A 57,671-nucleotide genomic window follows, 5' to 3' on the forward strand; every position below is an offset into this window, starting at 1 on the left:
TTTTTTATACCCAAAGATGCAGACCTGTTCAAAAATAGAAAAAATTCATACAAAGAAACGCCAAAACCGACGTTTGCCGGAGTTGGCGTTTCTTAATTAGGGACTTATTTTACAGCTCCTTTGTTATCTCTCCGTAAAAGACTGGAATTTCACCCTCTCGCATAAAGATACAAATTATTTTTTTATTTCCTTATCATATATCTTTTTTGAGTATACCACAGTTACAATTGTTGCTAATAATAAATAAATCAACATAAAGATTGTGCCAGTCATCCCACTTGTAAATACGGTTGTAATGATAGTCAATAACCCCGTAATAATAATACATATTGCACCAAAGCGGTTACTCTTTCTCCATGTATTATCATTGTGCATACTCCAAACGGTTCGAACTCCCACTACTGCATTTCGTTTTGCCTTTGTCATAAAATTTCCTAATACAATAAATATAATACCACACAAAATACATGAAACTTTTGCAATGTCAATAACCGCATGTTCACCACCTGCATTTGCCTGTATCCAAGAAGAATAAAGAATAAAATAATGCATAATCCCGAACATGATTGCTTGCGAAATTCCTACAACACATAATACCTTTGCAGAAGATTTTGCTTCCATCTGTTCCTTTTCTGTATTTGCATTTTTTGATTTTTTCTCAAACACATAGATTAGCAAGTGCCAAAACAGTGTAATAAACAAAATAATTACCGGAAAAATAAAGCTTTCTGTTTTACTTCCCCATCTGTCAGTGTTTCCCTCCAAGTCATGATGCATAGGTATAATATCAGGCATAAACTGTAGTACAACACTTGTAACTACAACTGGTATCATTGCTACTATCCACATTATTTTTTTCATACTTTTTTTCCTCCAAACTGGTTAACCCATATAATTAATTCATCGAAAACCGTAGTGTTGATTTCATAATAAACAAAGTTTTTCTCTTTATATTCAGATATCAAGTCTGCGTTTTTAAGTAATTTTAAATGATAAGAAAGAGCAGCCGGTGTAATCTGTAATTTTTCAGCAATCTCTCCGGCATTTAATCGTTCATTTCTCAACATAATAAGAATGTCTCTTCGCTGGCTATCTGCCAATACTTTAAAAATGTTAGTTTCTCCCATATCTTTTACCTATTTAAAACTTTCTTTAAATAGATTTTAGCATGCTATTTGTTTTTGTGCAAGAACTATTTAAAAATAATTTTAAATAGAGGGGATACACTGAAAAATCAGTGTGTCCTCTCTATTTACCTTAAGGCAAAATTCAAACATCTAGAAACTTAAGATTCCTGCCTCTTATTATGGAATAACCGTACGTTCTATATATTTTTCTGGAATTTTTAGTACTAGACCTCTATCATGATATTATATTAGCAAAATCACCACGTATCTAAACGATCCTCTGCATCAACCCATACTTGCATTTCTCCATCCAAGTATAATCTTGCATATTCTAATGGATTATCAATAGCCAAAGCATTCAACGAACACTGGGAACCGGGAGTAGTTCTCAATCCTTCCTCTGCCTTATTGCAATCAATTCTAAGCACTACATTTTCAAACGTGGTTACATCTATGCTATTACATTGCGGATTATATCTTGCATAAATCAATCTCATATCTTATCTGTCCTTTCCTTAATTTTCTAAAAGTTTTGAAAGCATTTCAATCCGTTCTTCCTGCCATTTTCATTTCATGTTATAATTTGTTACTGGATTTTCTTTCCCTTAATTTTGCCCTTGTGAGCATTCGTAACATGAGGGAAAAGGATATAACACAAGGGAAAGCGTAAGGGCAAACTCACTCGCTACAAATTTAGCATTTTCAAGGGGTTGCGGACTTCACGAGGATAAGATATAACAGTTAATAAATGTTATGAATTAAGTCAAATCAAAACTGGGAATTGTAAAGCTGGCTGTAGAAACCGCTCTGCGCCATCAGGCTCTCATGGTTCCCCATTTCCGCAATATCCCCATCCCTGAGAACGAGAATTAAATCTGCGTTTTTAATGGTGGACAGACGGTGGGCGATGACGAAACTGGTCCGGTCCTTCAGTACCTTGTTCATAGCGCTCTGCAGCATCTTTTCCAGACGGGTATCTACCGAGGAGGTAGCCTCATCAAGAATCATGATCTGCGGATTCTTTAAAATAGCCCTGGCAATCGTCAGGAGCTGCTTCTCTCCCTGAGAGATATTGCTTCCCTCCTCGTTGATCACCATGTTATAGCCCTGGGGCAGTGTACGGATAAAGTGATGGACATTGGCCATCTTGGCCGCATCGATTACCTCATCCTTTCTGGCCGACAGATTGCCGTATCGGATATTGTCAAAAATCGTTCCGGAGAACAGCCAGGTATCCTGCAGCACCATACCGAACATGGACCGTAAGTCCTCCCGGTTCATATCGCGGATATCCACACCGTCAACGAGAATCCGTCCGCCGTTTACATCATAGAAGCGAAGCAGCAGATTGATAAGCGTGGTCTTTCCCGCTCCGGTTGGTCCTACGATGGCAACCATCTGACCGCTCTTAACCGTGACGTTAAAGTCCCGGATTACCGGTGTGTCCCCATAAGAAAAGCTGACATGCTCAAAGGTAACCTCGCCCTTTGCCGGTCCCGGAAGGAGTCCCGCCGGAGCGCTTTCCGTCTCCTCCGGTTCATCGAGAATCTCAAAAATACGTTTCATGCCTGCAAATGCCGCCTGAATCTGGGCAGACAGCTGGGATACCTGGGTCAGCGGGTCGTTGACCTGCCAGATGTAACGGATAAATGCCTGCAGGTTGCCCACCGACAGCGTGCCGGCCAGGATGGCAAAGCAGCCGATCACCGCAATAACGCCGATGCTTAAATACGTCGTCAGGGAAATGAGAGGGCTCATGAGTGAAGAGAGAAACTGTGCCTTAAAAGCGTGTTTCTGCAGGCTGTCATTAACCGCCTCGAACTGTTCTCTGGACTGCTCCTGCTGTCCGAACAGCAGTATTTCATTGTAACCGGTATACAGCTCCGTAATCGCTCCGTTCATATCACCGAGGGAGTCCTGCTGAGCCTTAAACTGGCTCTGGCTGATCCGCACAATACCGCGGGTGATAAGGGCTCCCACCGGGATTATCAAAAAAGCGATGCAGGCCATCAGCTTGTTGATGGAAAACATCATCCACAGGGCCAGAATCAGGGTAAGGATTCCGCTGATCACCTGGGAAAAGCTCTGCTGGAGCGCATTGGATACCGCCTCCACGTCGTTAGTGACACGGCTCAGTACGTCGCCAAAGCTGTTGGTGTCAAAATACCGGACAGGCAAGCGGCGGATCTTGTTCTGAACCTCGTTCCGCAAATCGTGCATGGCGTTCTGAATCGAGTTGGTCAGGCAGAACGAGCCCACGATCTGGGAAACCGTCTTCGTAAGATAAATAGCCAGAAGCACCAGCAATATATTGCGAATCACTTCAAAATGAATGCGTGCCCCCTCTGCGCCGGAGGCCATATCCGCCAGGTCCGCGGCCAGCCTGCTGGTAATCATTCCTTCAATCCGCGGAGCGGCTGTAATCGCCCCAATACTAATAACAATCATAAAAACAGATACAAATAACTGTAAAGCATAAGGTGCCAGAAAGGGTTTCAGTTTTCCCAGCATCCTTCCGATTTCTTTGATTTTTTTATGCATGAGATAATTCCTCCTCACTTAACTGGGATAATGCAATCTCACGGTAAATGCGGCAGTTCTCCAGCAGCTCCTTATGGGTTCCTGTCCCCACGATACTGCCCTCGTTCAATACGATGATCTGGTCAGCCTCCATGATGCTGGAAATACGCTGAGCCACCACCATGACGATGGCGTTGCCCGTCTCCTTCTTAAGCATATGGCGAAGCTTCGCATCCGTCTTAAAATCCAGGGCAGAAAAGGAATCGTCAAACACATAGACATCCGGCCTACGAATCAGCGCCCTTGCGATGGACAGACGCTGGCGCTGGCCGCCGGAAACATTGGTTGCGCTCTCCGTGATATGTTCCTCAAACCCGCCTTTTTCCATGATAAAATCGTACGCCTGCGCGGTCTTTGCCGCCTGGACCAGTTCCTCCATCGTGGCATCCTTTTTACCGAAACGCAGATTATCCGCAATGGTTCCGGAAAACAGCATGGCTTTCTGGGGAATAAAACCGATGGCGCGCCGCAGGCTCTCCAAATCATACGTCCGGATATCCTTCCCGTTCATCAGAACACGGCCCGCACTGACATCGTAAGCCCTGGGAATCAGGTTAATCAGCGTACTCTTTCCTGACCCGGTACTTCCGATAAAGGCGATCGTCTCTCCCCGCTTCACCGAAAATGACACATCCTTAAGCACCGCTTCCTCTCCATCCGGATAAACGAAATCCACATGGTCAAAAACGATATCATCGATATGGTCTAACGACTGCACATTGGTTTCAGGATTTTTAATCGACGGCTCTGCGTCAAATATTTTCTGGATACGTCCGGCGCTGACCGCTGCCTTCGGGTACATCATAAAGACCAGGCAGAACAGCATAATGGAGAACATCACATGGAATAAGTAGTCCATAAACGCCACCAGCTCACCGATCTGCAGAGTTCCCTCGCTGAGCATAATGCTGGCAATCCAGTAGATTACCATACCGGCTAAGTTCATAAGAAGAAAGAAGACCGGCTGAGTCACAGACATCAGCTTAAACAGTTTCTTCGAGTTCCCCATATAGCTTGAATTGGCGCCGTCGAAGCGCTTCTTCTCATACTCGTCGTTGGTAAATGCACGGATTACCCGGATACCGCTTAAGTTCTCCTTGGAAATCCGGTTGATGTCTTCCAGGGAGGACTGCTGGCTCTCACTGATCGGCTCCGAAATCCTTGCCACCAGAATCACTCCGCCTACAATCAGCGGAATCGTCGCCAGAATAACGACAGACAGGCTTAAAGAAGCCCGTAAAACCAGGAAGATGCTTCCGATCATCATCACCGGCGTCATGAGCGCGGTTCTCAGCAGAATATTCATAAACATCTGAATCTGAAACGCATCGTTGCCCGTCCTGGTAATCAGGGACGCGATGCCGAATTCGTGGAACTCACTGTGTGAGAATTCCTGAGTTTTCTTGAAAATATCATTTCGGATATCTCTGGTGACAGAGGTCGAAAGATAGGCACAGCAGTACCCCAGCAAAATCGTGCCTGCAACTCCGGCAAAAGAAATAGCGGCTATCAGAAACCCCATCTTCCATATGTAGGCCGGATCCCCGCGGTTTACTCCGTTATCGATCATCTGTGCCACGATTGTCGGAATACCCAGCTCCACAAGCGCAAAGCCCAGTACGGAGACTACATTGAGCAGAAACATTTTCTTGTAGTTTTTTAAGTAGTGGATAATTAATTTCATATAAAGCCCGTTTCCTCCTGATGAAAATATCTTAACGATTTACTCGCGTCCCCCTAGCATAAACTATAAGGTAACCCTACAGTCAAGTAAAATTTTAGCAGACAATCAAAATGGTGGTAAAATGTAATATCAGTTTTCGTACAGGGAAGCTATATCATGTATTCTTCGCTTCATTTCCATACGGATATGCAGCGGCTCCAGGCATTCGCATTTATCCCCAAAGCTGAGAAGAATATCGTAGTGGTACTCGTTCTCTATGAAAGGAAAACTGACAAGGTAATGATCATCACCGTCCGGCGAAAAATCTTCATAAGAGCAATAATCAAGCACCCGGTCCATCACCGATTGATGAATACGGATTTTGATTTTTGTCTGCATCGTTTCCAGCATTTCTGCAAAATCTAAAACCGGTTTTTGATAATCCCGCGGTACAAAAGCCTCCTCCTGCATTTGCAGGTCTGCCATACGGGACAGTCTGAACAGGCGGAAATCATGTCTTATTTGGCAATACCCCTGTAAATACCAATGGCTGCTTTTCAATACAAGCTGATACGGCTCGACTGTTCGTGCGGTTTTATTTCCATGGTGGGCTGTATATTCAAACGTAAGCAGCCTGTTTTCCTGCAAAGCTGATTTGATAATTTCTAAATATGGCTGTATGCTGCTGTTGCCTGTCCACGGACTTAAATCGATACATATCTGATTTACCTTTAATTCGATGTCTTTTGCTCTGTCAGCCGGGATAAAGCTCCTGACTTTCGTAAGAGCGTGTACCAGTTCGTCTCCCCGCACGATGTTGGAAAGACTGGACAGCCCCATTAAGAGAGCGGAAAGGTCGTCAGCAGAAAAGACCTTTTTATCCATCTTGTATTCCTGCATGATTTCAAAGCCGCCGCCCACTCCCGATATCGAACAAACAGGAATCCCCGCCATGCTGATCGCATCTATGTCGCGGTAAATCGTGCGGGGTGAAACTTCAAACAGATCGGCTAACTCCTGCGCGCCTATACGCTTTTTATCAAGGAGTATCATAATAATGCTCACAAGCCTGTCAACTTTCATCGGATCATCCGCCTTCCAAAATTTCTTTTTCTCATTATAGATTGCTGCCATACTGATGTCAACAATTACAGGCTATAATAAAAAAGCAAACAAAATATACTACCTGTCAGGAGGAGACACCATGCAGAAAAAAGCCCTGGTCATAATCGATATTCAAAATGATATAACAAAGAATTACAAGGATGTGATTGGCAATATCAATCAAGCGATCGATTGGGCGGCCAATCATCAAATTCATGTTATTTATATCAGACATGAAAATTTATCCGCAGGCACGAGGACATTTAAACCGGATACCTACGGATCTGAATTAGCTTCGGACTTGAAGATGGTATCAGACAATATTTTTACAAAATGCAAAGGGAATGCGTTAAGCTCTGTTGAATTTACAGATTATATCAGAAAGAATGAACTATGTGATTTCTACATTACAGGAGCAGATGCTGCTGCCTGTGTCAAATCGACCTGCTACAACCTGCGCAAGGCAGACTATGGCGTGAGTGTGCTGTCAGACTGCATTACCAGTTATGACAAAAGAAAGATTGATGAGATGCTGCAATATTATGAAAGCAAGGGGTGTAACATTATTTGTCTGAATGATCTGTTAAGCTAAACGCCTTCCATATTAACAATAGCGCGGCGGACATTGTATTATCCGCCGCGCAGCTAACCGCTCTTTTAATTTTTCTCTTATAAGTTCTTAGTCATTTGCTTTTCCATCACTTCATAGACCAGTATGGCGTTGTTCTCAACCTCTGTTTTCCCATGTCTCACGGTCTTGTATCCCCTGCTTTCGTAAAAGTGAGCCGCAGGAAGGGACGCATCCAGACATATAGATGGATATTCCCGTGCAATTTCACGTTCCAGGTTCTCCATGATTCGCCTGCCATACCCCTGTCCCTGAAATTCCGGGGCAACGAAGACCCTGGTGATATGGCTGCCTTTGCAGCTTCCGGTTCCCACCATCCGGCCGTCGCTCCACAGAACACGCACACAGCCGTCTTCTATATCCCGGCTGATATTGGTTCTGTTGTGAAGGCTGCAAAAGAAATCCACCACCGCCTCCGGATAGTACCGGGGATAGACCGCGGTAATGGTGTTCTGTACCAGATTATAAATCTGCTCTGCGTGGTCTTCGGATGCTTTGAAATATTCCAAAATCTCACCTCTGCTTTTTTGTTTCATTATAGCAGATACATGGAGAAAAATACAGTTTTTCCTGTTACTGTACCTCAGCCCAAAACGATCTTACAGAAGCATCGATCCGTTGTGTCTTCGGCAGACAGTATGTCAGGCAAAGGCTTTCATCCTCGCTGTGTTTCGCCAGGAAAAATTTATATTCTCCGGCTTCGCAAATCCATTCTTTTCCGGCACTGAGAAATGCGAAGATATCCATTTTAAATTCAAACACAACTGTCTTAACTTCTCCTGGAAGCAAATGAATCCGTTTAAATCCCAGCAGTTCCCGAACAGGACGTATCATGCTTCCTATAACATCCTTACCATAGAGCTGTACCACATCGTCCCCAGCCACATTTCCAACATTTTTTACGTCCACTCGTATCTTAACAGATGGTACCGCGTCTTCTGAAATACTGAGTTCTGTATTTCCGTACTCAAAACCAGTATAGCTGAGTCCATATCCGAATGGCCTCGCCACAACTTCTTTCAGGTCATTATAACCAACAGCCCCCAGGGACTGCAGGGATTTATAATAGCTTGCATTGTGCTGGTAGTGATAGGTATAGACACCATCCCCATAAGGGATATCCTGCTGCAGTCTTCCACCCGGATTATTTTCTCCCAACAGTGTTTCTGCAATCGCTTTTCCCCCATAGGTACAGCACAGCCATCCTTCCAGGATCGCTCTTGCATTCTGATATGCAAAGCTGCTTACCAGAGGTTTCGCGTCCGTATGGACCACAATGAAATTCGGATTTGCCGTTCCTACCGCCCTCAAAAGTCGTTCCTGCGCTCCAGGAAGCCCGGCGCTTGCCGTATCCACGCCTTCCCCATTTGTACTGTATGCACCATAGCCATTCTTTCCGCCTACCGTAATGATTACGATATCTGCGTTCTTTGCTGCTTCAGCTGCTGCCTCAATATAGGTCTTCTCCGAATTTTTATAGTCGCAGCCCATTAGGTACTCTGCATGGACAAACCGCTCATTGACTGCCTGGAAGATTGTCCTTGCCTGCGGATACCGTCTGTGAATCAGCGCTTCTATCATATCCGGATGATCCTCTCCTCCAAACACTGCATCCGTGTCCATTCCGGCGGAACTATCTCCCAGTCCCGCCATCGCTTCCATATTATTATATAACATTTCCTCCATACCTACCGAGGTATAGGTAGACCACATACTTCGCAGGTTATTTCCCGTCGGTCCAACGACCAGAATTTTCACGTTCCTGTCCTGAATCGGAAGAATCCCGTCATTTTTAGTCAGAGTCATGGCTTCTCTTGCTGCCTTAAGGCTTCCCTTTTCCTGACTTTCATCTGAGTATTCCCGTGTAATCGCCTCTTCATCCCGCGGATATGGATTTTCAAACAGCCCCAGTTTAAATTTCAACTCCAGACTTCTTAAGCAGGAGCGGTCCACATATGACTCTGCTAACAGCCCTTTTTCCACAGCCTCTACAAGATTCTGGTTGTAGGCAGATGGATTGGGACATTCCACATCCAGACCAGCTGTCAGGCACTGGATCGCCGCATCCTGTAAATTTTCCGCTACGTGGAAGTTATTAACAAGGCGATCCACAGACATGTAATCACTGACCACCACCCCCTCAAACCCAAGCTCTCCGCGAAGGAGGTCGTCCAGAATTTCCTTGGAAGCGCATATTGGTTTCCCCTCCATCTCAGCATAAGAGTTCATTACAGACAGTAAGCCAGCATTCCTTATTGCCGCTTCAAAAGGCTTTGCGTAGACTTCTCTCGTTTCCCTCTCCCCCAACATGGTCTTTGCCATGTTGAGACCGCCCTCCGTTAAGGAGTAGCCCAGAAAATGTTTGGCCGTCGCCGCCACGCCATTCGTATAATCAGTTCCCTGCAGTCCGGTTATAAATGCACACGCCATTTCCGATACCAGCGTCGGGTCATTGCCATACGTCTCATTAATGCGTCCCCACCTTAAATCTCTGGATATATCAAGAACCGGAGATAACGCCTGCCTCACTCCAACCGCTACCATCTGACGGCGAATTTTTTCTCCCATCTCCCTGACCAGCTCCGGATCAAAGGACGCTCCCAGGCTGATGGAAGCTGGATACGTCAGGGCATTCGGAAATACCGGGCCGCTTAATGCTTCGCAGTGAATAACGGCCGGTATCCGAAAACGGCTGGAATTCATGACTGTATCCTGCAGTTTCCGAATCATTGCCGCATGTTGTCTGGGGTCTTCTTTTCCGCCCATAATGGCCAACTGCCCGATTCCGTCTGTTACAGAAACGTGTTCTTCTACTTCCGGAATCGGCGCCGGAATCATTTGACATGCTAACTGGTTAACCTTTTCTTTCAGTGTTAATTTGCTGAGCAGATCCGCTGCTCTCTCCTTCGGCGATAATGCCTTGTTCAGATAGTTTTCCATCTTTATTTCCCCCTTCTCTGATTCAGATCCCGTTCAATCTGCGGATGGATTTTATCAATATTGGAAAATCCCAGGAAAATCATTGCCAGTACTAAGCCCAGAATCGGCAGACCGGCATACAAAAACTTAATCACGCGAAGCGCTGATTCAGACTGAACGGCAAGGGACGCATCATATTGGCCAAACGCCAGCCCCCAGCCTACGAGGGCACTTCCAAGGCCAGTTCCCACCTTCATTCCAAAGCTTGTCGCACTGTTTGTAAGGCCGTCCTGCCGTACACCGGTTTTCCATTCTCCATAATCAATGGCATCCGCAACAATGGCAAACAACCCCGCCGTGTTCGGTGCAACCCCCACGGCTTTAATCGCCAGGCCAAATAATACAACGGTTAAATTTGACGCCCCCAGCAGTACGATAACAGCACCAATAAATTGAAGAACAAGACCGCCCATCATACATTTCCATTTTCCTATTTTGCCTGTCATAATTGGAAATAAAGGCAGCGCAATAATCATGGGAATCATGGAGGCGACACTGATTAAGCCGTATATATTTGCATCTCCTAAAATATCCCTTGCAAAGTAAACACCAATTCCGCTTCCCGCACCCTGTATCAGATATGTAATTACAAAGAGAAGAGTAATGGATATAAAATATCTATTTTTAAATAAAGTCAGGAAGCCCTCCACTACCGATCCGTTTTTTGTTCCTTCTTCATCGGTTTTCGACGGTACATACCGTTCTTTCGTTCCAAAAAAGGTAATCATAAATGCAGCGACTGACAGGAGCGCATAAATGACAGAGGTTGTGCCCCAGCCAAATTTCCCTACCAGCGGGATGGTTACGCTGGAAATCGTAATCGCAGTAAGCATGGTACAAATAAACCGAATCGTGCTTGCAGACGCGCGTGTCTGCTGATCATCAGTCATCAGGGACAGCAGCGCATTATAGGATAAATTGCTGGCCGTATAAGCGAACGCGGCGACAAACACATAGGTTAATGCTGCGTAAATAATCTTTCCTGTATTTTCAAGCCCCATAGGCACGTGGAATAACAAAATCAGGCCTATTGCCATCATTGGAGTGCTCCACAGAATCCACGGTCTCGCCTTTCCCCATTTTGTATGTGTCCGGTCAAGAATCGTTCCAAAGCACAAGTCCGTCACCCCATCCAAAAGTCTTGTAACAAGCATAATTGTTCCTACCACTGCCGCGCTCAGCCCGACACTGTCCGTATAATATAAAGTCAAAAAAGCGCTGACTGTTGTCCAGACAAAATTACATCCCACATCCCCAAATCCAAATGCCAGTTTTTCTTTAAACGATACTTTCTCCATAGTAAGAGTTCCTTTCTACAATACAATTCTTCCCATTGTCAGATCACGAGCGTCGCTGCTTGTCCCCAGATAAATCTCATATGTCATGTGTTCTAATTCCATTTGCCCACTGTTCTCATTAAACCATGTCAGTTCACTGGCCGGGCATACGATATGTATTTTTTCACTTTCCCCTGCCTGTAAAAATACCCGTTTAAATCCTCTTAAGATTTTCACTGGTCTGTCTATGGAAGAATCAGAAAATCCGATGTACATCTGCACTACTTCCGCGCCTTCCCGTTCCCCAATATTCGTTACAAGCGCCTCCGCACTGACCGCCTTTCCATTTGTAGAAAAAGTGACGCCATCCAGCTGAAAGCTGGTATAGGAAAGTCCATAACCAAACGGAACGGACGGCGCGATTCCTTCTTTTTCAAGCTTTGTATACCCATGATAATATTCATAATACTGAGACTCCGTATCCCAGTTCACCTGCGGTAAATCACTTTCTTTATAAGGAATCACAAATGGCAGTTTTCCGCTTGGATTCACCTCTCCGAAGAGAATCTCAGCAATTGCCGTCCCTCCTTCCATGCCAGGATAATAGGCCATTAAAATCGCTCCGACTGAATCTTTCCATTCTTCGATCATAATCATATTTCCGCCGATCAAGACAGCCGCTGAATTCTGATTGACAGCGCCCACCTCCTGCAGCAGACGGATTTCATTTTCATGAAGTCCCAGAGAATCTTTCCGGTCTCCTCCCATGGAACCCGTGTATCCCTCGCTCTGAGCTTCCGAAACATACTCCCCCTCATCATCATGATCATACCCGACAACGAATACAACTGCGTCCGCTTCTTTTGCCAGATCCCTGGCGTGTTCGATATCTTCTCCGTCATAATAGATCACCTGGGATTTCGGCGACACATTGGCTATCCCCTGAATTGGTGACACAACATACTTTGGAAATACCTGACTTGATCCATGATCCCCTGTATTCTCTTTCTGCCCCAGTTTTCCCAAGACAACGATTTTCTTTGTTTTGTCTCTGGCAAATGGAAGAATCCTGTTTTCATTTTTGATTAATGTAATCCCCTCTCTTGCAGACTGAAGTGCAAGAGCGATGTGCTCCTTACAGCCGATTCTCTCTTCGGCAACCTCCATTCCAGAAGAATACTCCCTCTGGAATGCTAACAGAGTCCGGATAATCCGCAATGCAGCATCATCGATTTTCTCTTCCGCTACTTTCCCCTCGCGAACGGCCTTTACTAATTTATCGCCGAAGAACTGTGTACAGCACATCTCTATATTCTGTCCCCCATTAGCGGCTTCCTCCGTATCCTTGACTCCCCAGATAAAATCACTCATGATAAAACCGTCAAAATCCCACTCCTGTTTTAAAACCTGATTCAACAGATAGTCACTATGACCGCAGTGTACACCCTGATACAAATTGTATGCACTCATAACACTCGCTGCACCACGCTCTATACACTTTTTAAAATGGGGCAGAAATACCTCACGCTCTGTGCGTTTATCGCAATCCACATTGACTTTGAACCTGGAAATTTCCATTTGGTTAAATGCAAAGTGTTTGATGCATGCTATGACATCTGCTTCCTGAACCCCTTTAACAAGAGAACTTCCCATCTCCCCAATATGGAAAGATTCTTCCCCATAGGTCTCCTGGCTCCTTCCCCAGCCGGGATTATACGGGATATTTATGCACACGCCTCCAAACAAGTTTCCTTTATAGGCACGGATTTCCTCTCCGATGGCATATCCAATCTTTTCTTCCAGCTCAGTATCGAATGAAGCGCCTCTGCACATGCTAACCGGAAAACAGGTACTTTTTTGGGTACCGCATACCACGCCCCTGGGCCCGTCGCAGAACAACATGGGCGGAATGTTTTCTTTTTCAATTCCACCGGCCGGATAGGGAAAATAATTATAATGCTTGTTCTCCGGATCCGCCATCATATCCTGCATCATTTCGTTTAAAGTGACATTTCCTCCCATCAGCGACACCTTCTCTTCTAAAGTAAGAGTCTCTGCAATTCTCTTTGCTTCCTCTGTGTAACCTAATCTCTTTTCTTTTGTACAGCTCACTCTGTATTCCCTCCTGATTTTTCACTATATTTGACAAGCAGTCTTTCTGCTTCCCTGGGGTTCCAATCGAGGTACCCTTTGATCTCTGTGTCGTTATTGAAACAGTCTCCATTGCTTCTGTACTCATTCGGCGACGCACCTACTTCCGTCTTAAACACACGATAGAACGTCTTATCAGAAAGAAATCCTGCTAAATCGGCAATGACTCCAATGGGTTTATCCGTATATTTCAGCAGTCTTCTCGCTTCATCCACACGGCACCTGGTTAACAGCGTCTTTGCCGAAACACCCAGATTACCTGTCAGAAGCCTGTGAACACTCTTTTCACTCATTCCGATATCCTTATACATATCTTCCAACACAAACTCCTGTTTAAAATGATTCCGGATATACTCGATACAGATCATCAAAAAATCATTGCTGTTTTCACTCTGTTTTTCCCCCGAAGATTTTTGATAGACGTCGTATAAAAGATTTTCAAAGCATTCGGCTATCAGCAGCAAGACAAGCCCTCTGGTCCGTATACCAGCCGTTTCACTGATTTTTTCTCTTAGACTGGACAGCCCGATTCGGGATACCAGCTGTGTAAAAACATCGAGTGTACACTTCGGCAGCATTTTCTGATTTCTGCTGTTTAAATAGAAATAGTAATCCCTGTTTTCATTTTTGCGGATATAGAACAGTTCCGGAACAATTTGGATAAAAAGCAATAAATTACTTTCATTGGTGCATTGTATCTCATGCATGGTCCTGGAATTTAACAAAATCAGATCCCCCTCCCGCAGAATTACAGCCTCAGGCCTTGTATTGATCTTAATGCTTCCTTTTAACACAAAAATAAATTCATATTCCGGATGCCAATGAAAATTAGAATACTGGATCGATGTGATAAAGATCCTTGCACTCTGAAAATTATTGTATTCAATGAGTTCAAAGTTATAATTGTTCATTTTGTCTCTCTCCTGTTATTATATTACTATCTCCATTGTCTATTTGTTCTCATTTTCAGACTATCCCTTTCTTGATTTCGGACATTTTTACTATAATCACTATTGCATACAATAAAAAAAGAGGGCAGCAAGCCCTCATTTTTTATTGACTATTTCTAATTGGTTATTTATTTCGAATCTCTCAGCATGACATCATGTGCCCCGCCCTCGACAATACTGGTCGATGAAACCAGCGTAATTTTTGCTCTGCTCTGCAGCTCCGGAATGGTAAGCGCGCCGCAGTTGCACATGGTCGAGCGCACCTTGCTCAGGGTGAGACCCACGTTATCCTTTAAGCTTCCCGCGTACGGTACAAAGGAGTCCACGCCTTCCTCGAAGGAAAGCTTCTTCTCTCCGCCCATATCATACCGCTGCCAGTTTCTCGCTCTCGCGCTTCCTTCGCCCCAGTACTCTTTCATGTAGCTTCCGTTGACATTGACTCTCTTTGTCGGGCTCTCGTCAAATCTGGCGAAGTATCTGCCCAGCATCACGAAGTCCGCGCCCATGGCCAGCGCCAGGGTTACGTGGTAATCGTGGACAATTCCGCCGTCAGAGCAGATCGGAACATAGATACCGGTCTCTTCGTAATAGGCGTCTCTAGCTCTTGCCACCTCGATCAGAGAAGTTGCCTGGCCTCTTCCGATTCCCTTCTGTTCACGTGTGATGCAGATCGCGCCTCCGCCGATACCCACTTTGATGAAATCAGCTCCGGCCTCCGCCAGGAAACGGAATCCTTCCGCATCCACCACATTGCCTGCGCCCACCTTCACACTCTGTCCGTAATTCTTCCGGATATAGTCGATGGTGATCTTCTGCCACTCGGAAAAGCCCTCCGAGCTGTCGATGCAGAGCACATCGGCGCCTGCTTCCAAAAGTGCTGGAACACGTTCCTCATAGTCTCTCGTATTGATACCCGCTCCCACCATGTAGCGCTTGGAACTGTCAATCAGCTCGTTTTCATTTTTCTTATGGCTGTCGTAATCCTTGCGGAACACGAGATAGACCAGCTGTCCTTCTTTATTAACCAGGGGGAGACAATTGATCTTGTGTTCCCAGATAATGTCGTTGGCTTCCTTTAAAGTGGTGTCTTCATCCGCATAGACGAGGTCACCGATCTGTGTCATAAATTCCTTTACCTTCGTGTCAGGGGTCATACGGCTCACACGGTAATCCTTATTGGTTACGATTCCCAGAAGCCTGCCGTTTGGTCCGCCGTCTTCCGTTACGGCGATCGTCGAATGGCCGGTCCGTTCAGTCAGGGAAAGCACGTCCTCCAGCGTCATCTCAGGAGATACATTGGAATCGCTTACTACAAAACCGGCACGGTACCGTTTCACCCGGTTCACCATCGCTGCCTGCTCGGCAATAGTCTGAGATCCATAAATAAAAGACAGACCGCCTTCCTGCGCGAGAGCGATAGCCAATCTGTCGTCCGACACCGACTGCATGATCGCGGAAACCATGGGAATGTTAATATGCAGCGCCGGTTCCTCTCCCCTTATATATCTGACCAGGGGTGTCTTCAAATTTACTTCTGCAGGGATACACTTTGTCGATGAATAGCCCGGAACCAGAAGGTACTCGCTGAATGTTCTGGACGGTTCCTCATAATAGAATGCCATTTTAATTCTCCTTTTCTGACTGCTTTTCTCATATTCTACTACATTTTCCCACAAATTGGTAATCTTTTTTTGTTATATCTGTTTATTTGTCGGATTACTAAAAATCCAATACCGGCGCCAGATTCTCACTCCCCCCGCTCCTGGAAGAGCTGTTCTCCGTAGAAGCAAATGAAACCAGGGGACCTCCGGTCACATACTGGAGCCCGTTTTTCAACGTAATCCGCAGATAAACTTCGTAATTCACGTTGTCTTTTCTTCCTATATAATCGGACACGTCGATCCGGTAGCCCACTATTTTCTCGGTCTCACCTGAAAGCTTCGTAAGGGTAAGGTCTTCCCCTGCCAATTGGTCGTATGCGGCAGGCTGTACTTCTACGGCCTGCGCCTCCGTGACTGCCTGACTATAACCTGATTCCTGGTGTGAGCCGCCATTTCCACCCGGGCTTTCTACCATACCGTTTGCCGCAATCTTTGCTTCTGCCATTGCGATCTCGTCCTCTTCAAAGGGATTTCCATCTGCATTTCCCGTAATCCAGAAATGAAACAGCCCCTCATCGTTTGCCTCGGAATCATAAAAATCACATTCCGCCCGCGCCATCATGGTATTGACGGTATACACAGGCTTCAGAATTTCCTGACGGTATCCGGTCTCTGACTCAATTACAAAGGCCGGTTCCAGCCATTCTGCCGGTTCCAGCATAAACTGTGCCTGGTTCTCTGCGTCAAGCGCCTGCCGGTATACGGTTCCGTCCGCAGTCAGACTGGCAGTCACAGTTTCATTCTTCTCCAGCGCTTTGGGAACCGCCCGCATCGTCACCACCAGCTTTCCGTCCTGCATCCCCATATTTATGGAAGTATCGGAAAACAGGCTGGCCTCCTGCTCCATCTTCTTTGTCACACTCTCATATTTATGATCCGCATCGTTCCGGACTCCGTTGATTTCATTGCGCAGAACGGCTTCCATACTGCTCATCTCACTTCGCAGATTGTTCAGTTCCTGCTTCATGCGGTAATTATTGTACAGGGCTACAGCCAGCATAATGATTACAAGGGCCAGTGCTTTGGATCTGATTTTATCTTCGCTCATGACATCTCCTTTATGGCTTTATCTTTATGGCTTATCTTTATTCTATTATCCTGCGGAAATGATGTCAATTCATTAATCAAAGCATCTGTATTGTCTATCTTACAGAATGGTGGTTACGATCCAGTTCCCTGATGTAAAAAAATGGACAGAGGCAAAAGCAGTTTTTTATCTGCCTTTGCCTCTGCCAGGCTATAACATTCTGATCAGTTACTCTTACCGAATCCCCGCCTCAAGCGCCTCTTCTGTAATCCCTTCTGTCAACACTCCCGCAAGCTTTCCGTCTTTTATAAATGCCACTGCCGGTGCTCCGCTGATGCCCAGACGGCTGGCGATGCCTGTAGACTTATAGATATCCGCCTTCGTCACCTTCACGCTGCCCGCATGCTTTTCTTCAAATGCCTCGATGACAGGAAGCAGCTCACGGCTGGCCGTCTCCACGGCATTCCAGATGTAAACCACACCCGGTACGGTCGGGTCCATTATCTGTTTTTCGAATACTTCGCTCTCAGCCAGGTATTTCTCCGCCGCATAGCCAGCGATCGCGCCGTCTCCAACCGCGGTAGCTACCTGCTTTAAGAATTTATCCCTTACGTCCCCTGCTGCAAAGACGCCCGGCATGTTTGTCTCCATCTTTTCATTGGTGATCACGTAGCCTGCGCGGGTTAAATCGATGATATCCTTGAATATCTCGGTATTTGGCAGGTAACCGATAAATAAGAAACACGTATCCACCGGCACATCGATGATCTCGTTGTTCTTTAAATTCCGCAATGCCACACTGCGGAGATGTTCCTCATCTCCTCTGAATTCTGCCGGAAGCGTGTTCCAGATAAACTCCATCTTCGGATTGGCCAGGGCTTCTTCCCTGGCAATCTCGTTGCAGTCCATCTTCCCTTCCTCGTGCATGACGCTGACAATGACTCTGCTCGCAAACTTTGTGAGGAACATTCCCTCCTCGATGGCCGCGTCTCCGGAACCGATGACCATGACGGTCTTTCCCGTGTTCGCCGCCGCATCACAGGTGGCGCAGAAAGAAATGCCCTTGTCGTATAAGAATTTGTCCTCCCCCGGCGCGCCGGTGAGTCTGGGCTTGCCGCCGCTGGCAATGATGACGGAACGGCACTCATAATCTGTCCGGAAGGTCTCCACTACTTTTTTGTCTCCCTTAAGCTGCACCGCGCGCACATCGGTCAGTTTGAACTTTACGCCGAATTTCTTGGCCTGTTTGTGGAACAGCTCCATCAGGCCCAGACCTGTACTGCCTTCCGGAAATCCCGGGTAATTTTCAATCTCGTTCGTATAGGTAGCCAGTCCGCCTACCAGCGCCTTCTCGATCACCAGGGTTTTCAGCCTCGCACGGCCGCAGTAGATGGCGGCCGTCAGACCTGCTGCGCCGCCGCCGATAATTACCACATCGTATTGCTCTATTTTCTTTTCCAAAATGATTCCTGCCTTTCTGTACTGATTGTCATCTGTTCTATAGGAAATATGTTTTATGATTCTCATCTGATTCATAAACCGTTTCCCGTGACGCAAAAACCGCCGCAATTCTGTCAAAGAGTTGCAGCGGTCAAAGATTCATTTCCGATATTGCGACGCTACATGAAGAACCTGGCCAACAGCTTGCTCCCAATGAAAGCCCCGATAAACAAAAAGAATGCAAATACCCATCCGGATAACGACATGGAGCCGATCGCTGAAAAAAGAGCTCCGATGTTGCAGCCGCCGGCAAGCCTTGCGCCGTATCCCATCAGCAGTCCGCCCAACGTGGCGGCCACTACCTGCTTTAAGGATTTAATCTTTTTGAATTTAAACTGAGAGGCCAGCAGAGCAGCCAGCAGCGCTCCTGCGATGATACCGAAGTTCTGCCAGGATCCTGGATGATTCAGGATTCCGCTGTTTAAGGTGTTCTGTGCGCCTTCTGAAGAAAAGTAATACCACTTATCCACATTACCGCCCACGAGACGGTACAGCCATGCGCCCCAGTTGGCAAAGATGCCGGACACTCCCCAGGGGGAACCGGTAGACGCAAACATGGCGATCTGGAAGACGGCCAGCAGCACCGCTCCTGTGACATATGTAAATGGATTTTTGAAAATCTTTTTATAATATGGATTTTTACTCACTTTATCCCAAAAAGCCTTCAAAGTGTCACCCACGCCTTTCTATTTTGTTTTTTCAATGACGATTTCCCATTCTCCGTCGTCCACTTCCTCGATCTCTACGTTATATCCCTGATTTCTGGCCCATTCCGGAACATTTTTCATCGCGCAGCTGTGGTCAATTGACGCAATCAGTACGTCACCTACCGCCATCTTCTCACACTGCTTCTGAACCTTCATTAACGGTACCGGGCAAGCCTCGCCTAAACAATCAATTGTAAATTCTGCCATGATAATATCTCCTTTCTACTCTTCAATTCCCATTTTTTTCTTTTCATATAAATCAGCCGCTATATAGAGCAGGCCAATCGTTGCTAACTGTAAAATCACTGCTCCCGCCCATCCAAATACATCCGGAAGGAAAATTCTTGGAGCGGTTGCGATAAAGTTCTCTGTCCACCATCCCATATGGCTGGCGCCGATCAGGGATCCGATTACAAAGAACAGCAGACTCAGCATCTGCATTGCAAAGCCTTCACCAACCCGCATCAGCGTGCCGGAAGCACAGCCGCCTGCGATTACCATACCGATACCAAACATGATTCCGCCTACTGCCGTGGCAAGGCTGATGGGCATGATATAACTCTGGCCCGGAATCTCCTGTCCGTTTACAAATGCACCGTATTTAATTGCGGCGAAGCCGATGGTGGTTATGGCGAATGCAATCAGAACCGCACGGGTAATCGACGTTGATCCGGTAATACACGGGTCTCTTAAGGATGCGGTAAAGCAAAAGCGGGACTTCTGCAAAATAAAACCGAAGCAGCACCCAAACGCCCAGAAAAGAGCCAGCGTGCCGTTTTTAAATCCTAAGAGTATTCCGATCACTATGATAGCCAAAAAGACTCCAAATCCAATGGGAAGCTGATTCTTTTTCTTCTTCCGTGGTCTTGACGAGCCTCCTGAGGTCTGGCTTCTGCGGATACTTCCTGTCGTTTCTGTTCCGTTTTCCTGCATTCATTGCACCTCCTTTTTTCTTGTTTTTTGAGGATTTGAACGCGTTACTACACCTCTACAGTATAGCACATTGTCATTTTTTTCACTATCCAAGTTGCTTATACTGTATAATTTTTTGCTATAAACAATCCTTATGGCGATATTGTGTTTTTTTTAACGTTCTTGTATAATGAATGATAGAAATGATACCGGAATAACAGAGGTGAAACAATGAGGGGGGGATCAAATGCTTTTAGAACAGATTTCCATGTTTTCCAGAATTGCAAAAGAACAGAGTATATCCAAGGCAGCCCAGGCGATCCACATCTCTCAGCCGGCCTTAAGCCAGCAGATGCAGCGGCTGGAGGAGGAACTGGGCGTAAAACTTTTCGAACGTTCCAACCGCGGGATCATACTTACCAGAGCAGGAGAGGTCATGCAGAAATACTCGGAACAATTTTTAGAGACCTACTCCAATTTAAAGGAGGAACTCGCCAGCCTTGAATCCTACAACGGGACGTTTCGTATCGCGGCCACTCCCGTGGCCTGCAACTACGCGCTTCCATGCTCCCTGTTCAAGGTGAACCACAAATATCCCAGCTACTCCTTCAGTTTAAATTCCGTCCCCTCCACCGAGGTCATTCACCGCGTGGGGCACGGGCAGGCGGACATGGGATTTATCGTGGGCGCCACAGATAATCCTGAATTCGTCTGCAACCTGGCCTTCAGCGATAAGATCTGTCTGGTGGCGAGCGAAGACTATCGGTGCCCGGACAGCATTACACTGTCTGAGCTTAAAAAATTCACCCTGGTCATGCTGAACGAGCAGTTCAGCTCCTACCGTCTGCTTCATCAGTACCTAAAGCAGGCAGGGCATCCCCTGGACACCCTGCGGGTGATGTACCATCTCGACTCCACAGAATCTGTAAAGAGCACAGTTCTTGCCGGACATGGAGCCGCGTTTCTTCCCTACATAACAGTAAAGAAGGAAGTATACCAGAAGCAGATAAAGATCATCTCCGTTATGGATTTCGATTTGAATTACGATGTGTATTCCATATACAATCCACATCTGGTCAAAAACAATCCTGCTCTGGAAAAAATAATCCTGTATTTTATCTCCATTGTTACGAAAAGTATCTGCTAGACTGTAATATACAGCTCCCAGATTCCGTTCATCGGCTCTACTGTCTCCATTTTCAAGTGCATTTTCCGGCAGTAGCTGCCTATGGATTCCACCACACAGCTGTGGTCTGTGACCAGCTTGATCTGGCCGCCGTGTTCCTTAATCTCCCTGCATTGTTTCAGTTTCATGATGGGAATCGGACACATATCTCCCAGACAATCGATTTCATGCATCACGCAGCGCCTCCATTTCTTTGATGGCTATAGTGTATCATAATTCAGGCGGCCGCGGTAGAGGAAAGGGATTATTATGGATATTTCATTTTACAGCCGCTTTCATGCGCCTCTTGAATCCGCCTATTTAGAAGAAGTCCTGGCCTCCGGCCTGGAGACGGATGGCTTATTCATGAAACGGCTGCTTGACTGCGCGGACAGCCTCTATCCAGGCTGCCGTTTTCTCTTTACCCCGAGCTGCACGCTGGCCCTGGAGACCGCTTTGGCCTGCTTACGCCTGCTTCCGGGTGATGAGGTCCTGCTTCCTTCCTTTAACTTCCCGTCTGCCGCCAATGCCGTGCTGCGCCACGGCGGCAGGCCCGTTTTGTGCGATATCACGCCCGATACCCAGAACATCTCGGTCCGGGACGCGTCCAATCGCTTAACCAGCCGCACAAGGGCCGTGATCGCCATGCATTACGCAGGTGTATCCGCTCCCCTCGGCGGCTTAAAAAAGCTGGCCGATGAGGCGGGTATCGCCCTGATCGAGGACGCCGCCCAATGTGTGGACGCCTATTATGAGGATCAGCCCCTTGGGACCGTCGGCGATATGGGCTGCGTCAGCTTCCATCACACCAAAAATGCCGTCTGCGGAGAAGGCGGCCTGATGATCACCAGAAACCATGGCCATTGGCAGTATGCGCGCCAGTACCGCCTTCACGGAACGAACCGGGCGGGATATTTAGACGGGGAAGCTGCCCGCTATACCTGGAATCTTCCCGGCTCCTGCACCGCCTTAAGCGAACCGCAGGCAGCCCTTTTGTTGGCGCAGCTTCAGTGTCTTTCCCAGATTACCCGCAGCCGTCTCCACGTGACGGAACAGTATTGGAAGCAGCTGGCTCCCTTGGAGGAGAGGGGAATCGCCATGCGTATGCAGATTCCCGCCTATGCCCGGCCAAACGGCCATATTTTCTATCTCCGTTTTCAGGACCCCGCCCTGCTGAATTCTCTCATCCCCGCCCTGGCGGCCCATGGAATCGACTGCAAAACGCACTACGTCCCTCTCCACGCCTCCCCCATGGGGGAAAAGCTGGGATACCACAAAGAAGATTTACCCGAATCGCTGGCCTGTTATCAGACACTTCTCCGCCTTCCGGTCCACACGGCCCTGACGGATGAAGATATCGCAAGGACAACGGAAACGATCCTGCGGTTCGTGTAACGGATAAGGAGTTTTACCATGATTTACGATCTCGGCATCATCATCCCCGTATACCGGCCCCGGGAATCCATCGGGATTTTAACGGACCGTATACGGGAATTATTTTCTGAAAAACTCACTCTGCGCATCTGCATCGTAGATGACAGCGGCAGGCCGGAAACCGCGGCTTTCCTGGCCGGGATATGCCGTTCTCCGGAGACCGCGATTCTGGTTCTGGACCGCAATTACGGACAGCAGGCAGCCACACTCTGCGGCCTGGAGCACCTGGATCCGTGCCGGTATTACGCCACCATTGACGACGACTTAGAACAGCCTCCGGAAATGCTGGCGGCCCTTTACGACACCATCCGGCAGGGATATGACATCGTATACGGAGTCCCCGCCGTCTCCCGCCGTTCTCTTTACCGAAGGGCAGGAAGCTACATGCGCGACGGCCTGTTCTCCTTGTTTCTGGGCGTGCCGGAGGGGGTTCGCGTCAGCAGCCTTCGGATCATGACAGCCGACTTAGTGAAGGAATCCTGCCGCCTGAAACCCAACGGATTCTTTTATCTGTCCGCCTCTGTTTTTAAAGGAAGCACAAGACCGGTGAGGGCCGTATCCATTCCTTACAGGAGAGAATCTAACGGCGAAGAGGATTGGAATCATGCTCTTTTTCAAAAGAAATCTGCAGAGAAAACCATCAGCGGCTACAGTGCACTCTCACTGCTGCGGCTGTACGCAAAGCTGTTTCTAAATTATACGTGCTTCTCTGCTGCAAAGCGGAATTGCAGCCGCGGCGCAAAACCGCTCTACCGCATATCCCGGCGAATCCGCGCCCCACGGCTCATGATCCTCGGCGGCTCCAACTGCCAGGTTCATGCGTTCCAGCGGGCAAAGACGCTGGGGATGGACACGATTCTGGCCGATTACACCAGATCGCCCAGCGGAGCACGGTATGCGGGACTCCATGAACCGGTGAGCACCTTCGATATAGAAGGCTGCATCCGGGCGGCCAGAGAGCACCACGCAGACGCGGTAATGACCATGGGAACGGACCAGCCGGTGTACACGGCCGCTTCTGTCAGCAGCGCCCTAAATCTGCCTTCGCTTCTGTCGGTCGGGGAAGCGCTGTCCGTAACCAACAAAAAGCATATGAAAACAATTCTGAAAGAGGCCGGTATTCCTGCCGCCCGTTTTCGTTTTATCCATCAGGGCATGGAAGCAGGCTCTCTGGACGGACTTCAGTCTCCCTATGTCATAAAGCCTCTGGATTCCCAGGGGCAGCGCGGAATCTACCGCCTCAATACGCCGGAGGAGGTCTTCTCCCATCTGGAGGACACACTCTCCTATTCCCGGGAACAGGAGGCACTGGTGGAAGAATTCTGCGAGAGCACGGAGATTACGGTCAGCGGATGGCTCCATGAGGGCAGACTCCATATCCTGACCGTCACGGACCGCCTTCTCTATCCGGATCCGGTCCATATCGGAGTCTGCGTCGGGCATCGTTTTCCCACGGTTCACATGGACCGGTACGCGGAAATTGAGTCAATCAGCCGCAGAACCGCAGCCGCATTCGGCATCGCCAATGGCCCCTTCTATCTTCAGCTGCTGGTCGGAAAAGACGGAATTCAGGTCAACGAACTGGCCAGCCGGATCGGAGGCGCTTTCGAGGATGTCTTTATCCCGTTCTTAACGGGCTTTGACATATTGGGCGCCGTGATACGGAGCGCTCTCGGAATGCCGGCCGAGCCCCCCTCTATGGACTGCCTGGAAGCGGCCGCGGAGGGACGATGTGTCGCGGTCCAGCTCTTATTCTGCCGGCCAGGCGACATCTTAAGCATCACACCTTTAGAAGAACTTCTGGCTCTGCCCTACGTGCTGGATGCCGGCTACAACTATCTCCCCGGCCAGACCATCCCCGCCATGGAGAATGCCACCGCCCGCTTCGGCCACGCCGTCCTCTGGGGAGATGACGCAAATATTTCCGCCAATATCCACGATTTTTATCATCGTTTGTCCGTCCGTTCCACACAGGGGGAAGAGATGATCACGAATTTTTATGGACTGCATAAAGGAGACTGACATGAACACAGACATGTATACAGACATGTACACAGACATGAACTCTAACATAATCGCTGACATAAGAGCTGATTTAAACACCGGCAAAAGGCACCGCCCCTCATTCATACGATCCGCCCTGCTCATTCTCACCGCAGCGGCAGTCCTCATTCTGCCCGGATGCGGCGGGAAAAAGGCGCCGTCTGTGGGAATCGCCGAGCAGTACGGCATTGCCTATGCCCCGCTTCAGATCATGAAGGAGCAGAAGCTTCTGGAAAAGAGGCTTCCCGGTGTGGAAATCAACTGGAAGCAGTTCGGCGGCCCGACCGGCATCCGCGAAGGAATGATGAACGGAGAGATCGATTTCGGATTTATGGGGGTATCTCCGGTCCTAATCGGCATTGACAACGGCATGAAATGGCGTTATGCCACCGGAATCAGTTCCAATGAGGTCGCCATCGTCACACGGAACGACATTCACTCCTTGACCGAGCTGACGCCCAAAGACCGGATCTCGATCCTGTCCCCAGCCTGTACCCAGCACGTGCTTTTATGCATGCTGGCCGGCCAGCAGCTGGGAGATCCCCATGCCCTGGACAACCAGCTGGTCTCCATGAGCCATCCCGATTCCGTAAACGCCCTTCTCTCCGCGACCGAGATCACGGCACACGTTTCCACACCGCCCTATATCACCCAGGAGTCCGATGGCGGTATGCACGTGATGGCCACGGGGGAGGAGATTGTCGGGCAGCCGTTTACATTTATCACCGGCGTTGCTATGGAGGAGTTTCACGACAATCGCCGGGAGTATTACGACGCAGTCATCGATGCCCTTCAGGAAGCCATCGATTACATCAACAGCAATATGGAGGAAGCCTCCCAGCTTCTCGCACCTCTCTATGGAATTTCTCAGGAGGAACTTTACAGACAGATGGGCCGGGACGGTACGATCTATTCCAGTGAACTGAACGGAGTGGAGATCTTCAACCGCCAGATGGCTGAGATGGGCTTTCTCTCAGAGGAGCTGCCGGCAGACAGTCTGTTTTTTGACAACGTGGTTCACCACTAGAGTGTAAAAAAGAGGAATTTTTACTATGACTGAACGTTTTTTAGACACTATAACAAAAAAGAAATGGGCCGGGCGCCTGTTCTGGATCTCGGTCTTTCTTCTGCTGTGGGAACTATTCTGCCGGATCTCGAACGTTTCCCCGCTTCTGGTTCCCTCCCCGGAACAGGTGTGCGCCACCCTGATTCAGGGCATCACGCAGGGGGACTTAATCTGGCAGTCCGCGTACTCCCTGGGAATCATCGCCTTTTCCCTTATCATTTCTGCCGTCCTGGCTGTTGTCCTGGCCCTGTTTTCCAGACAGAGCCGGCTGATATACAGTCTGGTGGATACCCTGACCGCCCTGGCGCATCCGCTCCCGGGCCTGGCTCTTCTTCCGTTAATTATCATGTGGTTCGGAACCGGCACCGGGGCGGTAACGGCCATTGTGGTTCACTCTGCGCTCTGGCCGGTTCTGGTCAATCTCCTGGCCGGTTTTAACGCGGTTCCCGGCATTTATGAGGATATGGGGCGCAGCCTTTCCATGAGTTCCGCCGCTATCACCGTAGAGATCCGCCTGCGCGCATCCCTGGGCTATCTAATCTCCGGCCTGCGCATCGGATGGGCCAGGGGCTGGAGGGCCTTCATCAGCGCCGAAATGGTCTTTGGAGCAGTAGGCGCCAAAGGCGGCATCGGCTGGTACATTCTGACTCAGCGCACCTTCATGAATACGGCGGGACTGTTCGCCGGAATTATTCTTGTCATTTTCATTGGAATGCTGGTTGAAGACGGCCTGTTCTCGGTCATTGAGAAATGCACGCTCACCAAATGGGGGATGAAATCTGTTTAGAAAGGAATGAAACCATGCTGGAAATTCATAACATCAGCCGCTCCTACACCGGAAGCAGCCAGACTCATACGGTCATCGACCATTTAAACCTGACGGTATGCGATCATGATTTCTTTGTCATCGTCGGTCCCAGCGGCTGCGGAAAAAGCACGCTGTTAAGGCTCATCGGAGGTTTTGACCGCCCGGACAGCGGTTCTCTCCTGCTAGACGGAACGGAAATCACCGCTCCGTCGAAAGACATCATGATGGTATTTCAAAGCTTCGATCAGCTTTTTCCCTGGTACACGGTTCTCGGCAACCTGACCTATGCCATGAAGAAAGCCGGACTCTTCCGCACTTTGGCCGAGAGAAAAGAGTGTGCCCGAAGCTATTTATCCATGGCAGGCCTGTCCGGCTTTGAAAACGCCTATCCCCACCAGCTCTCCGGAGGCATGAAGCAGCGTGCCGCGCTGGCCCGCGCACTGTCCTTAAAGCCCAAAGTCCTCCTTATGGATGAGCCCTTTTCCAGCCTGGACATCGCCACCAAAAAGGCCTTATATCCCGTCGTCACCGCCATGGCCGCCCAAACCGGCTGTACCATCCTTCTGGTAACTCACGATATCCGCGAAGCCCGCACGCTCGGCTCCCATATCGCCGTCATGTCCAGACAGAAAAAAGGCATATCCGCCGTTTTTTCCAAAGAAGCGATGCCGGAGGCAGAAACGCTGGAAAAAATGCTGGAGGAAAATACCTGAATGTATCAAGGAGTGTTTTAAAAGCCTGCGAGGGCTGAGACCGTGGGAGGACTTAAGTGTCCTCCTGTTTTTCCTGTTTCACCCGATACACTCTCACCGTTCCCCATTCCTCCGCACCTCTCAGGGAATTCACCCGCGAGGCATACTCCAGGCTGTGAATCCGCCCGACCTCCCTGCACGCCGTCTCACAAAACGCCTTAAGCTCCCTCACAAACGCTGCATTTCCATAAATCGCATGGAAGTAAGGCCTGTGCTCATAGAGATAGTCCAGCTCATCAGAATAGCAGATATACTCGATCTGATTTTCCCTGATATACGTTTCTACCCCGCCTTCCACGTAAGGAAGATTTCTGTAATCCTTCAGCATCCCTCTGTCAAAATAAAACTCCATATTCAGGTTTCCGATTGTGGGGGCATCCGCAGGCACCAGTTCCGCCAGCTGATCGAGATACGAAGCGTAATTCTCCGCCTCCCCGGGCCGCTGGTTCTGTATCTGCCAGATACTCCCCACGGCAAGACCGGCCGCAAGTATCAGAATTCCGATCGTACGGCCGGCCTTCTCGAAGAGCTGCAGGACCTGGCCTGCGAGGAGCCAGCCAAACAGGAAGAAAAACAGGACAGCCGTCTGATTATACCGACCAATCACCACCATGCCCGCCGCTAGCCCTGCGGCCCCCTCGAGAATCACCCTGGTATTTTGAATCCACCGATCCTCTTCGCTGTCAGGAACGCGCTCCCCTCCCAACGCTTCACGCTCAGATATGGCCTCCCCTCTCATGACCAGACACGCGGCGGCCGATAATCCTGCCGCCAGAGCCATGGCAATCATCTCCAGACGCACATCGGGAAGATAATAGGTTCCGTTATCCCGCCCGTATACGCCGCTAAAAAATGAAAACAGCTCCCCGACTCTCGCCCATCCGGAGGACGACAGCTCAAACTCCTCTTTCCCATACAAAAAGTAGTCCGGCAGAAAATGAGGATTGAACTGAAAACTGATACCAACATAGACGGCAGTCACCGCGAGCACCGCCGCTGTATAGGCGGCCAGACTGCCCAATGTCTTCACTGCCCCCTTTTTATCCTTTCCCGCCGCCTGCCTCACGATTTCAAACACCATAATGGCGCCGCAGACCGCCGCGCACAAAAAGCTGTTTGGATGAATCCCGACAAAAAGTCCTGTGACCACTCCCAGGATCAGCGCGGTCCCTGTCCCCGGCCGCCCTTTTTTTCCAAGCAGAATCCACAGACACACCAGCAGCTCCAGCGCAATAAAAATCTCCTGCCGCGCAAAATGGGAGGCATAAATAAACTGAATATCCAGGCTCAGCAGAACAGTAAGCCCCAGAGCAAACCACCTGCTTCCCATACGGCGCACGCAGAGATAAAACAGAACGAGGCAGATAATCCCCGCCAGAAGAGAAAGCATTCTCACACTTCCAACAGAAAAACCACCCAGCCCGACCGCTCCCATCTGCATGAGATGAAACAGGCTTTTCATCGCGTGAGGCACCCGGGGCTTCGCATCAAAAAAGCTTTCTGTCACTCCTAAATTTCCAGCCGCCAGCATATCGCGGCTCAAACCGGCCAGCCAGCTCTCATCCGAATGAACAAATGGAAATACGAGAAGATTCCGGTATGATACAAATATGTAGACTGCCAGGTACGCGGCTGCGGCACAAAACACCGCCCATTTCTTCCATCGGTCCATTCCCTGCCTCCTTATGATTTCTTCGTATTTTTTCGTTATTATTTTATCACGATTTTCGTTAAAGTTTTAGCATTATCCGATTAACAGATATAATATAACGGATTCTTATACCAGAAATCAACCCTGTTACAGTATAATAAAACTTGGAATTACATGGAAATAAGGTTGAGGCCCTTATTTTCACGCAAAACAACAGCGTTTACTACACACTACCATTACTCGCTTTATAAAGGAGGGTTTTATGGGCTTATTTGCCAAAAAAATAACAATCTTTTCGTTTTTGGCGATTCTGGCAGCGGCTCTTACAGGCTGCAGCTCCCATACTTTTGTCGAAGGGGAGTCCCTGATCGTCTCCACGAAGGACCTGCCCGGCTACGCCGAACAGTCCAACGTGGTCGTTGTGGATACCCGTACCCCGGAGGAATATGCCGCGGGACACGTAGCAGGTGCAGTCAATATTCCCACCGCCGACATTGTTATCAATGTTCCGGTAAAGAATATGCTGACCAGCCAGAAAAAGATTGAAAAGGTAATGGGCAGCAACGGAATCTCCAATGACACATTAGTCCTGGCGTACGATGCCAATAAAATGGGCGCCTCCCGCCTTCTCTGGAGTCTGTTCATGTTTGGCCACCAGAAAGTTAAGGTTGTGGATGGAGGCTTTGACGCCATCCAGACAGCCGGGATCCAGCTGAGCACTGATATCGAAGCTCCGGCCGAGGCTGTTTTTACTGCGAAGGAGCCGTCAGCCAACTGGCTCGCAACGATGGACGAGGTTCGCGCACAGGCTGAGAACCCGGATCCGCACACCATTTTGTTAGACGTTCGTTCTTTTGAGGAATACGCAGAGGTCGGCAAGGTTCCGACATCCCTGATCATTCCCTATGAGACCAATTTCTTCTCGGATGGAACATTTAAGACAACGCAGATTACCAGAATTAACTACCTGGAAGAAAAAATTTATCCGGAGGATGAAATCATTCTCTACTGCCAGACGTCCATGCGGGCGGCTCCGGTCTTTGTTCAGCTGTACGAGGCTGGATACCGGAACATCCGGATCTATGACGGCGCCTATTTAGAATGGTCTTCCAACTCTGATAATCCGGTTGAGATGCCGGCCGGTCAATATGCTCCGTTAAAGAAAAACGCATCCTAACACCAAAAGGAGAATTATTATGAAGAAATTTGTACCTGTATTACTTGGGCTCACCCTGGCAGCCAGTCTGACCGCCTGTGCAACCAAGACCGTAAAGGAAGCACCTTCTGCTGCCCCTCAGACGACGGCCGCAGCTATGGAAGAAACCACAGAAGCGCCCGCGGAGACCTCCGGTGCAGAAACAGAAGCAGCCGCAAAAACAGAGGATACCGTCACTGCTGCCGCTACTGACTATTTTAAAAACTTCCCGGAAGATAAGCATATGGCGTCTGTAGCCGATCTCTTTGCAAAAATCGACGCCGGTGAAGACATGGTTATCATCGATATCAGAAAGCCTGATGACTACGCTGCGGGACATTTAAAAGGAGCGTGGAACATCCCTTACGGTGCTGCTGTAGCGGAATCACTGGATAAAATCCCGGATGACACGCCAGTATATGTAAACTGCTATACCGGTCAGACCTCCTCTCAGACGGTAGCCCTCTTAAACGCAGCCGGAAAATTTGCTACGAACATTCAGAGCGGCTGGAACAACGGCATTTCCCAGGAAGAAGGCTACGAAGCCTATATCGACACCGAGGAAGCCGTCATTCCTGATGACACCTATGAAGTAGATCCGGCCATCGCCGCCGCTATCGCCGATTACTACAAAGAGGCGACCAGCAACACCATCGCTTCCTTTAATTTCAAGGCGGAAGCCTTAAAAGAACTGGTTGACGCGGAAAGCGAAGATTATACGATTCTCTCCATCCGCCGTGAGGACGACTATAAGCAGGGCCACATCGCAGGCGCCATGAACATTCCGTTCGGCAAGGGAATGCAGGAACATTTTTCCGAAATTCCGACTGATAAACCAGTCGTCGTATACTGCTACAGCGGACAGACCTCTTCCCAGACCATGGCTATTCTCCGACTGCTCGGCTATGAGGCCTATTCCTTAAGCGGAGGCATGGGAAAAGAAGGCGGAGCCGGCTGGCTCGGAGCCGGTTATCCGGTTGTGACCGAATAATGAATGATTGATCCTTCCATATCTGCTGTCATATGATGGGGCGTGAATCCATGAACATGGATTCACGCCCCATTACAGCGTCTGACTGCATACAGCCTTTTCTAATCACCATTTACAGTTCAGACCCCATCTGATCTTCCGCCTTCCCGACCGTCTCGCCCTCTTTTTCTTCTCCTATCCCTTTCACCACTCTGCATATCACTTTCGATGATGTAATAAACATCACCTCTGCCTGAAACTTCTTCTGCACTCTGTCGTAGATTCTTCCCGCGCTCATGGTTCCGGTCGCCGTCGTATAGGCAGAATTGGCAACATAGCCTATCGTCCCAATCTCTTTCATGACTGCCCTGATCGCTTCGCCGTCATATGGATTGGACGGTTCCTTTACACATTTAAACCGTTTTCCCACTGAAAATGGTCTCATACCATAATAGTGGCTGGTTCCTGTAATCGTGATGTAATACTCCTGCTTCATCTGCATCATTCCCCTCTTTCTCAACAAAACGACAGTTCCAGATACCCCTTGTTCTGGCTCTCCAAAACCGTAAAAAGGCTTTCCACCCGGTTGATTGACTGGTATGTATTCTTCTTTTTCGCCTTTCTTGCATACTCCTTTTGCTTTCTGTTATCGGTCGGCAGCGCTCTGATTCCATTCCGTTCATTTTGGCGAAAACGGTCGTGTGCATAAATATATTTTAAGAATTCCATAATGCTAATACTCGTTCCTGCGTCTGTCTGCCTGTGATACTGCTCGGCTTCCGGATGTCTGAAATCCAGCGGCCTGTCCGTCTGATTCCTGTGATACAGCACAAAATTCTGCCACTGTTTCGAATACACAAGCTTCCAGCAGCTGATCTCCGTTTTCACAAACAGCATCCCATCCTTCCGTTTCAGTTCCATGCCCCGTGTCTCTGTATAATGACTCAGGCTTTTTTCACTGCTGTGATAATGGCTGTTCATGCTGTTGCAGTACTTACAGGCTTGATATCCATGCTTTTCCGCCTCTGCTTTTGAAATATCCATTGCATTTTCCGATAGCATTCTTTTTACATACATACAGCATGGATTATGATAGATTTTCCGTTCATTCCGGCAGCTGATGATCTTTCTGTTATACATCTCTTTCCTTCTCCTTTCCGGCAATAAAAAATGAGAATCAAAATAATACGTATCCCGTTCTTATTTTGACTCTCATTCTATCGCTTCCGGTGTCCTGAAATACGGACTCTGAAATCAATCATTCTGTATACAATAATTTCCCAGAATTTCTTTTAAGTAATCCAGATATTCCTGGCGGACCTGTACCGGACCGTCAAGTTGCATCTTGCTTCCCACACCGGTTACCCAACCGAAAAACTGCCTGCTCACGGACACCGTCACATTTACATGAAAATGGTCCCTGTCCGAAGGAATCATCATAATATCACTGCCGAAGCGGTCCAGAATCACACCCGCCAGCTCATTGCAGCAGGTAAGCGTCACACTCTCATCGCGTCCTCCATACATACCAAACGTCTTTTTGGCAAATGCGGCCAGATCAAAATTTTTAAAGTGCTCTTCCCCAAGCCGCTCCTGATCCAGCAGATTTATATGCAGCATTTTGTCCACACGGTAATGCTTGATAAGCTCTGCTTTTTCATCATAAGCAATCAGATAGTAATTCTCATCATCCCAGGTCAGCGCCCACGGGCTGACTATGTAGTATGCACCGTCATGCTTAAGACGCAGTTTTTTCTTTTCTGTCCATTCTGCATACTGAAACGTAATTTTCCTGTTCACCGAGATAGCCCTGTGCAGGTCATCCACGCTGTAATAAATCGTCTCATTGCCCGTCTTTGGCCGGTTAAGAATAAAGACCTGACGGTTTAGCTGACTCGCCTCAGATTTACTGGCAAGCTTCGCCAGCTTTCGGATGAGCTCCTTCGACTTCTGACCGGTAATGAATTTTGAAGACTGAACCGCGTCCACCAGAAGCTTCAGCTCCGCCAGCTCAAACTCCCTTCCCGCCAGATAGTATCCGGCATTCGCCCCCTTCTGCTGAACGATATCCATTCCAAATGTCTGAAGCGCCTCGATATCACTGTAAATACTCTTACGCTCCGCTGAAATGCCGTACACCGCCAGCGCGGCCGCCAGATCATTCGCAGACATTATGTGGTTCTCATCAGTCTGTTCTGTTATGATTTTCATCAGATACAAAATCTTCATTTTCTGTTCCGCACCGGCCATCTTCTTACGCCCTCCCCCAATTCAAACGGTTTCATTTATCTTTTATTATAGCATCTATTCTTTCTCTGTTCTATGCCTTTAGTAAGGTTATGTCATTTCCCTGCTCCCCCTGCTGCTCTCAAGGACCTTGCGTACACAAAAGAGGCGAAAGCAACCCCTGCTTTCGCCTCTTTCCACACCTTCTTCATACCTCTCCCAACCGGCTCTCTTCACCTCCGAATAAGCAGATTCATACTGCGTCAGTGCTGAATCTCATCCCCCATTTTCGCCATCATGGCCGCCAGGTCAAACTTCGGCGACGCTTCCGCATGCAGCTTTAACAGGCGGTCGTCGTGGTTATGGCGGACCTCGCAGACACGGTCGAAGATCATGGTCGCCTCGTCGTCCTCCCGCGAAGCAGGCCACTGGGGCAGCCCCTCATACTCCGGCTTCCCGGTTCTGGCGAAAGCCATAACCGCGCCGAAGATCTGCTCTTGCAGACGGTCTGACACCTCCGGAATGTTGGCAGCCGGAACCAGCTCCGTGTTGTGGAAAACAAAAGGAATATCGGAACAGTGCCACGCCGTCTTCTGATTCTGGTATGGGAACTCCAGCGCAAATAAATAGGAATACACACTTCCGCCCGCGGCGGCCAGCGCCCGCACAAATTCCCTGGTCGGCCCGCGGAATATTGTATCCAGTGTGAGTAAGTCCGCCGGGTTCTTTCCCGGATACGCTTCGGCAAAGACGGCCTTCAGCTCCTTCCCACGGCCCTGGAAACGGTTGTCGAGAACGGCATCTAATTCTGCCTCTGGTATCTGCTCCTTGTTAAATGGCAGCGGCGCCATCGCAAACTCTCCGAAGACCGTACCGACCATCACCGGTATGGTCTTTGCATGTTCCGTAAATCCAACCGCCGGACCCTCTCCTTTGTAGAAATCGTCCGGTTTGGGCGTGCATCCGATGTAACCGCCAGCTCCGGCGACTGCAGGACTCACCCGGTTATACGCAGCTGCCAGGTCGTGGTAGGGAATCGTCTCCAGCCGCCCGGCCTCATCTTCCGTAAGTCCCAGTTCTTCCAGCATCGCCCGGATTAACGGCCTGGAATCGCCAGTAGAATAGGGAAGAATATCGCCCGCCACGCCGCTCATGATCATTCCCTTATGGAACAGCCCGTCGGCCTCCGGGGTCTGCATCAGGCCGCTCACCTTCATGCCGCCGCCCGACTGTCCGAAGATGGTCACGTTGCCCGGATCTCCGCCAAATGCCTCGATGTTGTCCCTGACCCACAACAGGGCGGCCACCAGATCGGCCTGGCCCGCATTGGCGGAGCCAGCGTACTTTTCACCGTAAGGAGACATGTCGAAGTATCCAAGGATGTTCAGCCTGTGGTTTACGGTAACGACTACCACATCCCCGTATTTGCTCATATTTTCTCCGTTGTACGCCTTCTGCTCGATGGAGCTTCCCATGGAAAACGCTCCGCCGTGAATCCAGAACAGTACCGGCTTCTTCGCGCTCCGGTCCAGAGACTGGCTCCAGATGTTTAAGCTCAGACAGTCCTCGTCCTGAGGCCAGTAGCGGTGGGGAACTAAAAGCTCGCCCTGCGGATTGTCCCTTGTCAGCATCGGGCAGACAAAGCCATAGGAGGCCGCCTCCCGGACTCCCTCCCAGGGTTCTGCTTCCTCCGGGAGCTGAAACCGTTTTGCCCTTGCGTAACGGATTCCTTTGAAGATATACGTCCCTTTCCACTGATATCCTCTGAGCTTCCCGGCCTTCGTCTCCACCACCGGGAGGCTGTCATACTGAAATTGTCCTGCCATTATTTTGTCCTCCTTCTGTTCTGTCTCCCATATTTTTCAGTTCTCTCGTCTTCAATCACGCCGTCGAAATTCATGCCAAAGCCGAATTCATAGACATGGCCCTCGCTGTCCACGTAGCACTCCATGTCGAACGCCTCATCCTCTGCCTGCCGTTCCACGGTATCCATATCGGCCGGCATCTGAAGCGGAAGAAGGCCGCAGGGGATAAATCTGCCTGTGATAACGTCCAGCACCGCCTGGGGGGATACCCCGTAATCCACCAGGATCGCGTCAGCGCAGGGCTCCAACTCCGCCATCACCATGGGATTTTTCAAGTTTACCGATACGATCACCGGGCGGTCTCCCATGCGTTTTTTCGTATCAAGGACAAGATCCAGATCTTCTTCATTTGCCGCAGTATTCCATTTTCCGCGATAGCTCCTGTCGTCAAAATCCTCCAGCGGATCGCCTCCTGCCAGGCTGTGAAGCCTCGCCTGCTTCGCCTCATAGGGCCTGTACTGAAGCGTTACCGGAACGTATCCGCTGCCGCCCTGCTTTCGGTCCTCCGGATCGTAGCCCACGGAAACTGGCGACTCGATGAAGCAGATGGCAGCGTCAGCCTCTTCCGGCGTATCCACGACCACAAAGTAATCGGCGGCCGCGCCCTTGCCGGCAGGCTCCACATGCATATCCGGCGTCATGGAGCTCATGAAATCCAAGTATGGGCGGATATGGCGCCGCGGAATATATACCCTTATGTGCTCTTTGAGAGGAAGCACCCCGGCCCGGTTCTTCAAGAGCGTCACAGATTTCAGCTGGGAAAGGTATCCCTTTTCCGTAAATTCCCTGCAGCCCACCACCTGGCAGGAGTGCTCCAAATCCAGGTATGGATTTTCAAACAAACCCGTCTGGAATATGTTTCGGAGCAGCCTGGAGGCGGACCGTTCAAAGCGGCTGCGCATGGCTTCTTCCCCGTATTTTTCACACCCCATCCGGTAAGCCTCCAGCACCGGCCCGGCATCGTTGTTTCCGCCGAACTGATCCACACCGGCCTCCAGAGCCTTTAAATGGCGTTCCGCCTCAGTGAGTGTCTCCACACCCCAGCATTTTCCGGCAAACTCCTCTTCCGTCTTTCCCATATCGTGGGTGATGCCCCAGTCCGTACACACGACGCCGTCGTAGCCAAACCGTTCGCGGAGCAGATCGTTTACGATATATTTGCTGAAGGAATTCCCTACATTTTCACCGCAGGTCTGGTCTGCGCCGTAAGAAATCGTGTAGTAAGGCATCACGGCGCTGGCCGTCTTCGTACCGCCGTTCAGCGAGAAGGCTCCCTCCGTAAAGGGCCTTAGATGCTCTTCAAAGTTCCCGCCGGGATAGACCGCGAACTTTCCGTATGCGTAGTGGCCGTCGCGTCCTGCCTCACAGGGTCCCCCTCCCGGGAAATGCTTTACCATGGTATTGACGCTGTCCGCACCCCATCCATCCTCGCTGCCCTTTGTAGTCTGAAATCCGTCGCAGTACGCCCGCGTCATTTCCACGGTCAGCTCCGTATGTTCGCCAAATGTATCCGCAAACCGCATCCATCTCGGTTCCGTAGCCAGATCGATCTGCGGGGACAATGCCGTCGTGATCCCCAGCGCCCGGTATTCCGCCGCGCCGATCTCCCCGAATTCTCTTACCGCCTCCGGCTCAAATGCAGCGGTCAGGCCGATTCCATTCGCCCATTTGGATATGGGTTCTCCGGTCACACCCATGTATTCCGCCGCAGCACCCGCCCCGTGCCTCGGGTCCGAGCTGTTGTTGGCGGGGATTCCAAAGCCGGTGTTTTCCGCCAGAGCCTGAAGCCGGTTGTTCCATTTGACCGCAGTCTCCGTGTCCTGCAGCTTCATGATCAGCACGTGGCGCACCCTGTCTTTTACGATGAACTCCTTCTGCTGGTCCGTTAGATCCCACGGGTCCGCTCCGCTCTCATCGAAGGCTTTTCCGCCGTACGTGCCCCCGAAAGCGGCCGCAAGCGGCCCCCTGGCCGGAATCAGCTGATGCGCGCTGTAGAGCATCAGGCCGGCAATATCTTCGATCGAAAGCCTGGAAGCCAAGTCCGCCGCCCGCTCTGCTGCGGGCAGTCTCCAGTCCTCATAGGCCGCCAGCTCGCCTGTTCCGAGAAAATCCTTGAAGGCGAAGCCATCCTCTGTTATAATCGTCACCTTACTTCCGGAAGAGATTCCGAGATCCTTCCCCCCCTCATTGTGAATGAGACGGTAACCCTCCTTCTCTGCTTCGTTCCATTTTTTCTCCATTAATGTCTCCTTTCATGTACTTCAGCCAGAATTTTTTCATATTTCTTATCCAGGTCATAGAACAGACTGAGTATGACCACTACGATGAAAAAAATGACCGGAATCCAGATATAATTCATTTGAATCGCGCGAAGCGCGCCTTCTGTCTGCACCGAATTTTCCACATAGCCGCCGAATTTTAAGATCTGGGCGCCTACCACGCCCGACATTGCCATGCTCAGCTTTACGCCGAAGCCCATGAGGGCGGTCATGATTCCCTGCGGACGCCTTCCCGTCTGCCACTCGGAGTAATCCACAGTCTCCGCTCCCATGACAAATGTCACTCCCATTCCCAGCCCCAGGCCAATTCCGCATAAGACCGTACCCGCCAGAATCCCGGCCAGATTCGTTTTGGAGATCAGCACCACAAGGTTTCCTGCGATGGTAGCCAGACCGCCGGACAGAATGCAGTTGCGTTTTCCGATCTTCTTTGCCAGAGTCGGGATCACAAATGCCATTAGGAAAGAGAGCAGCGTGGGAATCGTCATCAGAAGGGAGGCAATTCCCTCGTTGTTTAAGTAGTATTTTGCATAATACATGGTGGACTGATTTTTCAGAATCATGCCTGCAAAGGTGAAGAAGGTGATTCCGCAGAGCAGAAGCCAGTATTTGTTTTTGGCGGCAACCTTTATGGCGCCTGCCACGGAATCCTTTTCTGTCTCCGGTATGATCCGCTCTCTCGTATTTTTAAAACAGATCATTAGAAGTATGATGCCTACAGCCGCGTACAGAACAACCGTACCGAAGAAGCCTTTTTTCTGATCCCCATGGCCGATCATGCCGACCAGCGTCAGGGTCGCTCCCATGACGATGAATCCGCCCAGACTGGCTCCGAGAGACTTAAACATATTAAAAGAGAGCCGGTCGGAGACGTCATCCGTCATGCAGGACAGCATGGTGCTGTATGGAATATTGAGGGCTGTATACACGATACAGAACAGAATATAGGTGATCAGCGCGTAGATAAATTTGCCCGTTCCGCCGAAATTCGGCACCAGGAACATGGAAACGCTGATGATTCCAAAGGGAACCGCCATCCACAGCACGTAAGGCCTTGCCTTTCCCCATTTGGTGTGAGTCTTGTCGATGACTACCCCCATCATCGGATCCGTGACCGCGTCCACCACTCTGGCGACCAGCATAATCAGGCTGATGGCTCCCAGTCCGATCCCCGCCACATCGGTATAGAAAAACATCAGATACGCCGTAATCAGCTGAAACATTAAATTGCAGGCCAAATCTCCCAACCCATAGCTGAATCGTTCTTTTAACGAAATTTTCTCCATTTTTAAATAACCTCTCTTTTTTTGTTAAGGACGCGTCTTATGTTCTAATTGTATCGGATTCAGCTTGTGAAATCTTTACATTATTTATTGAAAACAGATACGTTTCTTGACATTTTTTTCAAACGCTCCTTAAGAGAGGGCCGGCAGACGCTGGAACTGCTCCAGCAATCTGCCGGCCACGGCCTGGGCGGATACTAATTGTTGTCTTTCTGTGGTTCCACCACCCTGATATGGGGCGGATATTCGGCAGAGGCGGTTTCCTTCACGGTCTCCCGCCTGGGGTTCTTTTTCCGGTACTGGGAAGGCGTCATGCCGTACGTGTCCCGAAAAACATTGATAAAGGACCGGGTATCCGGAAATCCGCTGCGCATGGCAATCTCCAGGATGGAGTAATCCGTCTCGAGCAGATCCCGGAACGCCTTGCTGACGCGGACCTGATTCAAATGCGTCTTGAATGTGTTGCCCGTATACTTCTTTAATATTCTAGCCAGATACTCCATGGACACGTTAAAATGGTCCGCCACCCCCTGCAGCGTCAGCGGTTCCTGGTAGTTCTCTTCCACATAGTCCAGCACCACGCGCAGACGGTCAATATACTTCTGGCTCTTAACAGCCGAGCTGTTCTTCGGACCTTTAAAATACGTGAGAAGAAGGTACATCAGCTGATGGAGCAGCGCATTCTTCTTTAAATAGCCGTACTCTTCCGCCGGGCTCAGCTCCAGGCGGATCAGGTCATCGAAGATCCCCTTCAGTTCATGCAGCCGTTCCTCCGCTCCCTCCAGTTCGAAGGTAATCTGATCGATCTCCGGGCATATCTTTTTCAGAAATTCGTAGGAAATAAACAACGAAATCCCGTGAATCTCATCCCCCGGATCTTCCGGCACTTCTCTTGGCTCCAGGGCATGAATATCCCCGCTGTTGATCAGCGTGATGCTTCCGGCAGAGACGGCTTTCTTCTTCCCGTTCATATAAAAATCGGCTTCGCAGTCCAGCAGATAGTCCATCTCAATGCTCCGGTGCCAGTGCTCCAGAATCATGTAATTAATCTGTCCGCGGTGCAGGCGAAGCTGCATCGGCATCTGCTCACTCTGCACGAATGTCTCATGATAAAATAAGTCCACGGTATACTCCCTTCTCCCCGGGCGGCCTTCTGTTTCTGTTCCTATTTTAGCACAGAGCTCCAGCGTCTACAACAGAAAAGATGGGGCTAAAATCGCTTCGTCCTCTCTTTATTCCTTGCCACAGCCTGCTAAATATGGTACTCTTAAAGATAGTACAATTTATCATGACAGCGTACCCGGAGGCACCCATGCAAAAGAAAATATTTCCTGTTATTTTAACTGTAGCGCTCGTTCTTTCCAGCATTTTTTCGGTTTTGTGCCTTCATAATCTTCAAGGCAATGCCAAGGTCATAAACTACGCCGGCATTGTCCGCGGTGCGACCCAGCGACTCGTCAAGGAGGAGCTGAACGGTATTCCCAATGACGTACTGATTGCGAAGCTGGACGGTATTCTCGATGAACTGCAGTCAGGGCACGGCGATCACGGGCTGATCCGCATGAACAGCAGGGAGTTTCAGGACCTGATTCTCCAGATGGAGGCGGACTGGAGCATTTTAAAGGAAGAAATCTATCTTGTCCGGGCCGGAGGCGATGTCGAGCTTCTGTTCGAGGACAGTGAATCCTACTTTGATCTGGCTGACCGGGCGGTTCTTGCCGCCGAACAGTTTTCCGAAAAAAGAGAACTTCTGGCAGAAAAGAGCCTGCTCCTGCTAAACTGTTTCTTCGTTCTGATGATCTTCTTTTTCTACCTGTACAGTTCCGGACAGGCCCGGCGCCAGAAGGAGCTTCAGGAGATTGAGGAGGAGGACCGGAAAAGGAAGGAACATCTCTCCCACATGGTGGATAACCTTCTCGGTCCCATGAATGAGATTTCTGAACTCGTCTACGTCTCCGACCTCGAAGATCACACCTTGTTATTTGTAAATAAAGCCGGACAGGAAACATTTCACATCGATACCATGGACGGACAGAAATGCTATAAAGTCCTGCAGGGCTTCGATTCGCCGTGTGAATTCTGCACCTCTCCGATCCTGAAGGAGGGTGAGATCTACACTTGGGAATACACGAATCCACTGACCCAGCGCCACTATATTTTAAAAGACCGGCTGATTCAATGGGAGGGACGGACGGCCCGTATGGAGCTTGCCTTCGATACCACAGAATCAGAAAAAGAGAAGATCCAGCTTAAATTGACGCTGGAGACCAATCAGATGATCACGGAGTGTGTCCAGACGCTGTATCAGTCCGAAGACGTTGACACCGCCATCGCCCAGGTCCTGGAGCACCTGGGAAGTTTTCTTTCTGCCGACCGGGCCTACATCCTCTACATAAGAGACGGCAAGATGTACAATGACTACGAATGGTGTTCCGACGGGGTCGAACCGCAGCAGATGATGCTTCAGGATCTTCCGCTCAATCTGATCACCCGCTGGATGACGTATTTTGATAAAAAAGAGTGCGTTCTTATCGAGGATATGGAGCAGCTCCGGGAATCCGTGCCTGAGGAATACCAGATTCTCCATGCGCAGTCGATTACCAGCCTGGTGGCCGCCCCTCTGGAGCAGGACGGCACTCTGATCGGGTATCTGGGTGTCGATAATCCGCCGCCCGACAGGATCCGGAACATAGCGCCTCTGCTTCAGACACTGTGCTACTTCCTGATGCTGGCAAGAAGCCATTCGGAAAGCAAACAGCTGCTGACCCACTTAAGCTATTACGACAAACTGACCGATTTTTACAATAGAAATAAATACATCGTCGATACCGGAGCTCTGGCTCATTCGAAGCAGTCTGTAGGGATTGTCTATCTGGACGTCAACGGGCTCAAAGACATCAACGACCACTACGGTCACGAATTCGGAGACCGCGTCCTGATCGAGTGTGCCAAACGGATTAAAGCCACCTTCACACAGGCGGATTTCTATCGGATCGGCGGGGATGAGTTTGTCATCATCAGTCCGGGCATCACGCAGGAGGTTTTCCTGAATCAGGTGCGCGAGCTGAAAGCCAAGTTCCGGAACGACTCCGACTGCCAGGCCGCCATCGGCTCCCAATGGATGGAAAGCATCGAGAACATCGGCCGGATCATCGCGGCGGCCGACGCGAAAATGTATGAAAATAAAAAGGCATTTTACCGGATCAATCCTGTATCCCGCAGATATCGACGCTGCAACGATAAGCTGCTGCAGCATTTATCCGATTCCGAAACCTTAAAAAGGGAACTCGCGGAAAATCATTTTCTTGTTTATTTTCAGCCTAAGATTTCGTCGGAAAACCGCCTGATTGTAGGCTGTGAGGCGCTTATCCGCTATACACCGCAGCCCGGCGTCCTGATTACTCCCGGTGAATTTCTTCCTCTGCTGGAGGAATTCGATACGGTCAGCCTGATCGATTTCTACGTTTTCCGATTCGTGTGCTCCAGACTTAAGGCGTGGCAGGATCAGGGAAGACAGATTTTCCCTGTATCCGTCAACTTTTCGCTCCGCACCCTGCGGGAGGCGGCGCTTTCCGAACGGCTCCTGGCCATCTGTAACCAGTTCGGGATTCCGGCGGGCTATCTGGAGATTGAAATCACGGAAAAAGTTCATAACGAGGAAAACCTCAACATCAAACAGTTAATCACCGAGCTGCAGAACGCAGGTTTTACGGTTACTCTCGATGATTTCGGCACGGAATGTGCCAATGTCGTTCTCATGTCCGAGGTGAGCTTCGACGCGTTAAACCTGGATAAGAGCATGGTCGATCACATCACCACGAATTCCCGGAACCGGGCGATCGTGGAATCCATCTCCGAGGTCTGTCTCAAGCTGGGAATCCGCATGGTGGCGGAAGGAATCGAGAGTGAGGAACAGTTTGCAGTCCTGCGCGCCTGCGGAATCGATCTGTTCCAGGGCTACTTATTCAGCAAGCCGGTTCCTGTGGAAGAATTTGAACAGGAATATTTAGGAAAACAGGAAACGGAATGACAGCAGCCGTTCATAAAAAAGAGAAGAGGAACCAGACCGTATCGGCAGTCTGATTCCTCTTCTCTTTTTCATTCGGTTTTATTTCATCCACCCTGCTGCTCTGCCGCCAGCTTTCCGATCTTCTTCCAGTTCTTCGAAAAGAAGTAGCTGAACATGCAGCACATTCCGAACACAAAGCTGATGGGAAGGCAGGCCATAACATAGCCGCCGTCTATGTACCAGGTAATCAGCCAGGCGCACGGAATCCGCACGGCCCACAGCATCAGGAGGTTGACGACAGTCGGGAACCGGACTTCTCCCATCCCGTTTACGAAACAGATAATCCCGTTAAATACCGCATAGGCCCATGTAAACGGCAGGACAATCCGTATATACCGAACCGCGATGTCGAGCACCGCCGCGTCTCTGGTGAAGAACTCCAGAAGCGGCCGGCACCAGAACGTCACGAGCAGTCCGGCGATACAGGTGATCAGACCGGAGAACAGCGGGATCTGGATTCCGCCTTTCTTTAAATACACGTAATTCTCCGCCCCCAGATTCTGACCGGAAAATGTCGTAGCGGCTGAAGACAGGGAGGTAATCGCCACGTTGGCAATCCCCGTGACCTTGCTGCTCACGGAACAGGCGGCAATGAATATGGAGCCCTGGAGGTTGATCAGTGACTGCATCAGAATATGGCCCACGGAATAGATGGAGCTGTTTAATCCCAAAGGAAGCCCGATCGCCACAATACTCCCCAGCATCCGTTTGTTCATCCGGTGCGGCAGATAGGTGAAGCAAAACTCCGGATACTTTTTACGGATATAGACGATGCTGAACAGCCAGGAGCAGTACATGGCTATGGTGGTCGCCCACGCGGCGCCGGCCACGTCCATACCCAGCCCGGCTACAAACACCAGGTCCAGCACAATATTCACGGCACAGGAGACGATTAAAAACAGCAGAGACGCGTTGCTGTCTCCCATCCCCCGCAGGATTCCCGCGTTCATGTTATATCCCATATTCCCGAGAGTTCCGAAGAAAATAATGCTGATATAGGCGTTGGCGAGCTCCCACGTATCATCGGGCACCTGCATGAACCGCAAAACCGCCGGACCGGCAAACTGTCCGATTATCGTCAATGGGATGGAGCACAGAAACAAAAAGGAAATGGCGGTTGCACCGATCTCCTTCAGGCTTTCCATGTCACCGCTCCCGGTAAACTGCGAAACGAGAATCGATACCCCGGTGCCAAGCCCCAGGAACACGCACAGCAGGATCTCCACCGGCTGGCTGCTGGTGCCTACGGCGGCCAGCGATACGGAACCGCAGAAATTGCCGATCACCAGCGTATCGACGGTACCATAGAGCTGCTGCAGCACATTTCCCACGCAGATGGGAAGGGCAAACAGCAGCACCCGCTTCATGATGGATCCCTGTGTCATATCTACTTTCTTTGCGGCCTTCATAGGACTCTTTCTCTCCTGTTCTGTCATTCGTATGGATAACAGTATACCGCTTATTGATTAAAAGTACTACTGAGAATACGACATACATTTTTACTCTACAGAAAATTTGTCCTGTTGCCGCATTTACGGAATCATTCCTCTCTCTTTCTTCATCTTCAGGATGCGCAGGACGCTTTCCTCGATTCTGCTCTCCGTCAGATCCCCGTTTTTCACTGCGTCTTCCAGCGCGGCCGCCGCTTCCTCTGGATTTGCCGGGCATAGCAGCATGTCAACGCCTGCCTTGACCGCACTGCACGCGATCGCTCCGTCCGAATAGAAATCCGTCATAGCCTTCATCTGAAGCCCGTCCGTGATGATCACACCGTCAAAGCCAAGCTCCTGCCGCAGCAATTCCGTTACGATCTTATGGGAAAATGGAGCCGGCTGATCGTCGATATCCGATAAGATGAGATGGCCGATCATGACCATGTCGCTGTCCGCCTGGATTCCCGCCCGGAATGGAAGCAGCTCCTTTTCCCGGATCTCTTCCAGCGTCTTTGTTATGAACACGGCTCCGTAATGGGAGTCTTCCGAGGTATCGCCGTGTCCTGGAAAATGTTTCAGCGCCGTCGCCACTCCGCCCGCATGAAAGCCCTCCACCGCGGATGCGACCAGAACGGCCGCCTGCTGGAAATCGTCGCTGTAGGCCCGGTCCCCGATCACCGTGTTCTCCGGATTCGACCACACATCCGCCACCGGCGCCATGTCGGCGTTAAAGCCCAGTGCGCTCATGTCGGAGGCAATCGTAAAGGCATTTTTATACGCGGTTTCCGCCCCCTGATCCTTATAATCCAGCATCGGGCCGATCATCGTCGTATTTACCGTACTCATCAGACGATTAACTCTCCCGCCCTCTTCGTCGCATGTGAACATCAGAGGGATGGCCGAGTAGCTCTGCGTATTCTGAAGCATCGTCTTCACCTGGTCTTTGCTCCTTAAATTGGGCTTGCTGTACAGAATTCCGCCCACCGGCATTGCCTGCAGGGCCTTTTTTGTGGTGCCGCCCGCCGCAGTCACCGCTTCCACACCAGTGATACTCTCCGGAGTTACGACCAGCATCTGGCATACCTTTTCGTGCAGAGTCATTTGGGACAGAATGCTTTGGAGCGTGGGGTCGGCGCTGTCTGGGGATGGTTCTGATGAAGCGGGATTGATGCTGGCTTCTCTTGTTGGAGGGGAGGTGCTGGCCGCTGCTGACAGGGAGGCGCTGCGGTCGCGGTTACTCTCTGCATCCATCGACGTACCGCCGCCTTTCGCACTGCAGGCGGTAAGCAGCAGAATCAGGGCACCTGTCAATCCTATTAATACTCTTTTTTGCATCTTTTATATTCCTCGTCTTGTCTTATTTCGTTTGCGTCTTGTTATTTCTTCTCATTCCCTGTCCAGTATAACGTACTGCTCTGCGCAATGCAGTGCCAGTTTGAACTACGAAAGCGCGCTCAGCTCACCTGTCACCGAATCCATCATAAATCCCCGAATCACAATATCCTTCGGCATCAGCGGATGGTTTTTCAAGCTTTCTACCGACTCTTTCACGGCTTCCTCCGCTGACTCAAAACCGCCCAGCCATTGTTCCAGAGAGATTCCGCTCTTTCGGATGATATCGATATGCTCCTTCGGAATTCCCCGTGACTCCAGCTTCGCCACCATCTTTTCACCGTCCATCCCCTGGACGCCGCAGTCTGTGTGGCCGATTACCATGATCTCCTCCACGCCCAGTTCCAGGATCGCCACCAGAAGACTTCGCACCGCGCTGCCGTAAGGATGGCTGATTACACCGCCAGCGTTTTTTATAATCTTGGCGTCTCCATTGCGAATTCCCAGCGCGGCCGGAAGCAGCTCCGTCAGCCTCGTATCCATACAGGTCAGTATTGCCAGCTTCTTGTCCGGATATTTGCTGGTTTCGTATGGCTCATAGCCTCTTTCAGCCACGAATTTCCGGTTGTGCACTATTATGTCTTCTATCATCACGCTATTTCCTCCTGTCTATTTCTACACATTATAATCAATTCAGAGGAATGTTGCAAGTGTTCTGATGATGATCCTGTATTCTGATAACACTCTTGGTACCACCGTTCCACCGTTTCCCCGCTCCCCCCGATTCTCCAAATAACGCCACACCATTCACGCTCCCTGCGCACCCCTATCCATACGGCGATAGACAGAACCAATCCCCTCATGATATAATGACACCATTAAATCCGCAGATCATACTGTGTGATAAAGCGTCCTCAAAAAGGATTACAGAACATGGACCTGGGAGGTTATACAAGCAGATGGAAAACCAACAGCTTTTAGCGGAGTTTGAACAGCTGAAGACCCTGGAAGGAAGCGCGCTTCACACCTTTAAGCGTGGTGAGATCATCATTCGGCAGGGTGAACCGGTAAACTATATCTATTATCTGACCGATGGAACGTGCTATCGCTCCGCGATCACGGAACAGGGCGAGGAGTATTTCTACTGGATACGGAGCTCCGGAAACGTCATCGACTCCCTGCTGGGTGTATTCTCCCTGTACGGCTGCGGATATTCCGGAAGCAGCATTACGGCCAAAAGCGACTGCACCTGCTATCGGATTCCCGGTGACATTTTTCTGAAATTTGCGGATACAAGCCCGGTTCTGCTGCGCAGTCTTCTGGAACGATGCCTGCGCCAGTACGGCGACTTGGACAAAATGTTCCACTCCTACAAGGAACATAAGGCAGGCGAACAGGTCGCTCACGTCCTCCTGGAGGGCTGTGGATACGGAGAGAAAGGCAGCACTCTCCCCGCGACGTACAGCTACGATTTTATCAGCCAGAAAACCGCGCTTCACCGGGTCACCGTGGCCCGGGTTCTCCGCTATTTCAAAGAACACGAAATTATCCGCAGGGATGGCCGAAAGATCGTCATCCTGAATCAGGAAGAACTCGAACGCATTGCGGACGGGAAACAGGTTAAATACTATTTGCCAAGATAACAGGCTGGGGACTCCCGGCCTGTTTTATTTTGATTGATATTGTTTTAACCATTTAGTATCACATGCTACTAATCAATCCCCATACGATTTGATATGATGAGATCACGATATATCGGATGTTAAAAAAATAACGATAACAGCTAAGGGGGATATTGCAATGGGTAAAGATGAGAAAGGGAAAAACAAAAGCTGGCTGAAGCACTTTGCCGGAACGCTGGCTGGTCCAGCCGTATTTTTCCTGATCTGCTGGCTTCCGTTCTTTCGGGAAATGAATCAGGAAGCCGTCTATGTACTGGCCGTATTCGGCTGGTTTGTGGCCTGGGTGATCGCGGCTCCATTTTCATGGGGAATCAGCGCTCTGGTGCCGTTAGTAGTCCTGCCGCTCACCGGGATGGATTTCATGGCGGTGGCCGGAATCTATGGACAGGGAACCATGTTTCTCTGTATCGCCGTTCTGCTGATCGGTGAGGCGATCAGCAAACACGGGCTGGGCAAAAGGATCGCTGTCACGATTCTCTCGATGAAGTGGATTGATGGCCGGTTCAGCCGTTTTCTGTTTGTATTTATGATGATGCTCTTCTGCCTGCTGCCGATTCTGATGTCCGGCGCTACCTTTATGATGTTCTCCTTAACCACATCGACTGTGGCCTATTTACTGGAGGAGTGCAAAAAGAATCAGCTGAATGTCAGTGAAAACCGCCTGCGGGCTGCGATGGGCTGCGGCCTGCTCTATGCGTTCTTTGCCGCATTTATGACCACGATACCGGTCTATACGCACAATACCGTCAACGTGGGCCTGTTAAAACAGATCAACGGAATCGACGTTTCCTTCTTCCAGTGGATGATCCCCGGCGTCATCATAGGGCTGGTTACACTTCTGGCCTTATATATGGTAATCCGGCTGATGAATCCGATCGGCGAGGATAAGCTGTTCAGCGATCCGGAGTATTTTAAGAAGCAGAAGGCGGAACTGGGGAAAATGTCACTGGGCGAAATCATGAGCCTGATTCTCTTCCTGGTCCTGCTGGTTTTATGGGTGCTTCCCAGCATCGTAAAGCTTCCTGAGGGAATCGCCTCCTGGCTTAACATGTACTGGGTTGCCATCGCCGGAGTCATCGCGGCATTTATTCTTCCCGCCGACCGTGAGAAAAAGGAAGCACTTCTGACTGCCAGCGATTTTAAGAAGCTGGACTGGAACATGTTCCTTCTAGTGGCCTGCGGTATCGGTCTGACGGGCCTCTTGAAGACAACCGGTTTTACGGAATTCGTATCCGCGAAGCTGGCCGGTGTCAGCGGCTCCGGTCTCGTCGCTCTGGCCGCATTTGGCACCACCGGAATTACCAGTTTCATGTCAGGCCTGGCCACAGACATGATTCTCATGAATATCATTCTTCCCGTGATCGGAGCCACCGGAATCCATCCGCTTGTGATCGCCAAGATCTGCGCCGGCCTCGGAATGACACTTATCTTCCCGTGGGGAGGCTTCATGCCTGCCATGTGTTTCAGTTTAAGCGGCATGCAGGTAAAAGATGTAATCCGCATGGGTATTGCAGCTACAATTGTGGCCATGTTTATCGTCACTTTCGGCAACCTGATTCTGGTGCCGCTGTTCGTATAGAAGGAGGGAGTTACCATGTCAGCAGTAAATAAAAAAATAGAACACATCATAGAGTCTCAGTTTAAGGCGGAGGAAACATTTCTGGCTGAATACAGGAGGGGAACGTATACCTTCGAGCAGCCGTTTGCAGTGGAAAATCCATACCTGATCTCCCCTCTCACCGCTCTGATCCTGTTTGAGACAGAGAAAGAAGAGGCCATCACCGTAACGGTAAAAGGGACGGAAGCATACGGCGATTTCCATTTCACCACGAAAAAGGAACGCAGCCACACGATACCCGTTTACGGCTTATATGCAGACGCCGATAATACCGTGATCCTATCCGATGAATCGGGCGCGGAATCCAGCGTAATCATCCGCACAAAACCGCTTCCCGAGCTGGTAAAGCGGCCTGCCTATGTAAAGGAAAACGGGCCTCATATGGCAGAGCAGCTGATGTTTTTAAGCCCCACCTCCGACGCCCTGATCGCAGGCTACGATTACAGGGGCGACTGCCGCTGGTACTGCAGTCTGAATATCGTATTTGCCATTCACAGACTTGCAAACGGCAATATTCTGATCGGGACGGAGCGTCTGGTCGCTCCGCCATACAATACAAGCGGCCTTTATGAGATGAGTCTGATCGGAAAAATCTACACGGAATACCGGATTCCCGGCTCCTATCATCATGACCACGCAGAGCTTCCCAATGGTGATATCATCGCCCTGACCCAGGATCTGGGAAGCGGCAGTGTGGAGGACGTGGTGGTTCTGCTCGACCGCCGGACCGGGAATGTCAAAAAGACATGGGACTTAAAAGATGTCCTGCCCATGGGGGCGGGAGCCGTCAGCAGGAATCAGAACGGATACGACTGGTTCCACAACAATGCGGTGTGGTACGATGAGAAGACAAACAGTCTGAGCCTGTCCGGCAGAAATGAGGATGCCGTCGTCAATCTCGACTTTGAGACAGGAAAGATCAACTGGATTCTGGGCGACCCGGAATGCTGGCCAAAGGAGATGACGGACCGGTACTTTTTCCGTACAGACGATGAGACTCTGGAATGGTGCTACGGGCAGCACGCCTGTCAGATTCTTCCGGATGGCGACATCATGCTCTTTGATAACGGCTGCTGGAGAAAGAAGAGCGATCCGGAGTGGTATCCGGAGGGGGAACGCTACTCCAGAGGCGTCCGGTATGAGATCGACACCGCTCAAATGACCATACGTCAGAAATGGCAGTATGGAAAAGAGCGCGGAGAGGAAGTATTCTCTCCGAATATTTCCAATATTGACTACTACGGAGAAGGCCGTTACCTGGTTCATTTTGGAAGTAACGGCCATGTAAATGGAAAGGTCTGTACCCGTACGCCGATGGCCCATTTAGCCGAGGGGGAGGTGACCTTTAATTCTGTCTCCGTAGAGCTTGTGGATGACGAGGTCATGTATGAACTCCGTCTTCCCGCCAGCTATTTCCGTGCGAAGAAGCTGCCTCTCTACTGTGAGGAAGAAACCCTGGTGTTCGGTTCCGGAAAACAAATGGGCCGCCTGGGTGTGACAGAGGAATTCGAGACGGAGGTACCGGCAGAATGCGGCGGCGAAATTCCTGATTCCCTCTGTCTCGAAATCAGAGAAGAAAACGACCGCTTTATCCTTCACGGTAAATTTGAAAATGGTCAGATCGTCATGGTCCTCCTGGAAAATGGCGGGGAGCACCACCGCTACTTCGTGCCCACCACGAAGCACGCATTCTCTTCCATCTGTGTCGGCACCTTCATCGAACACGATGAACGGATCGTCAGCCACCCGATCAATAAAGAGGGGCTGAAAGGGCGCTATGAGGTAAAGGTGCTGGTGGATGATAAGATTTACGAGACCGGAATTTCCGTGGAGTGCTGAATAAACGAATAAAATAACCGTTCTTTCATAAAAAGCTCCCGCTGCATTCCAATAGCGGGAGCTTTTAAACGTTTTATAAAAAATCTTCACAGGAAACCAACAGATCAATCTTCTTCCACTGAGTCTCCTCATCAATACAATTGCCTTCTTCGACAGATGCGAATCCGCACTGCGGCGACAGGGCGATATTCTCGCCTACCACAGATTTCGCTTCCAGATAACGTTCTTTAATATCCTCATGGTTTTCCAGAACAGGATTTTTTGTGGATATTAAGCCCGCGACAAAGGTCGCCCCCGTCCCCCGCAACGCTGCCCATGGCTCGAAGGATCCGGAGCGTTCGTCGTCATATTCGACAAAAAATCCATCATATGGGATCTGGCTGATGACCGGAGCAACGGAATCATAAAATCCTGCAAATAGAGGATTGCCTTTGAAATTACCTTTACAAAAATGGGTAGCAATCACCATATCGGCCGGTCTGCCCTCCAGGGCCTTTGTGGACATACGCTGAAACCATTCCAGCACTTCCGATTTCTCATATCCGAGAGAGGAAACTTTCTTTAAGAAGTCCTCATCGATCATATAGGTCCAGGACGTATCGTCAATCTGAAGATATCTGCATCCATGCGCATATAAGTCTTTAATAGCACACTGGTAAGCAGCTGCAATATCTTCGATCAATGCATCTACATCGCTGCCGTAATGCGGCACTTCTTTGATTCCCATCTGAAGATAATTATCGACCAGAATCATATTCGGACCGGAGATACATTTTTTCGCTGTAATTCCCGGGTATTTAGCGGCCTCCCGGCATAAAAAATCATAGGCTTCGATCTCCGGATGCTCCCGCTCCGGGTTGTAGGATATTTTACCGGAGATATATCCCAGCTCAATGTGATTCACTACACCGTTACGCTCCTTATCCATATGTCTGGTCGTAAACCCATCGAATTCCTTAAGCCAGTCCAAATGCCACCATCTGCGCCGGAATTCGCCGTCGGTCACAAACTTCAGTCCATGAGATACTTCTTTTGCAACTAATTCTGAGATAGCCGCATCTTCTATTTTCCTTAAATCCGCCAGCGTAATCTCACCGTTTGCATACTGTTTTCTTGCCGCTTTAATCTGTGATGGCCGTAAGAAAGAGCCCACGATATCATACTTGATATTTAACATTTTTTTCCTCCGTACTTTATATTTTCTTGCAGTATTATAGTATTCTAACATTACTTTATCTGTTTTTCAATAAAAACAACTATCCTCCTCTTTCCATAAAGTTTTCTTAAAATTCAGTTTATAATTGATTTCGTGAAATGTTTTTGCTAAATTTCAGCGTACAACGTTGCCCGACAGTTACAATTATGATATAGTTGTAATCAGATAAGTTGAACATGTAACTTTTCAGTATATTTTTAAGATATCCGACAAATATAACAAGGAATCCGCAATTGCGGCTTTTAAAGATATTTTTTCAACAAAACAGAACCGATACTCAATAGATAAAAGGAATGGAAAACAGAGGATAACGCGATGGCTGGTTTAAAAAATGAGCAGTGGATAAGAGCACGTTATGAAGAAGTCTGCAGGAATAATCCGGAGGAATACGCCCTGATCAGCATGAAGATCAAACGCTTTCGAATATTCAACCGGATGTTTGGATGGGAAGCCGGGGATGAGTTGATTACCATGATCTACGACTGTGTTGAATCCTGGCTGAAGCCGGAGGAATACATTGCGCATATCCGTTCCGGCTACTATCTCCTCCTGGTTCATATGCCGGAGGACTATGACGATATATTCCATTATATCATTGAAATTAACAGCAGGATCCGCGACTGGCCCTATGACGAAAAATATGGAAAAATATACATGGGCTTCGGTATTTTCCGGCTGGAGCACAATCCTCCGGACTTTCTTACCGCACAGTACAATGCCGATATCTGCCGCACAGAAAGCGCCGAATCCGGTCTGCGCAATTCTCATTTTGAAGTATACGGACTTACATACCGGGATGCAAATCTGAGAAACTACAATATGGAGCAGGACTTCCGGCCGGCGATCGAACGGGAGGACTTTAAGCTTTATCTCCAGCCTAAAGTGGATCTGCGCACAGGGGAAATCACGGAGGCCGAGGCTCTGGTACGCTGGATCGATCCTGAAAAAGGCATGATCCCGGTCAGCGAATTTCTGCCGGAGCTGGAAAAGAACGGATTGATCGGCGATCTGGACTTATACATGTTTCAGCATGTATGCAGCACCATTAACCGCTGGCTTTTAATTTATGGAAGGAAGATCAGGATCAGCGTCAACCTCTCCAGCAACATGTTCAACTACCGCTATTTTCTTGATGAGTACAAACGTGTTTATGAAAAAGTTCCCTGCCCTAAGGACTGTATCGAATTCGAGCTTCTGGAAAGCATCGTCTTAAACCAGCTGGATCTGGTGCAGGATGTCGTGGAACAGCTGCGGGATTACGGTTTTTCCTGTTCCCTGGACGATTTCGGAAGCGGCTACTCCTCGTTCAGCGTGCTGACAAGCACGGAACTGAAGACCCTGAAGATTGACCGCTCACTGTTCCGGAATTACTCCGATCCCAGAGAACGTGTTCTGGTCCGCCACATCGTCGAGACAGCCAAGGAACTGGACTTAAAGATCGTCGCCGAGGGAATCGAAACAAGAGAATACGTCGACTTCTTAAAGGGGCTCGGATGCGATTATATACAGGGATTTATCTTCTATAAGCCCATGCCTGTGGGGGAATTTGAACAGCGGTTTTTGCGGGATCATGAGCGGGCGCAGGTTGCGCCGCAGAGAATGGAATAACCAAAAGTGGTCATTAAACTTTTCACTCGGGTTTAACGGCCACTTTTGGTTTATGTATTTCGACAGCTGTGAATATCATATTTCTTTTCGTACTTACTTCATTAATTAATAAATGCCAGAACTATGCGATTGAATTTCTCAGGAGAGTTCTGCATCAGACTGTGTGTACCGTAATCCTCTTCCATAAATGGAATCCAGGTGCAATTCTTTATCTCTCTGCTCATCCATTCACAACACTCATGTGTCGTAGCAAAACCGATTTCTCCGCTGATCAGAAGGACCGGAACCGTAATCCGTGAAAATACGTCACGCCAATCCTGATTAATATGATCACGCAGCAGTTCGCCCAGGAATTCATGATGGAATGGAGGATTTACAACCTTCTCTGCTATTGCTTCCATCTCCGCATTATTTTTATTTTTTCCCGGACGCTGAAAGGATTCCGCAAATACTCCGCTGTAATCCACGCCCTCATAAACCGCATTCCGAAGTTTCCAAAGGTCCATTTTATTTCCGCCATATAACCGGATTTCATCCTCGCTATCAGCAGGATTTCCCAATAAAAATGGGGCTTCATCCACAAACACCAGTTTATCTACCAACTCCTGGCCAAATAAGTCAATATAGCTCCAAACAACTGTGCAGCCCATGGAATACGCAATTATGCAAACCTTTTCAGTAAAAAGGGCGTCTATAAATTCCTGTAAGTCTTTCGACAGTCTAGCAATTCTCGCACCATGAGAGGGCGCTTCTGAATACCCATGTCCCCGCAGGTCCAGTACGTATACTCGAAAATCTCTTGCGAGAACCGGGGCGTTAAACATAAAATTCCGCGAGTCTCCGCTCCAGCCGTGAATGAAGATTAAGGGCTTTCCCTTCCCTTTCACCATATAATGCAGCGTCACTTGATCGCTCGTTACAAACTCCTTATCCTCAAATCCGTCATATGCCGGATTCCGTGTCACAGTCATGTCCATTCCATCACCTCATTTATCGTTTCACAGCAAACTTGCTTTCATATGCGCACATTCGGCCGGATGGTCTAATTTAGGAATTCCAGTACTTCGCTATTAAATAGCTCCGGTGAGTTATGCATTAACCCATGCGTTCCGTAATCTTTTTCTGTAAATGCAGTCCATTTGCAATTCTTCATCTGTTTCTGCATCCATTCGCAGGATTCGTGAGTCGTCGCATGTCCAATCTCCCCGCTAACCAGCAATACTGGTACCGTAATCCGTGGAAATACATCTCTCCAGTCCTGTGAAATGTGATCGCGAAGCAGGTTTGCCAAAAACTGTTTATGAAACGGCGGTTTTACTACCTGAGAGATGGTATTGGCCGCCTCTTTCCGGTTTTTATTTTCCCCCCGCCTGAACGCTTCACCAAACGCGGTTTCCCTGTCTCCATTTTCTTCATAGACCGCATTTCGTAGTTTCCAGAGATCCATCCTGTTTCCGCCATGCAGGAGCACTTCTTCTTCGCTGTCTGCCGGATTTGCCCACAAAAATGGGGGCTCATCAACGAATACCAGCCTGCGGAACTGATCCTGTCCGAATAAGTCGATATAGCTCCAGACAACGGTACAGCCCATGGAATACGCAACAAGATTAATTTCTGTTTTAAAATGGGCATCGATGAATTCCTTTAAATCTTTTGATAACCTTGCAATCCTCGCGCCATGAAAGGGCGCTTCAGAGTAGCCATGTCCCCGCATATCAAGCACATATACTTTATAATTTTCTGCCAGTACGGGGGCGTTAAACATAAAGTCCCTGGAATCCCCGCTCCAGCCTGGAATAAAAACCAAAGGGTCCCCCTTCCCTTTAACCATATAATGCAGTTTAACATGATCTTCTGTCTCAAACTGCCTGTCCTCAAATCCCTCATACGCAGGATTCTGTGAAATCAGAGTTTCCTTTTTCATCATTTTTCACCTGTTCTATACTCTTCTTTATTTATTGTCCTGCAATCAGGCATTTAATTCCACTGCAGCCTCCATGTCACGCTCATCTTTTCTCTTCTTATCCACACTCACTTTAATCTGCGCATACCTCTTATCGAGATCGTAAAAATACATGATTCCCATTCCGATTACGCTACAGGCGATCGGAATTCCTATGTATACAAATTTAATCGTATTCAGTGCACCGGCTGTCTGCACCTCAGCGTTTGCCACATAGCCTCCGAACCCAAGCAGAGCTGCAATTGCTGCACTGGCAAAAGCACTGGCCACCTTACTTGCAAATCCAACAAATGCCGTCTGCGTACCCGCCAGACTTTTTCCTGCCATATGCTCTCCATAATCAAAAGTATCTGCCAGCATGGCAAACAGACATGGACTGATGAGCCCTCCGCCTACACCATAGATCGTGAGCCCGATATAAAAGGTACTCTCACTGATCAGCAGGGCGGCAAAGCCAGCCAACTGCAGGGCCAGGCCAGACATCATGATATTTCTTTTGTAGAATCTCCGGTTTAGGACAGAAACTCCAAGCATGCCAAAAAATCCGGTTATAGTGAGTAAGGATACAACGGCGCCGATCACCTGTGCATTGCCTACAATGTAGGTAAAATAATAGGCCATCGCCGCATACATCCCCAAGTATCCAAAAAAGTATATAAATACTAAAGCAATCATCAACATATATGGTTTATTTTTTGCACAAAATCTCAAATCAGTTAAGATACCGGTCTTCTCTGCATGAACCGCCGGGGGATTGATTTCCTGAATGCTGAAAACACTGATTAATAATACAATTATCACAACCAGCGCAAAGAGCAGATTCGTCCTTAAGTATCCAGTCGCTGCATTTCCGCCGGACAGTCTTACCAGTAAAAAGGCCGCCAGCGATGCGGACGTCAAACTGCCCAGACTGCTGCAGATCGCCTTTACCGTTGTAATGTTTGTACGTTCTGCCGGATTCGGGCTAAGGGATGGCACGATGGAGGTCATTGGGATATTTACCATCGTATAACCAAATGAAAACAGAATATAGGTGGCATACGCCCATACCAGCTTCCCCGTCGCGGAGAAATCCGGCGTGGTAAACACCAGTACCATACCGACAGCAAGAACCGGAATTCCTGCAAGCATCCATGGCCGGTTTCGTCCCATTTTTGTATTTGTCCGGTCTATATATCTTCCGACCATGTAATCAGTAAATGCATCAAAAATCTTGGTAACCAGAAAAAGGGGCGCCACCGCTCCCGTTGCCAGTCCTGCTACATCCGTATAAAAGATTAATAAATAGGTATTGACCATAATATATGCAATATTACAGGCAAAATCCGAGATACCAAACCCGATTCGCTGCTTCCATAAAAATTTCTTTGAATTCGTGTCAATCACTTTCCCATTCCTGTCCTGCATTCCTATAACCTCCTCATTCTCAACACATTTTCACTTTCATAAAGACGGCCATCTCATGATTCTAATGGTACCAAATACTGTATTGTTTTACCTTTCTAATTCTATCTTCTGACTAACTAAAATTATCTTTTTTATGTATGATAACGTATTTCTATGCTATAATTATTATATTTCTATCTGTTTTTCCTGTAAAAAGTTTAATGGAGGGATTTTTTATTGTGAAAGATATTACCTATGAACGACTTGCAACCAAGAATCCAATCGGAGTGGATGGCTGTATCATAGCACTCAGCAAAGGCTACGGACATTTAACAGATACCTCACTTCACTGGCACCATGCCTTTGAACTGACACTGGTGCTGGAAAGTGATATTCGGTATACTGCGGAAGGGGCGGAACACTACGTTAGCTGCGGGGACTTTCTATTTATAAACAGCGGGGTAATTCATCAAACTCAAAATGCAAACAAGTATCAGAATATCTGCGGTCTTGTCCTGGTAA

The 57,671-nt window shown here is 49.2% G+C and carries 48 protein-coding genes (1 of these 48 running past the window's edge); 15 read left to right on the plus strand and 33 right to left on the minus strand.

Features of this window, described 5'->3' with window-relative positions; all coding sequences use genetic code 11:
* Positions 1 to 174 precede the first annotated feature (174 nt).
* The 6 genes from H8S80_RS24445 to H8S80_RS24470 form a co-directional block, all read right to left on the minus strand.
* Entirely contained in the window at positions 175 to 861 is a 687-nt protein-coding gene (locus tag H8S80_RS24445; RefSeq protein ID WP_005604349.1) for an SdpI family protein, read from the minus strand.
* Positions 858 to 1,127, minus strand: a complete 270-nt coding sequence (locus H8S80_RS24450; protein WP_005604351.1) for an autorepressor SdpR family transcription factor — start codon at positions 1,125 to 1,127, stop codon at positions 858 to 860. Before H8S80_RS24450 ends, H8S80_RS24445 begins: the two co-directional genes overlap by 4 nt.
* Before the next feature lie 257 nt (positions 1,128 to 1,384).
* Positions 1,385 to 1,624, minus strand: coding sequence for a DUF6061 family protein (locus H8S80_RS24455; RefSeq protein WP_005604353.1), 240 nt, complete (start codon positions 1,622 to 1,624; stop codon positions 1,385 to 1,387).
* A gap of 271 nt (positions 1,625 to 1,895) precedes the next feature.
* Positions 1,896 to 3,668 (minus strand): ABC transporter ATP-binding protein, encoded by a 1,773-nt coding sequence (locus tag H8S80_RS24460; protein WP_117632377.1) that lies wholly within the window; start codon positions 3,666 to 3,668, stop codon positions 1,896 to 1,898.
* Entirely contained in the window at positions 3,661 to 5,391 is a 1,731-nt protein-coding gene (locus H8S80_RS24465) for an ABC transporter ATP-binding protein (RefSeq protein ID WP_117632378.1), read from the minus strand. The genes H8S80_RS24460 and H8S80_RS24465 overlap by 8 nt, the downstream gene beginning before the upstream one ends.
* 129 nt (positions 5,392 to 5,520) lie before the next feature.
* Positions 5,521 to 6,453, minus strand: coding sequence for a helix-turn-helix transcriptional regulator (locus H8S80_RS24470; protein WP_117632379.1), 933 nt, complete (start codon positions 6,451 to 6,453; stop codon positions 5,521 to 5,523).
* Positions 6,454 to 6,574: 121 nt separating this feature from the next.
* Between H8S80_RS24470 and H8S80_RS24475 the strand changes: the two genes are divergently transcribed.
* The gene (locus H8S80_RS24475; RefSeq protein WP_117632380.1) at positions 6,575 to 7,066 is read left to right on the plus strand and encodes a cysteine hydrolase family protein; all 492 of its coding nucleotides are present in this window, start codon (positions 6,575 to 6,577) and stop codon (positions 7,064 to 7,066) included.
* A 77-nt stretch (positions 7,067 to 7,143) separates the two neighbouring features.
* Here H8S80_RS24475 and H8S80_RS24480 read toward each other — a convergent pair whose 3' ends face one another.
* The 11 genes from H8S80_RS24480 to H8S80_RS24530 all read right to left on the minus strand — a co-directional run bounded on the left by H8S80_RS24480 (position 7,144) and on the right by H8S80_RS24530 (position 20,287).
* A complete protein-coding gene (locus tag H8S80_RS24480; protein ID WP_117632503.1) occupies positions 7,144 to 7,611 on the minus strand; it encodes a GNAT family N-acetyltransferase in 468 nt (155 codons plus the stop codon).
* Positions 7,612 to 7,675: 64 nt separating this feature from the next.
* Positions 7,676 to 10,042, minus strand: a complete 2,367-nt coding sequence (locus H8S80_RS24485; protein WP_117632381.1) for a beta-glucosidase — start codon at positions 10,040 to 10,042, stop codon at positions 7,676 to 7,678.
* A gap of 2 nt (positions 10,043 to 10,044) precedes the next feature.
* A complete protein-coding gene (locus tag H8S80_RS24490) occupies positions 10,045 to 11,379 on the minus strand; it encodes an MFS transporter (RefSeq protein WP_117632382.1) in 1,335 nt (444 codons plus the stop codon).
* A 15-nt stretch (positions 11,380 to 11,394) separates the two neighbouring features.
* Positions 11,395 to 13,470: a beta-glucosidase gene (locus tag H8S80_RS24495; RefSeq protein ID WP_117632383.1), complete on the minus strand. Its 2,076-nt coding sequence runs from the start codon at positions 13,468 to 13,470 to the stop codon at positions 11,395 to 11,397.
* Positions 13,467 to 14,420, minus strand: coding sequence for an AraC family transcriptional regulator (locus H8S80_RS24500; RefSeq protein WP_117632384.1), 954 nt, complete (start codon positions 14,418 to 14,420; stop codon positions 13,467 to 13,469). The genes H8S80_RS24495 and H8S80_RS24500 overlap by 4 nt, the downstream gene beginning before the upstream one ends.
* 167 nt (positions 14,421 to 14,587) lie before the next feature.
* Positions 14,588 to 16,081 (minus strand): IMP dehydrogenase, encoded by a 1,494-nt coding sequence (locus tag H8S80_RS24505; RefSeq protein WP_117632385.1) that lies wholly within the window; start codon positions 16,079 to 16,081, stop codon positions 14,588 to 14,590.
* A 97-nt stretch (positions 16,082 to 16,178) separates the two neighbouring features.
* Positions 16,179 to 17,168 (minus strand): hypothetical protein, encoded by a 990-nt coding sequence (locus H8S80_RS24510; protein WP_117632386.1) that lies wholly within the window; start codon positions 17,166 to 17,168, stop codon positions 16,179 to 16,181.
* Between the two features lie 213 nt (positions 17,169 to 17,381).
* Positions 17,382 to 18,683 carry an FAD-dependent oxidoreductase gene (locus tag H8S80_RS24515; protein WP_243007925.1) on the minus strand — a complete coding sequence of 434 codons (1,302 nt, stop codon included), beginning with the start codon at positions 18,681 to 18,683 and terminating at the stop codon, positions 17,382 to 17,384.
* A gap of 83 nt (positions 18,684 to 18,766) precedes the next feature.
* A complete protein-coding gene (locus tag H8S80_RS24520) occupies positions 18,767 to 19,294 on the minus strand; it encodes a YeeE/YedE thiosulfate transporter family protein (protein WP_034533379.1) in 528 nt (175 codons plus the stop codon).
* A 39-nt stretch (positions 19,295 to 19,333) separates the two neighbouring features.
* Positions 19,334 to 19,561: a sulfurtransferase TusA family protein gene (locus tag H8S80_RS24525; RefSeq protein WP_002603120.1), complete on the minus strand. Its 228-nt coding sequence runs from the start codon at positions 19,559 to 19,561 to the stop codon at positions 19,334 to 19,336.
* A 15-nt stretch (positions 19,562 to 19,576) separates the two neighbouring features.
* A complete protein-coding gene (locus H8S80_RS24530) occupies positions 19,577 to 20,287 on the minus strand; it encodes a YeeE/YedE thiosulfate transporter family protein (RefSeq protein ID WP_029466629.1) in 711 nt (236 codons plus the stop codon).
* A 226-nt stretch (positions 20,288 to 20,513) separates the two neighbouring features.
* On the opposite strand from H8S80_RS24530, the gene H8S80_RS24535 reads away from it, so the two are divergent.
* Positions 20,514 to 21,413, plus strand: a complete 900-nt coding sequence (locus H8S80_RS24535; RefSeq protein WP_002603118.1) for a LysR family transcriptional regulator — start codon at positions 20,514 to 20,516, stop codon at positions 21,411 to 21,413.
* On the opposite strand, the gene H8S80_RS24540 is transcribed toward H8S80_RS24535, so the two are convergent.
* Positions 21,410 to 21,625: a sulfurtransferase TusA family protein gene (locus tag H8S80_RS24540; RefSeq protein ID WP_002603117.1), complete on the minus strand. Its 216-nt coding sequence runs from the start codon at positions 21,623 to 21,625 to the stop codon at positions 21,410 to 21,412. The two genes, H8S80_RS24535 and H8S80_RS24540, sit on opposite strands and share 4 nt — an antisense overlap.
* A gap of 76 nt (positions 21,626 to 21,701) precedes the next feature.
* On the opposite strand from H8S80_RS24540, the gene H8S80_RS24545 reads away from it, so the two are divergent.
* The 5 genes from H8S80_RS24545 to H8S80_RS24565 are packed head-to-tail and all read left to right on the plus strand — an operon-like array spanning position 21,702 to position 27,495.
* Entirely contained in the window at positions 21,702 to 22,826 is a 1,125-nt protein-coding gene (locus tag H8S80_RS24545) for an aminotransferase class I/II-fold pyridoxal phosphate-dependent enzyme (RefSeq protein WP_117632387.1), read from the plus strand.
* An 18-nt stretch (positions 22,827 to 22,844) separates the two neighbouring features.
* On the plus strand, positions 22,845 to 24,887 hold the full coding sequence (locus H8S80_RS24550; RefSeq protein ID WP_117632388.1) for a glycosyltransferase: 2,043 nt from the start codon (positions 22,845 to 22,847) through the stop codon (positions 24,885 to 24,887).
* 1 nt (position 24,888) lies between these two features.
* Positions 24,889 to 25,935 (plus strand): ABC transporter substrate-binding protein, encoded by a 1,047-nt coding sequence (locus H8S80_RS24555; RefSeq protein ID WP_117632389.1) that lies wholly within the window; start codon positions 24,889 to 24,891, stop codon positions 25,933 to 25,935.
* Between the two features lie 25 nt (positions 25,936 to 25,960).
* Positions 25,961 to 26,761: an ABC transporter permease gene (locus H8S80_RS24560; protein WP_002603113.1), complete on the plus strand. Its 801-nt coding sequence runs from the start codon at positions 25,961 to 25,963 to the stop codon at positions 26,759 to 26,761.
* A 14-nt stretch (positions 26,762 to 26,775) separates the two neighbouring features.
* Positions 26,776 to 27,495: an ABC transporter ATP-binding protein gene (locus H8S80_RS24565; protein WP_117632390.1), complete on the plus strand. Its 720-nt coding sequence runs from the start codon at positions 26,776 to 26,778 to the stop codon at positions 27,493 to 27,495.
* 52 nt (positions 27,496 to 27,547) lie between these two features.
* On the opposite strand, the gene H8S80_RS24570 is transcribed toward H8S80_RS24565, so the two are convergent.
* Complete coding sequence (locus H8S80_RS24570; RefSeq protein WP_117632391.1) at positions 27,548 to 29,206, minus strand: ArnT family glycosyltransferase; 1,659 nt, start codon at positions 29,204 to 29,206, stop codon at positions 27,548 to 27,550.
* 241 nt (positions 29,207 to 29,447) lie between these two features.
* On the opposite strand from H8S80_RS24570, the gene H8S80_RS24575 reads away from it, so the two are divergent.
* Positions 29,448 to 30,362, plus strand: a complete 915-nt coding sequence (locus H8S80_RS24575) for a sulfurtransferase (RefSeq protein ID WP_118033231.1) — start codon at positions 29,448 to 29,450, stop codon at positions 30,360 to 30,362.
* A 19-nt stretch (positions 30,363 to 30,381) separates the two neighbouring features.
* A complete protein-coding gene (locus H8S80_RS24580; protein WP_117632393.1) occupies positions 30,382 to 31,371 on the plus strand; it encodes a rhodanese-like domain-containing protein in 990 nt (329 codons plus the stop codon).
* A 112-nt stretch (positions 31,372 to 31,483) separates the two neighbouring features.
* On the opposite strand, the gene H8S80_RS24585 is transcribed toward H8S80_RS24580, so the two are convergent.
* The 7 genes from H8S80_RS24585 to H8S80_RS24615 all read right to left on the minus strand — a co-directional run bounded on the left by H8S80_RS24585 (position 31,484) and on the right by H8S80_RS24615 (position 40,127).
* Positions 31,484 to 31,846 (minus strand): HIRAN domain-containing protein, encoded by a 363-nt coding sequence (locus tag H8S80_RS24585; RefSeq protein ID WP_117632505.1) that lies wholly within the window; start codon positions 31,844 to 31,846, stop codon positions 31,484 to 31,486.
* 20 nt (positions 31,847 to 31,866) lie between these two features.
* Positions 31,867 to 32,490, minus strand: coding sequence for a hypothetical protein (locus tag H8S80_RS24590; protein WP_055658633.1), 624 nt, complete (start codon positions 32,488 to 32,490; stop codon positions 31,867 to 31,869).
* Between the two features lie 114 nt (positions 32,491 to 32,604).
* A complete protein-coding gene (locus tag H8S80_RS24595) occupies positions 32,605 to 33,600 on the minus strand; it encodes a helix-turn-helix transcriptional regulator (protein ID WP_117632394.1) in 996 nt (331 codons plus the stop codon).
* A gap of 239 nt (positions 33,601 to 33,839) precedes the next feature.
* On the minus strand, positions 33,840 to 35,402 hold the full coding sequence (locus H8S80_RS24600; RefSeq protein ID WP_117632395.1) for a carboxylesterase/lipase family protein: 1,563 nt from the start codon (positions 35,400 to 35,402) through the stop codon (positions 33,840 to 33,842).
* The gene (locus H8S80_RS24605) at positions 35,402 to 37,681 is read right to left on the minus strand and encodes a glycoside hydrolase family 3 protein (RefSeq protein WP_117632396.1); all 2,280 of its coding nucleotides are present in this window, start codon (positions 37,679 to 37,681) and stop codon (positions 35,402 to 35,404) included. The genes H8S80_RS24600 and H8S80_RS24605 overlap by 1 nt, the downstream gene beginning before the upstream one ends.
* Complete coding sequence (locus H8S80_RS24610) at positions 37,681 to 39,006, minus strand: MFS transporter (RefSeq protein WP_187049070.1); 1,326 nt, start codon at positions 39,004 to 39,006, stop codon at positions 37,681 to 37,683. The genes H8S80_RS24605 and H8S80_RS24610 overlap by 1 nt, the downstream gene beginning before the upstream one ends.
* A 194-nt stretch (positions 39,007 to 39,200) precedes the next feature.
* Entirely contained in the window at positions 39,201 to 40,127 is a 927-nt protein-coding gene (locus tag H8S80_RS24615; RefSeq protein WP_002603103.1) for an AraC family transcriptional regulator, read from the minus strand.
* A gap of 188 nt (positions 40,128 to 40,315) precedes the next feature.
* Here H8S80_RS24615 and H8S80_RS24620 point away from each other — a divergent pair, with 188 nt between their 5' ends.
* Entirely contained in the window at positions 40,316 to 43,033 is a 2,718-nt protein-coding gene (locus tag H8S80_RS24620; protein WP_029466631.1) for a sensor domain-containing phosphodiesterase, read from the plus strand.
* Between the two features lie 83 nt (positions 43,034 to 43,116).
* Here the strand turns inward: H8S80_RS24620 and H8S80_RS24625 are convergent, their stop codons facing one another.
* The 3 genes from H8S80_RS24625 to H8S80_RS24635 all read right to left on the minus strand — a co-directional run bounded on the left by H8S80_RS24625 (position 43,117) and on the right by H8S80_RS24635 (position 46,488).
* Positions 43,117 to 44,481 (minus strand): MATE family efflux transporter, encoded by a 1,365-nt coding sequence (locus H8S80_RS24625; RefSeq protein WP_002603101.1) that lies wholly within the window; start codon positions 44,479 to 44,481, stop codon positions 43,117 to 43,119.
* Between the two features lie 123 nt (positions 44,482 to 44,604).
* Positions 44,605 to 45,840 carry a glycoside hydrolase family 3 protein gene (locus H8S80_RS24630; RefSeq protein WP_117632398.1) on the minus strand — a complete coding sequence of 412 codons (1,236 nt, stop codon included), beginning with the start codon at positions 45,838 to 45,840 and terminating at the stop codon, positions 44,605 to 44,607.
* A gap of 105 nt (positions 45,841 to 45,945) precedes the next feature.
* On the minus strand, positions 45,946 to 46,488 hold the full coding sequence (locus tag H8S80_RS24635) for a beta-class carbonic anhydrase (RefSeq protein ID WP_117632399.1): 543 nt from the start codon (positions 46,486 to 46,488) through the stop codon (positions 45,946 to 45,948).
* Positions 46,489 to 46,796: 308 nt separating this feature from the next.
* Here H8S80_RS24635 and H8S80_RS24640 point away from each other — a divergent pair, with 308 nt between their 5' ends.
* From H8S80_RS24640 to H8S80_RS24650, 3 genes are all read left to right on the plus strand, one after another.
* Positions 46,797 to 47,480, plus strand: coding sequence for a Crp/Fnr family transcriptional regulator (locus tag H8S80_RS24640; RefSeq protein WP_181987967.1), 684 nt, complete (start codon positions 46,797 to 46,799; stop codon positions 47,478 to 47,480).
* A 157-nt stretch (positions 47,481 to 47,637) separates the two neighbouring features.
* On the plus strand, positions 47,638 to 49,098 hold the full coding sequence (locus tag H8S80_RS24645; RefSeq protein ID WP_002603097.1) for an SLC13 family permease: 1,461 nt from the start codon (positions 47,638 to 47,640) through the stop codon (positions 49,096 to 49,098).
* A gap of 15 nt (positions 49,099 to 49,113) precedes the next feature.
* Entirely contained in the window at positions 49,114 to 50,976 is a 1,863-nt protein-coding gene (locus tag H8S80_RS24650) for an aryl-sulfate sulfotransferase (RefSeq protein WP_117632402.1), read from the plus strand.
* A gap of 73 nt (positions 50,977 to 51,049) precedes the next feature.
* Here the strand turns inward: H8S80_RS24650 and H8S80_RS24655 are convergent, their stop codons facing one another.
* The gene (locus H8S80_RS24655; protein WP_117632403.1) at positions 51,050 to 52,153 is read right to left on the minus strand and encodes a uroporphyrinogen decarboxylase/cobalamine-independent methonine synthase family protein; all 1,104 of its coding nucleotides are present in this window, start codon (positions 52,151 to 52,153) and stop codon (positions 51,050 to 51,052) included.
* A gap of 354 nt (positions 52,154 to 52,507) precedes the next feature.
* Here H8S80_RS24655 and H8S80_RS24660 point away from each other — a divergent pair, with 354 nt between their 5' ends.
* A complete protein-coding gene (locus H8S80_RS24660) occupies positions 52,508 to 53,800 on the plus strand; it encodes an EAL domain-containing protein (RefSeq protein WP_117632415.1) in 1,293 nt (430 codons plus the stop codon).
* A gap of 101 nt (positions 53,801 to 53,901) precedes the next feature.
* Here the strand turns inward: H8S80_RS24660 and H8S80_RS24665 are convergent, their stop codons facing one another.
* The 3 genes from H8S80_RS24665 to H8S80_RS24675 all read right to left on the minus strand — a co-directional run bounded on the left by H8S80_RS24665 (position 53,902) and on the right by H8S80_RS24675 (position 57,170).
* Positions 53,902 to 54,777 (minus strand): alpha/beta fold hydrolase, encoded by an 876-nt coding sequence (locus H8S80_RS24665; protein ID WP_117632416.1) that lies wholly within the window; start codon positions 54,775 to 54,777, stop codon positions 53,902 to 53,904.
* A 65-nt stretch (positions 54,778 to 54,842) separates the two neighbouring features.
* Positions 54,843 to 55,727 carry an alpha/beta fold hydrolase gene (locus H8S80_RS24670; RefSeq protein ID WP_002603093.1) on the minus strand — a complete coding sequence of 295 codons (885 nt, stop codon included), beginning with the start codon at positions 55,725 to 55,727 and terminating at the stop codon, positions 54,843 to 54,845.
* A gap of 42 nt (positions 55,728 to 55,769) precedes the next feature.
* Positions 55,770 to 57,170 carry an MFS transporter gene (locus H8S80_RS24675; protein WP_117632417.1) on the minus strand — a complete coding sequence of 467 codons (1,401 nt, stop codon included), beginning with the start codon at positions 57,168 to 57,170 and terminating at the stop codon, positions 55,770 to 55,772.
* Between the two features lie 218 nt (positions 57,171 to 57,388).
* Between H8S80_RS24675 and H8S80_RS34895 the strand changes: the two genes are divergently transcribed.
* Positions 57,389 to 57,671: the 5' portion of a helix-turn-helix transcriptional regulator gene (locus tag H8S80_RS34895; RefSeq protein WP_181987968.1), read on the plus strand. 566 nt of this gene lie beyond the right edge of the window; only the first 283 of its 849 coding nucleotides appear in the window; it begins with the start codon at positions 57,389 to 57,391; its stop codon lies off the right edge, out of view.

It is taken from the genome of Hungatella sp. L36, assembly GCF_014288035.1.

What these genes read in the sequence shown, in the direction of transcription:
- H8S80_RS24445 (WP_005604349.1), bottom strand. Translation starts at nt 861, where the DNA reads ATGAAAAAAATAATGTGGATAGTAGCAATGATACCAGTTGTAGTTACA.
- H8S80_RS24450 (WP_005604351.1), bottom strand. Translation starts at nt 1,127, where the DNA reads ATGGGAGAAACTAACATTTTTAAAGTATTGGCAGATAGCCAGCGAAGA.
- H8S80_RS24455 (WP_005604353.1), bottom strand. Translation starts at nt 1,624, where the DNA reads ATGAGATTGATTTATGCAAGATATAATCCGCAATGTAATAGCATAGAT.
- H8S80_RS24460 (WP_117632377.1), bottom strand. Translation starts at nt 3,668, where the DNA reads ATGCATAAAAAAATCAAAGAAATCGGAAGGATGCTGGGAAAACTGAAA.
- H8S80_RS24465 (WP_117632378.1), bottom strand. Translation starts at nt 5,391, where the DNA reads ATGAAATTAATTATCCACTACTTAAAAAACTACAAGAAAATGTTTCTG.
- H8S80_RS24470 (WP_117632379.1), bottom strand. Translation starts at nt 6,453, where the DNA reads ATGAAAGTTGACAGGCTTGTGAGCATTATTATGATACTCCTTGATAAA.
- H8S80_RS24475 (WP_117632380.1), top strand. Translation starts at nt 6,575, where the DNA reads ATGCAGAAAAAAGCCCTGGTCATAATCGATATTCAAAATGATATAACA.
- H8S80_RS24485 (WP_117632381.1), bottom strand. Translation starts at nt 10,042, where the DNA reads ATGGAAAACTATCTGAACAAGGCATTATCGCCGAAGGAGAGAGCAGCG.
- H8S80_RS24490 (WP_117632382.1), bottom strand. Translation starts at nt 11,379, where the DNA reads ATGGAGAAAGTATCGTTTAAAGAAAAACTGGCATTTGGATTTGGGGAT.
- H8S80_RS24500 (WP_117632384.1), bottom strand. Translation starts at nt 14,420, where the DNA reads ATGAACAATTATAACTTTGAACTCATTGAATACAATAATTTTCAGAGT.
- H8S80_RS24505 (WP_117632385.1), bottom strand. Translation starts at nt 16,081, where the DNA reads ATGGCATTCTATTATGAGGAACCGTCCAGAACATTCAGCGAGTACCTT.
- H8S80_RS24510 (WP_117632386.1), bottom strand. Translation starts at nt 17,168, where the DNA reads ATGAGCGAAGATAAAATCAGATCCAAAGCACTGGCCCTTGTAATCATT.
- H8S80_RS24515 (WP_243007925.1), bottom strand. Translation starts at nt 18,683, where the DNA reads ATGAATCAGATGAGAATCATAAAACATATTTCCTATAGAACAGATGAC.
- H8S80_RS24525 (WP_002603120.1), bottom strand. Translation starts at nt 19,561, where the DNA reads ATGGCAGAATTTACAATTGATTGTTTAGGCGAGGCTTGCCCGGTACCG.
- H8S80_RS24530 (WP_029466629.1), bottom strand. Translation starts at nt 20,287, where the DNA reads ATGCAGGAAAACGGAACAGAAACGACAGGAAGTATCCGCAGAAGCCAG.
- H8S80_RS24535 (WP_002603118.1), top strand. Translation starts at nt 20,514, where the DNA reads ATGCTTTTAGAACAGATTTCCATGTTTTCCAGAATTGCAAAAGAACAG.
- H8S80_RS24540 (WP_002603117.1), bottom strand. Translation starts at nt 21,625, where the DNA reads ATGCATGAAATCGATTGTCTGGGAGATATGTGTCCGATTCCCATCATG.
- H8S80_RS24545 (WP_117632387.1), top strand. Translation starts at nt 21,702, where the DNA reads ATGGATATTTCATTTTACAGCCGCTTTCATGCGCCTCTTGAATCCGCC.
- H8S80_RS24550 (WP_117632388.1), top strand. Translation starts at nt 22,845, where the DNA reads ATGATTTACGATCTCGGCATCATCATCCCCGTATACCGGCCCCGGGAA.
- H8S80_RS24555 (WP_117632389.1), top strand. Translation starts at nt 24,889, where the DNA reads ATGAACACAGACATGTATACAGACATGTACACAGACATGAACTCTAAC.
- H8S80_RS24560 (WP_002603113.1), top strand. Translation starts at nt 25,961, where the DNA reads ATGACTGAACGTTTTTTAGACACTATAACAAAAAAGAAATGGGCCGGG.
- H8S80_RS24565 (WP_117632390.1), top strand. Translation starts at nt 26,776, where the DNA reads ATGCTGGAAATTCATAACATCAGCCGCTCCTACACCGGAAGCAGCCAG.
- H8S80_RS24570 (WP_117632391.1), bottom strand. Translation starts at nt 29,206, where the DNA reads ATGGACCGATGGAAGAAATGGGCGGTGTTTTGTGCCGCAGCCGCGTAC.
- H8S80_RS24575 (WP_118033231.1), top strand. Translation starts at nt 29,448, where the DNA reads ATGGGCTTATTTGCCAAAAAAATAACAATCTTTTCGTTTTTGGCGATT.
- H8S80_RS24580 (WP_117632393.1), top strand. Translation starts at nt 30,382, where the DNA reads ATGAAGAAATTTGTACCTGTATTACTTGGGCTCACCCTGGCAGCCAGT.
- H8S80_RS24585 (WP_117632505.1), bottom strand. Translation starts at nt 31,846, where the DNA reads ATGAAGCAGGAGTATTACATCACGATTACAGGAACCAGCCACTATTAT.
- H8S80_RS24590 (WP_055658633.1), bottom strand. Translation starts at nt 32,490, where the DNA reads ATGTATAACAGAAAGATCATCAGCTGCCGGAATGAACGGAAAATCTAT.
- H8S80_RS24595 (WP_117632394.1), bottom strand. Translation starts at nt 33,600, where the DNA reads ATGGCCGGTGCGGAACAGAAAATGAAGATTTTGTATCTGATGAAAATC.
- H8S80_RS24600 (WP_117632395.1), bottom strand. Translation starts at nt 35,402, where the DNA reads ATGGCAGGACAATTTCAGTATGACAGCCTCCCGGTGGTGGAGACGAAG.
- H8S80_RS24605 (WP_117632396.1), bottom strand. Translation starts at nt 37,681, where the DNA reads ATGGAGAAAAAATGGAACGAAGCAGAGAAGGAGGGTTACCGTCTCATT.
- H8S80_RS24610 (WP_187049070.1), bottom strand. Translation starts at nt 39,006, where the DNA reads ATGGAGAAAATTTCGTTAAAAGAACGATTCAGCTATGGGTTGGGAGAT.
- H8S80_RS24620 (WP_029466631.1), top strand. Translation starts at nt 40,316, where the DNA reads ATGCAAAAGAAAATATTTCCTGTTATTTTAACTGTAGCGCTCGTTCTT.
- H8S80_RS24625 (WP_002603101.1), bottom strand. Translation starts at nt 44,481, where the DNA reads ATGAAGGCCGCAAAGAAAGTAGATATGACACAGGGATCCATCATGAAG.
- H8S80_RS24630 (WP_117632398.1), bottom strand. Translation starts at nt 45,840, where the DNA reads ATGCAAAAAAGAGTATTAATAGGATTGACAGGTGCCCTGATTCTGCTG.
- H8S80_RS24635 (WP_117632399.1), bottom strand. Translation starts at nt 46,488, where the DNA reads ATGATAGAAGACATAATAGTGCACAACCGGAAATTCGTGGCTGAAAGA.
- H8S80_RS24640 (WP_181987967.1), top strand. Translation starts at nt 46,797, where the DNA reads ATGGAAAACCAACAGCTTTTAGCGGAGTTTGAACAGCTGAAGACCCTG.
- H8S80_RS24645 (WP_002603097.1), top strand. Translation starts at nt 47,638, where the DNA reads ATGGGTAAAGATGAGAAAGGGAAAAACAAAAGCTGGCTGAAGCACTTT.
- H8S80_RS24650 (WP_117632402.1), top strand. Translation starts at nt 49,114, where the DNA reads ATGTCAGCAGTAAATAAAAAAATAGAACACATCATAGAGTCTCAGTTT.
- H8S80_RS24655 (WP_117632403.1), bottom strand. Translation starts at nt 52,153, where the DNA reads ATGTTAAATATCAAGTATGATATCGTGGGCTCTTTCTTACGGCCATCA.
- H8S80_RS24660 (WP_117632415.1), top strand. Translation starts at nt 52,508, where the DNA reads ATGGCTGGTTTAAAAAATGAGCAGTGGATAAGAGCACGTTATGAAGAA.
- H8S80_RS24665 (WP_117632416.1), bottom strand. Translation starts at nt 54,777, where the DNA reads ATGGACATGACTGTGACACGGAATCCGGCATATGACGGATTTGAGGAT.
- H8S80_RS24670 (WP_002603093.1), bottom strand. Translation starts at nt 55,727, where the DNA reads ATGATGAAAAAGGAAACTCTGATTTCACAGAATCCTGCGTATGAGGGA.
- H8S80_RS24675 (WP_117632417.1), bottom strand. Translation starts at nt 57,170, where the DNA reads ATGCAGGACAGGAATGGGAAAGTGATTGACACGAATTCAAAGAAATTT.